The organism is Mesorhizobium sp. LEGMi-168a (genome assembly GCF_058312955.1).
The window spans coordinates 1-56383 of sequence record NZ_JBZEGV010000017.1 but is presented as its reverse complement, the minus strand read 5'-3'; the positions used below and the strand labels follow the sequence as shown (position 1 = coordinate 56383).

Here is a 56383-nt window from a genome sequence, read left to right as displayed (position 1 = left end):
TGTCGAAGTCGACGGTGGTCGAGGCCTATGAGCGTCTCGCCGCGGAAGGCACGATCCGCTCGCGGCCGGGTTCCGGTTTCTATGCCGCCGGCCCGCTCGCGCCGCTGTCGCTGGCCGAGATTGGTCGCCGCCTCGATCGCGCCGTCGATCCGCTCTGGGTCTCGCGGCAGTCGCTTGAGGCAGGCGACGAGATGCTGAAACCAGGATGCGGCTGGCTGCCGGCCTCGTGGATGCCGCAAGCCGCCTTGCGCCGCGCATTGCGCAGTGCCGCACGCACCGACGACGCGACGCTTGCCGACTACAGCACGCCGCTCGGCCTGCCGGCGTTGCGGCATTTGCTTGCCCGCCGCCTCTCGGCGCATGGCGTCGAAGCGTCGCCCGACCAGATCATGCTCACCGAATCCGGAACGCAGGCGATCGACCTATTGTGCCGCTTCCTGCTCGAGCCTGGCGACACCGTGCTGGTCGACGATCCCTGTTACTTCAATTTTCATGCGCTGCTGCGCGCCCATCGCGCCAAGGTGGTCGGTGTCCCCATGACGCCGTCGGGGCCCGATATCGAACTGTTCGCGCAGGCGCTCGCCGCGTATCGGCCGCGCCTCTACATCACCAATTCGGCGCTTCACAACCCGACCGGCGCGGTGCTGTCGCCGGTGGTTGCCCACCGGCTGCTGAAGCTCGCCGACCAATCCGATCTCGCCATCATCGAAGACGACATCTTTGCCGATTTCGAGCACACGCCGGCGCCGCGGCTGGCGGCTTTCGATGGCCTCGGCCGCGTCATCCAGATCGGTTCTTTTTCGAAGACGCTGTCGGCCTCGGTGCGATGCGGCTTCATCGCTGCGCCCCGCGACCGGATGGAAGGGTTGACCGACCTCAAGATCGCGACCACTTTCGGTGGCGGGCGCCTGTCCTCGGAACTGGTGCTGACCCTGCTGAAGGACGGCAGCTACCGCAAGCATGTCGAGCAGTTGCGCGCCCGCCTGGCGCGCGCCATGGCCGAGACCGCCGGCAGGCTGAAAGCAATGGACATCGTGCCCTGGATCGACCAACCGACCGGCATGTTCCTGTGGTGCCGGCTGCCCGACGGCATCGACGCCGCTGACGTTGCCCGCCATGCGCTGTCGGAGAATGTGGTGCTGGCGCCCGGCAATGCCTTCAGCCTCTCGCACACCGCCGGCCGCTTCATGCGCTTCAATGTCGCCCAATGCGAGGATGAGCGCATCTTCAGGGTACTCGAAAAAGCGACGGCTGCGTCCCTCCGCAAGGCAGCATAGGCAAGCTTGGAGGTTGCCGCAGCCCGGTTCGGCAGATACTGAACCGCAACATGCACGTCTCCAGCGTGCGCCATCGTTTCGGGACCGACAGCCATGGGATCCAGCAAGTCAGCAGACAAGTAAGCCGCAACAGCGCTTCGTTGTTGCGGCAGTCTGTCCCGTCTTTCCAAACTGAAAGCAGATCGCCGCCGAATGTCACCATTTGAGCGGATTTTTTCTCATGTCTTGTCCAAACCAACCGGCATGGACCCTGTCCATGCCGGCAGCCTTGTTGCTGATGTCTCCCTTCGACGTCCTGGCTTCCCTCGCCATGGATATTTACCTCCCGGTCGTCCCGAGCATGCCGGGCGCGCTTGGCACTTCGCCGGCAATCGTCCAGCTGACGCTCAGCCTCTACATGGTCTGCCTCGGGCTCGGTCAGCTCGTCTTCGGGCCGGTTTCCGACCGGGTGGGCCGGCGCCCGGTGCTGATCGGCGGCGCCATTTCGTTCGCCGCCGCCTCCTTCCTGCTTGCCGGCACATCCCTTGCTCCGGCCTTCCTTGCCCTGCGCATCGCTCAAGCCTTGGGCGCATCGGCCATGCTCGTTGCCGTCTTCGCAACGGTCCGCGATGTCTACGCGCAACGGCCGGAAAGCGCCGTCGTCTACGGCATGCTCGGTTCCTTGCTGTCCTTCGTGCCGGCGCTGGGACCGATCGCCGGTGCGCTCATCGCGAACAGTCTTGGGTGGCGGGCAATCTTCGTGACGCTTGGCATTCTGGCGGCGGCGGCCACGCTCAACGCCTGGCCGAAATGGCACGAGACACGCCCCATGAACGGTGGCCCCGTTCAGGCGGCCTTCGCGCCGATCCTGCGCAGCTTCGCGTTCTGGACCTACACGCTCGCCTTCGCCACCGCGATGGGCTCTTTCTTCGTGTTCTTTTCGACTGCGCCAAGGGTGCTCATCGGTCGGGCCGGCTTCTCGCAGATCGGCTTCAGCCTGGCCTTCGCCACGGCGGCATTGGTGATGATCCTCACCAGCCGGTCTGCGAAGACTTTTGTTGCGCGCTGGGGCATCGCAGGCAGCGCCGCGCGCGGCATGGCGATGCTGCTTCTGGGTGCAGCTCTGCTCGCCGCAGGAGAGATATTCGCAACGCCCTCCTTCGCGACCTTCGTCGTGCCGATGTGGATCATCGCCATCGGCATCGTCTTCACGGCTTCGGTCACCGCCAACGGCGCGCTCGAACCCTTTGGCGACGTCGCAGGCACCGCCGTCGCGCTCTATTTCTGCCTGCAGAGCGTAATCGTTTCGACAGCGGGCACGCTGCTCGTCATCGCCCTCGACGGCGACACCGCTTGGCCATTGGCCAGCTATGCCGCCGGCTTCGCGCTGGCCACACTCTTTGCGTTAAGGCGATTAAACCGACCGAATCGCGTTCAGCAGACAAACGTCATCTGAGAAAACGCTGGCCTGGCAAACCAGCGCTCCAGGGTCTCTCGAGATTCAGGTCAGGCCGAGCCGAGAGTGGTGGCTTCCGAGAACCGGCCTACGCCGGCCGTAGCCTTCATAGGACGGAGACACTTATGACGGCTTCGGTCGGCGAAGGCCGGAAGCACAGGAAGCCGCCACTCGCAGGCCGGCCTCACCTGAATATCGGCAGACCCTAAGCGCCTGCCCGCTTGCGGCGCTCATACATCATCACCAGCGTCTCGGCGGTCAGCGCCGGCTTCTGCTCGCCCTCGATCTCGACGGTGTTCGCCGCCTTCATCAGATATTGGCCGGGGCCGCGGTCCTCCATGGAAAGCAGCGTCGTGCGCAGCCTGATGCGGGCACCGGACTTCACCGGCGCCAGGAAGCGCACCTTGTCGAAGCCGTAATTGAAAGCGGCCTGCGTGTTTTCCGGCACGATGCCCATCTCCAGCGCCAGCGCGCCGATGATCGACAGCGTCAGATAGCCATGCGCGATCGTGGTGCGGAACGGGCTCTGCCGCTTCGCCCGCTCGGGATCGACATGGATCCACTGATGGTCGCCCGTGCATTCGGCGAACTGGTCGATGCGCTGCTGGTCGACCGTCGTCCAGTCCGACACGCCGATCTCCTGGCCGGCCATTGTCCGCAACTGTTCGAAGGTCGGCGGCGTTCTCGGCCGATTTTCCGTCATTCCTGCTTTCCCGGTGGCTTCTGCCAGTCTCCCGACCATGAACCGGCGGCTCCTGTCAATTCGCGGCGCCACGATTTCACTCCGAGAGTTGACGGTTTTACGGCAGGCAGGGAACGCGGAGCCCCGCGCCGGTTCAATTCCTGTCGTAGCCGGCGCGGATTTCCGCCATCGCGTCCTTGATCCTGTCGCGCAGGATTTCGACCGATTCGGTGCCGGACTTCCGGACCAAGTCAGCGACCTCGCCGGCATTCTTCAGCGTTGTCTCGAAGGATTTCCTGGCGAATTCCACCTGTTTTGTCATCAACTCCTGCGGATTGCCCGGAGCCTGGTAGTTCTGCGCCATCCGGGTGATTTCGCCGAGCGCCTCCTGCACCATCTCGTGCTGCCTCGACAGAACGGATGTTGCGCCGGCGGCACTTGCCCTGGCCGACTTCTCCAGAGCCTCGAGATTCTTGCGGTGATGATCGAGGATCGCCTGGACGTCGACCTTCGGCAGCTTCAGGTCGCGGCCGAACCTGCTGAACATGTCCAGGAAAGAGTCGGATTCCGGTCGTCTTGCCATGCCGTCGCCTCCCTATTTGCCGCATCTGCGGCGCCCGCTAGGGAGAATAGTGCGCGCCCGGCCCGCGTCAATTGAGGAGAAATAGCCGCTCGGCCGTATAAAGTACCAAACCGGCCAGGCCGCCGATCACCATGCCGTTGAAGCGGATATATTGCAGGTCCTTGCCGATGTTCGCCTCGATCAGCCGCGTCAGCTGGGCGAGGTCCCAGCGCTTGACCTGGTCGGCGATGAATTTTGACACGCCGCTCTTCTGGCTCTCGACAAAAGAAGCGAGCGCCACGACGAAGCCTTGGTTCATGTCGGCCCTGATCTGGGCATCGTCGGCGAGATGCCGGCCGATCTCGACGAACATGTTGGCAAGGTGCTCGCGGATCATCGAATTCGGCGCATTGGCGTCCTGCTCGATGAACAGGCGCAGGCTTGCCCACATGTCGCCGGCCAACGCCTGGACCTCCGGACGGCCGAGGAAATCGCGCTTCAGCTTCTCGGCGCGCCTTGCATATTGCTTGGATGTCCGCAGCCGCTCGATGAAACCGATCGCGAAACGATCGAACTCCGCGCGCATCGGATGATCGGGATCGGCTCGCACCTCCTCCAGCAGCGATCCGGCGGAGGCAACGATCTTCTTCAGCAGATAGGCGTCGGCGCGAAACAGGTTGAACAGCGAGGGCAGCTCCTCGCGGATCTTCTCACGCATCGTCGCCAGAGCTTTCTCGTCGTTCAGGAAACGTCCAACCACCCTGATGAATTCGTCGAACAGCTTTTGATGGCGACGGTCGTCGGTGAGTGCCGACAACAGTTCCGCGGCTAAAGGTGCCAGCGGCACCTTTTCGATCTGCTCCAGCATGCGGCTGGTGACGAAGTCGCGCAGCCCGGACTGCTCTACCGCTGTCAGCGTCTGCGGCACCAGCCGGGCGACGAAGCGCGAAAGCCCGGCGGCCCGTTCTGCGTCGGCCAGCCAGTCGGCGACCAAAGCGGCAAAGTCGACCTCTGCGAGTTTTTCGCGCACCGGCTCCGGCGCCAGGAAATTGGCCTCAATGAAGCGGCCGAGATTGTCGGCGATGCGGTGCTGGTTCTCCGGGATGATGGCGGTGTGCGGGATCGGCAGCCCGAGCGGCCGCCTGAACAGCGCAACGACGGCATACCAGTCGGCGAGGCCGCCGATGGTCGCCGCCTCGGCGAAGGCGGCGACGAAGCCGAGCCATGGATAATTGCCCTCGAAAGACTTGGCGAGCGCGAAGACAAGGATGCATAGGCCAAGCGCCGCGGCGGCGATGAACTTGGTCCGCCGCAATGCCGAGAGCTTTGCCTGCGCATCGGCGTCGAATCGAACTGGCGCGAGCACCTGAGCTGATTGTGACATGGAAAGCCGTTTCCTCTTTGCAGCCGGACTTATCTAGTGCCCGCTCCCGCGAAACGCTCGCTCAAAGCGTATTGGGGCATATCGAGCCGCCCCGACGCGTCGGCATGCACAAAAAGTTGACACGTCTATTCAGCTATGTGGCGGTCCAGTCTGGAATTGTTCCAAACTATGGGCCATATTCGGCCCAAGCTAATGTTTTCGCGAGGACTACCATGCGGCTCACGCGCCAGACCAACTATGCGATGCGCATCCTTATGTATTGCGCCGCGAACAACGACAGGCTGAGCCGTATCCCCGAGATCGCCGCCGCCTATTCGGTTTCGGAGCTGTTCCTGTTCAAGATCCTGCAGCCGCTGGTCGAGGCCGGCCTGGTCGAGACGGTGCGCGGTAGGAACGGTGGCGTGAGGCTCGGCCGACCGGCCGAGCAGATCAGCCTGTTCGATGTCGTGCGCGTCACCGAAGAAAGCTTCGCCATGGCCGAATGTTTTGAAAACGACGCCGCCGAATGCCCGCTGGTCGACAGCTGCGCCTTGAATTCGGCGCTGCGCGAGGCGCTCAACGCCTTCTTCGCCGTGCTTTCCCGCTACACGATCGCCGACCTCGTCGCCGCGCGCCCGAGCATGCGTCATTTGCTCGGCATCGATCTCCTGGAACAGCGCGCCCCGGCGGCCTAGGCCGCCGATTGCGGCAGCACGAACGGCACGCTCCCTGCGGGTAGCGCGCCGACCTTGAGGCGGCAGTCGAACACCTTCTCGATCAGTTCATCGTTCAGCACGTCCGTTGGTGAGCCGGCAGCGGCCAGTTGCCCACCGTGCAGCACGAAAATGCGGTCGGCATACATGGCGGTCAGGTTGAGGTCGTGCAGGATCGCCACCACGCCGCCGCCACGGCGGGCGAAGTCGCGCGCGATGTTCATGATGATCAACTGGTGCTTGACGTCGAGGCTGGAAACCGGCTCGTCGAGGAAGAGATAGCGCGGCCTGCCCTCCAGCACCGGCGCCCAGACCTGGCACAGCACGCGCGCAAGCTGCACGCGCTGCTGCTCGCCGCCGGAAAGCTCCTGGTAGAAACGGCCGGCAAAGCCGTCGAGATCGACCCGCGCCAACGCCCGCTCAGGCAAGCGCGCATCCTCGCCGGGCAGCACGCCGGAGCGGCCGCCGATGAGGCCAAGGCGAACGATTTCGCGCACCGTGAAGGGAAAGGACAGCGAGGTCGACTGCGGCAGCACGGCGCGAAGCGTCGCTGCCTCCATCGGCTTCATCGCGGCAAGATCGCGACCGTTGAGGGTGACAGTGCCGATATAGGAAAGCTCGCCCGTCAGCGCCTTGAGCAGGGTCGTCTTGCCCGATCCGTTCGGTCCGACGATTGCCGTTACCTCGCCCGGCCGAGCGGCAAAATCGACATGCGACACGATGCGTTTGCCGCCGATCGCCACGGAGATGTCGCGGGCTTCGACCATCGGCGGCTCACAAATCGACGATGCCGCGCTTGCGCAGCAGGATCCACAGGAAGAGCGGCGCGCCGGCGACCGCCGTGACGATGCCGATCGGCAGCTCAGCCGGAGCGACAATGGTGCGGGCGACCGCGTCGGCGAGCAGAAGCAGCGAGGCGCCGAGCAAGGCCGAAGCCGGCAAAAGGTAGCGGTTGTCCGGACCGATCGCGAGGCGCAAGAGATGCGGCACGACAATGCCGACGAAGCCGATGCCGCCGCTGACGGCGACCGACGCGCCGACCGCCGCCGAAACCGCGACGATGGCCGTGTATTTCAAGCGCTGCACCGGAATGCCGAGATGGCCCGCGGTCACTTCCCCAAGCGCCAGCGCGTTGAGGCCGCGCGACAGGAAAGGCATCGTCGCCAACGCCAGCAGGATCACCGGCCCGACGGTGCCGATCTTCGGCCATGTCGCGCCGCCAAGCGAGCCGAGCTGCCAGAAGGTCAGGTCGCGCAACTGCCGGTCGTCGGCCAAGAAGATCAGGACGCCGGTGAGCGCCATGGCAAGGGCTGCGATCGCGAGGCCGGCAAGCAGCATCGTTGCGACCGATGTCCTGCCCTGGCGTGTCGCGATGGTATAGAGCAGCAAGGTGACCGCCAGGCCGCCGAAGAAAGCCGCCAGCGGCAGCGCGAGCGTGCCCAGCGCCCGCGTGACAGGCGCCAGCCAGCTCGCGCCGAGCACGATGATCGCCACCGCGCCGAGACTCGAGCCGGCCGAGACGCCGATCAGGCCGGGATCGGCGAGCGGATTGCGGAACAGCCCCTGCATCACAGCGCCGGAGACGGCGAGCGCGGCGCCGATAAGCACGCCGAGCAGCACGCGCGGCATGCGGATGTCATAGACGATCAACTGGTCGCGGGCGGCGAGCGCCGCATCGGCCGGCACGGCGCCCGTAAACCAATCGCGGATGACCGAGACGGCGGAGGCGTCGGAAGCGCCCGACGTCAGCGACAGGAACACGGACAGCGCAAGCGTCACCGACAAAAACAGGATGACGATCCTTGCCCGTGCCGAGCGGTCGCCATCGGCTGCCATCACCCTGCCCGCCGCGCCGGCGATCGACTGTTCGGCCATGGCCGTTCAGTCCGTGACCTGATTGCCGTAGAGCGAGACGGCGAGATCGTGGATGGCCTCGGCCGTGCGCGGCCCGAAGCCGAGCAGATAGCCGCCATCCATGCTGATCACCTTGCGGGTGGCACCCGCGGGCGTCGAGGCGATCGACGGATTGGCTAACAGCTCGTCTTCCGAAATCGGCGGCCCGGCGTTCTTCATCGTCAGGATCACATCTGGCCTGGCGGTAACGATCGCCTCGTCGGACATCTGCTTGTAGCCGGAGAACCCTTCGACCGCGTTGACCGCGCCGGCGAGCTTGATGATGCCGTCGCCAGCGGTGTCGCTGCCCGCGGCAAGGATCTTGCCGCCTTGCGTCGACAGCACGAACAGGATGCGCTTGCGCTCCTTGATCGAAGCCGTCTGCTTCTCGGCCGCCTTCAGCCTTGCATCCATCTCGGCCGCCAATTTCTCGGCCTTGGCGTCGACGCCGAGCGCCTTGCCGACGACGCGTATCTTTTCGAGGATGCCTTCGTGACTGTAGTGCTCGGGCACTTCGACAAAGCGCACGCGCGATTTCTTCAGCACATCGACCGCTTCCTTCGGCCCGCTGCCATGCAGCGCCAGGATTCCGGTTGGATTGACCGACAGCACCCCCTCCGGCGACAGCGCGCGCATGTAGCCGACATCGGGCAGCTTGAGCGCGGCTTGCGGGAAATAGCTCGTCGAATCGCGGGCGACGAGATGCCCCTCCTCGCCGAGCGCGTAGACGATCTCGGTGATGGAGCCGCCGATGGAGGCGATCCGCGAATTGTCCGAGAAGACGGGCGTACTTTCGTTGGCCCCGGCTGGCAGGACAGCGAGCATAACACCAAGCACCGACGCGAGCGCAGGGCGGAAACTGAAAACAACACGCATTGGGTCTTGACTCATGCAGCGGTCGGGCTGGGGATGCGGGGCAGGTTCTCGGCCAGGAAGCGCCAGTCTTCCCGCTCGCCCTCGCCTTCGTGGCGCTTGCCGAAGAACTGGATGATCATGCCGCCCTTGGCGTCATAGGCCTCGAGCGAGGTGACATGGCCGTCCTTGGTCGGCTTGCGCACCGCCCAGACTTCATGGATGTGGTCCGTCCTGAGATGCAGGTGGAAGGTCTCGTCGAGCACGTTGATCCAAGGCCCCATCGGCTTGACCGATTTGATCGGGCCGGAATGGATCTGGATGCAGCCGCGGTTTCCCACGAAGCACATGATCGGCATCTCGCCTGCCGCCGCGTGGTGGAACATGGCGTTGACGGCATCATTGTCGAGCAGCCAGGCATAGTCCCGCCCGACCATGCGCACCGCCTCGCGGCGGCTGAGCTTCAGCGTCTTCAGCATGCCGAAGAACTGATGCACGTCGGTCATCCGGCTCCAGCGGTCACGCAGATCGTCGATGCTGGCAACCGAACCCTGGTTCTCCCCCTCGCCTTCCGGCGCGCTTGAAGCTATCGTGACAGTCGGTTCCTGCTTCGACGATTCGAGGCTCGCCACCAGCTTCTGGTAGGCATAGAGGTTTGACGCGGGCCTCAGATGCACCTTGTGCACCGCCTCGCCCGATGCATCGAAGAACTGCAGGCTGCGGCGGATCTCGCCGCCATCGCGCTTCTCGACCGCAAAGCCATGCGCCCACACCTTCGGGAAGATGCGCAGGTCGATGTTCTCGCCGAGCACCATGGCATTGTGGTTGCCGGTGACGACCTTGTCGTAAACGCCGATCTTCTCGTGCACGGCGCTCTCGTTGCGGGTCAGCGCCATCACCTCGCCGACCGCTTCGAGGCCGGTCAGCAGATCGTTGACGCGCGGCTCGACGCGCACGGCGCCTTGCCCGCAATGCGCCGCAACCAGCTCCGCTTCCGAAACGCCGAGTTGGGCTGCGAGATCGCGCTCGCGCAGCTTCGGATTGTCTTCCCGTGCCCGCCGGATCTCTTCCGGCGACGGCTTCACGCGCTGGTCCATGTCGTCCACCTGCCCACTTTTGTCTGCGCTATTCCGCTTGCAGATCGTGCTTACTTGTTGAGGATCAGCTTGCCCTGGCGGGTGATCTTCAGCCGGTAGAGCGCGCCGTGGTGCTCGATGCCGATCTCGTGCTCGCCCTGGAACAGCGTGTTGCTGGAGAGCGTCCTCACCGCCATCGGCACCCGCTCGTAGCGCATCTGCGCGTCGTCTGAACGGCGGACGCGATAGCGGAAGTCGTTGGGATTGTGCGTGTTCATCGGGTCGCTCCTTCTGCTTGCCGGCCGTCTGGCCGGGCGCTTCGTAAATTGCCGATTCAATTCTTGACTCGAATAATCATGTTTACTAGTCAGTGCATTACCGGACTAAATGAGTCAACATTTAAGACGCCGGTCGTGATCAAAAATGCGAGCGAGCCCCGCGCCAGCCAGCATCGAGCCTGAAAATCTGGAGTTGGGGCATGGGGTTGGTGAATTGGGGACGGACGGGCCTGGCGGATGCGGGTCCGGGCTTCCGATCGACGGCAAGCGGCATTGCCATATTGATGGCCGGGGCAGCGGCAATCGCGCTCGGCGTGCCGGCCGCGAAAGCGCAACAGGCCGCGCAGCCGGCGACAGGCCAGCAGGCGGATCAAAAAAAGAAGGCCGATGAGAAAACCGCTGCCGAAGGAACCCTGCTCGACAAGATCCTGGTCATCAGCCGCACCGGCGAGACGGCGATCCAGTCGCTGGCATCGGCCAGCCATGTCGACCAGGAGCAGCTCGAGCGCCGCATGGCGACGACGCCGAACGAGATGCTGCTCGGCGTTCCGGGCGTCACCGTGCAGGCCGACGCACGGCGCGTCAGCTCCAGCATCAACATCCGCGGCCTGCAGGACTTCGGCCGCGTCGCGGTGATCGTCGACGGCGCCAGGCAGGATTTCCAGCGCTCCGACCATGGCACGCAGTCGACCTTCTATGTCGATCCCGAGCTCATCAAATCCGTCGACGTGATCCGCGGCCCGGTCGCCAACACCTATGGCTCCGGCGCTATCGGCGGCGTCGTCTTCTTCGACACCAAGGACGCCGAAGACTTCCTCAAGCCGGAAGAAACCTGGGCTGCCTCCGTCACCGGGCGCTATGAAACCAACGGCAAGGGCTGGACCACCAGCGCCAGCGGCGCCTATCGCTTCAACGAGAACTGGGACGCGCTGGGCAACATCGTCTACCGCGACTACGGCGACTACAAGAACGGCGGCGGCAACACCGTTGCCGGCACCGGCTTCGACGTGCTGAGCGGCCTGCTCAAGACCACCATCCGCCTGAGCGAAAACAGCCAGCTGAAGCTTGGCTGGGTCGGCTCCAGCGACGGATGGACGGAGACGAGCGGCGGCGTGCCGGCCAACGATGTCGACCTGAAGTCGAACACCTTCACCGCCCGCTACAACATCACCGACGATGCCAAGAGCTGGCTCGACCTCCACATCAACGCCTCCTACAACAAGACAGTTCTCGATCTGACGACTCTTGTCCCGAAAAACCGGTTCGATCCGACAACCGGCCTTCCCGTCGTGCTCCCGGCCGGCTCGCTGTCGACTTTCGATGTCGGGACGACCGGCATCGATATCTGGAACACGTCACGCTTCGAGACCGCCGGCATTGCGCACGAGTTTACCTATGGCGGCGATTGGGTCGGCGACGATGTCGAGACGGGCGGCACGGCCGGCGGCGATAGCTTCTACACGCCGTCGGGCAAGCGCAACGTCTCGGGCGCCTATATCCAGGACAAGCTGACCTGGGAATGGCTCGAGGTCATCACCGGCCTGCGCTACGACAGCTACAGCCTGAAGGACTCCGACCATGAGACATCAGGCGACCGGCTGTCGCCGCGCATCACCGTCGGCGTGTCACCCTTCGAAAGCGCAAGTCTCGCCGGCCTGCAGTTCTACGGCACCTATGCGGAAGGCTACCGCTCACCCTCGCTGACGGAGACGCTGATCAGCGGCAACCATCCGGCCGGCGTCACCTTCCCGTTCCTGCCCAACCCCAATCTCAAGCCCGAAACCGGCAAGACGGTCGAATTCGGCGTCAACTACAAGCAGAACGACTTTCTCGAAGCCGGCGATGCGCTGCGGCTGAAGGCCGCCTACTTCAACAACAATGTCGAGGACTATATCGACGGGGTCACGCTTTCGGCATTCGACCCGACCAGCGGCTGTCCGTTCGGCCCGGGCATCCCGATCTGCTTCCAGTACCAGAACTTTGCCAAGGCCAAGATCAACGGCTTCGAGCTGGAAAGCGTCTACGACGCCGGCTGGGGCTATGCCGGCCTTTCGGCTTCCATCATCAACGGCCACACCATCTCGTATGAAGGCGAGCGCGCCGATCTTGCTACCATCCCCTCCTCCCAAGTGACGGCGCAGCTCGGCCTCCGCTTCCTCGAAGACAAGCTGACGGTCGGCGGTGAAGTGCAATACAACGGCAAGCCCAAAGGCAACCCGGTGGCCAAGGACTATACCCTCGTCAACGCCTTCGCCAGCTACCAGGCGACCGACAATCTCAAGGTCGACTTCCGCGCCGACAATCTGTTCGACGTCAAATACACCAACCCGCTCAACGGCAGCACGACCGCTGTTCTCTACGAACCCGGCGTCACGCTGAAGCTGGCGGCAACCATGCGCTTTGGAGGCTGATGAGAATGAAGAGCTTGATGACATCCTTTCGTCTACTGACCTCGACGTTTGCGATGTCGCTTGCGACGGTGCCGGCGTGGGCTGGAGCGCCGGCCCCTCAACTGAGCCTCGAGCTCAACGCGGCGCAGCCTTCCGACAAGGGTTGCCGGCTGACTTTCGTCGTCAACAACGCGCTTGGCGCCGACCTGTCGAAGGCGGCTTTCGAGATCGCGCTGTTCAACGACGCCGGCGTCGTTGACCGCCTCACCGTGCTCGATTTCAAGGACCTTCCGGCCGGCAAGACCAAGGTCACGCGCTTCGATCTTGCGGGCGCCGATTGCGGCAAGCTCAGCCGCGTGTTGATCAACAGCGCGACCGAATGCGCCGGCACCGGCGTCGAGCCGGCGGCCTGCATGCGCGCGTTGAAAACCTCGACCAAGACCGCCATCGCTTTCGGCGTCTAGAGGTGGGATTGCATCCAGCCTTCCCGCGAGACGGCATGGCGTGGCCTGTCCCCGGTCTGCCGCCATGGCCAGCAACCGATCTTGATTTGACAAGTCCCTATCGCGCGCGGCAGGTCTCGCCGCCAGATATGCAGGACATCAATCACCCCTCCGACGCGGACAGCGGACTGTCGGCTATACCGACCGAGTCACTGATGCAGCCGCGGCGGCCGGCCGGTCGGCGCAAATGGCCAATGGCCATCGTCGCTTCCGGCCTGCTTCATGGCGCCGCGGCGGCCGCGTTCCTGCTCGCGCCTGTCGGCACATTCGACTCCATGGACGCGATCCAGGCTGAAGGCAGCGACCAGTCCGGCGCTGACGCCCAGGGCAGCGCCCTGAATGACGCGGCATCCGGCGCGGTGGATGTAACCTTGGTGCCGGATCCGCAGCCAGTGAAACGCCAGGCTGTCCAGCCCACGCCGCCGGCCGAAGCGCCGCAACCGGCCAGCCAATCGGTGACGCCTCAGCCTCCGGCTGAAGCCGCCGACGAGCTCGCCTCCACGCCGGATATCCTGACGGCCGCCACCGCGCGCCAAGACGATCAGAGTGTGCCCACGGGCAGCGAACCGGCGCCTGCGATCGAGCCGCAAAACGCCGAGGCGTCGCCTGCCGAACCCAAACAGCCATCAGCGCCGGCCGCAGCGTCGAGCACACCAGCCGGATCGGCAGGATCAGGCAAACCCGTTGAAACGCGTGGCACAGAAACAGCCGATGGCGATACGCGCGATGCGCCGATCGTCGCCAGCAAGGGCAAGATAAAGGCCGCCGCCGGCAATGCCATGGAATCCCGCTACAGCGGTGAAATTCAGAAGAAGCTTGCCCGCGCCAACCGTCGCGTTTCGAAATCGATCCAGGCAAAAGCTCGCAACAATGCCAGGGTGGTTTTCGTCGTCTCGGCCGACGGCAGCATCAGCGACTTGCAGCTCGCCGAAAGTTCAGGGTCTGCCGAGCTCGATCAATTCGCTTTGACTCTGGTGCGCAAGCAAGCCCCCTTCCCTCCCATTCCACCCGAGACCGGAAGATCGAGCTGGGTATTCAAGGCGCGGATCGGGCCGTTTTAAAGCCCTCCGTCCCGCAGTTGAAGCCATCATAGAACTGTCAGAATTCGCCCATTTTTGAAAGGAAACCAATGTACATCGCCATGAACCGCTTCAAGGTCCAGAACGGCTCCGAGGAAGCCTTCGAGGACGTCTGGAAGAACCGCGACTCCAGCCTCTCCGACATGAAAGGTTTCAGGGAATTCCACCTGCTGCGCGGCCCGGTCAACGAGACCGAGGGCTATACGCTGTTCGCCTCGCACACGGTCTGGGCAAGCCAGGACGATTTCGTCGCCTGGACGAAGTCGGAGAACTTCCGCGCCGCCCACCGCAACGCCGGCACCTCGAAAGTGCACTATCTTGGCCATCCCCAGTTCGAGGGCTTTTCGGTGGTCGAAGGCGCTTAAGACACGCCCTCGATAGGCGGGATCGGTTCGCCCCGCCGACTACGCAGCCGCCAGCAGGCTGGCATTGCCTCCGGCGGCGGTTGTGTCGACGCAGACCGCGCGCTCATGCGCGTAGGCCGCGGGGTTCAGCACCTCGCTGACCAGCGGCACGATCGGCCCGGCGCGCTCGGCAATCTCCTTGCGCACGATGCGCGCCGCTTCCGGCGTGCCGGAGAAGGCAACGACATCGACGCGCAGCGACCGCGCCTCGACCGGGTCCGGCCGCCCGTCGATCGCCGCAAGCGGCAGCCCCTTGCCGGTCAGCGCCGACAGCGCCGCCGGCGCGCCGGGCGCCACCGCCAGCACCGCATTGCCGGCCGCCAAAGCCTGGATCGTCTGCGCGAGCAGCGTGTCGGCATCCGGCCCGAGGCAGAGCACCCGACCGCGCGGCGACAGCGACAGCGTGTTGGCCTCGCCCGTTGGTCCGGGCAGGTCGACCTGGCCGAAATCGAGGCTCGCTGCAGCGGCGATCGCCGCCGCACCCTTGCCGCGCAGATGTTTTCTCAGGATCGCGACCCGATCCGGTCGCGTCGACCAGCCGCCCAGCGTCGGATCCGGCAGATTGTCGGCGAGCTCGGTCGCCGTCACCTTGTGGCCTTCGCCAACCTCCGTGCCGGCCTCCGGCCCCTTGCGGAAGCGGCGCAGATAATGCGGCCCGCCGGCCTTCGGCCCGGTGCCCGACAACCCCTCGCCGCCGAAAGGCTGGGAGCCGACCACGGCGCCGATCTGGTTGCGGTTGACATAGATGTTGCCGGCATGGATGCCGTCGACGAAGTGCTGGACGCGGCCTTCGATGCGGGTGTGCAGGCCAAAGGTCAGTCCGTAACCCTTGCGGTTGATGGCCGCGATCACCGCATCGATATCGTCGGCGTCGAAGCTCGCGACATGCAGCACCGGGCCGAACACCTCGCGTTCCATCTCTTCGATGCCTTTGACGCGGAACACGTGCGGCGCGACGAAGCGGCCGTTTTTCGGCACTTCCAGCTTGGCGATCAGCCGGCCCTCCAGACCCTTCTTGGTGCAATAGTCGCTGATCGAGGCTTGCGCCTCATCGTCGATGACCGGGCCGACATCGGTCGAGATCAACCAGGGATCGCCGACATTGAGCGCCTCCATCGCTCCCTTCAGCATCTCCAGCATCTTCTTCTCGACATCCTTTTGGACATAGAGCACGCGCAGAGCTGAGCAGCGCTGGCCCGCACTCTGGAAAGCGGAAGCCAGAATGTCGCGCACCGCCTGTTCAGGCAGCGCGGTGGAATCGACGATCATGGCGTTCAGCCCGCCGGTCTCAGCGATCAGCATGGCGTCGGGCGATGCGGTTTCTGCAAGTTGCTTCTCGATCAGCTTGGCGACCTCGGTCGAGCCGGTGAAGCAGACGCCGGCAATGCGCGGGTCCGCGGTAAGCGGCGCGCCGACCGACGGGCCGTCGCCCGGCAGAAGCTGGATGACATCCTCCGGAACGCCTGCCTCGCGCAGCATCTCGACGGCGCGGAAAGCGATCAGCGGCGTCTGCTCGGCGGGCTTGGCGATGACCGAATTGCCAGTGACCAGCGCCGCGGCGATCTGGCCGGTGAAGATCGCCAGCGGGAAATTCCACGGCGAGATGCAGACGATTGCGCCGCGCGCTTGCGTGCCCGCTTCGGCACTCGCCGCCTCGGCAGTGTAGTAGCGCAGGAAGTCGACCGCTTCGCGCACCTCGGCGACACCGTCGGCCAGCGACTTGCCGGCCTCGCGGGTGGCCAGAGCGAAGAACTCGGCCGCATTGGCTTCGTAAAGATCGGCGGCGCGATTGAGGATCGCGGCGCGCTCGCCAACCGGGCGCTTGGCCCAGGCTGGCTGCGCGTCGACGGCGATGCGCACGGCGGTCGCCACCTGCTTGGCCGCCGCCTCATGCACCGTGCCGACCACTTCGTCAGGCTTAGCTGGATTGACGATCTGGCGCTGCTTGCCGTAGCCGGCGGCACGTGTGATCGGCTTGGCGTGCCAGCGATCGGCTCCGGCAAATTCCGCCCTCGCTTTGTCGATGGCCGCCAGCGTCACAGTGTCGGTGATGTCGAAACCTTTGGAGTTGCGCCGCCCGGCGCCGAAGATCGCGGCAGGTCGTGCGATTGCCGGATTGCCGGCCGGGCCTTGTTTTTCCACCGTCTCCAGCGGATCGCGGGCGATCTCCTCCGGCTCGACTTCCTCGTCGGTCAACTGATGGACGAAGGAGGAATTGGCGCCGTTTTCGAGCAGCCGCCGCACCAGATAGGCGAGCAGGTCGGAATGCGCGCCGACCGGCGCGTAGATGCGGCAGCGCGTGCGTTCGGACCGGCGCACCGTCTCATGCAGCGCCTCGCCCATGCCGTGCAGGCGCTGGAACTCGAAGCAATCGCGGTCCTTCGCCATCGACAGGATGGCCGCCACCGTGTGCGCGTTGTGGGTCGCGAATTGCGGGTAGATGCGGTCGGTCATCGACAGCAGTTTCCGCGCGCAGGCGAGATACGAGACGTCGGTGTTGGTCTTGCGGGTGAAGACCGGATAGCCGGCAAGCCCGAGCGTTTGCGCCCGCTTGATCTCGGTGTCCCAATAAGCGCCCTTCACCAGCCGCACCATGATCTTGCGGTCGTACTTCTTGGCAAGCGCGTGGAGCCAGTCGATGACGAAGGCAGCGCGCGGGCCGTAAGCCTGGACGACCACGCCGAAACCGTCCCATCCCGCGAGTTCGGGCTCTGCCAGCACGCGTTCGATGACGTCGAGCGAGAGATCGAGCCGATCGGCCTCCTCGGCGTCGATGTTGAGACCCATGCGCGAATGCCGCGCGGCGAGCGCCAGCGACAAAAGCCGCTCGGCCATGACCGGCAGCATCTTTTCCTTCTGCGCCACCTCGTAGCGCGGATGCAGCGCGGAGAGCTTGACGGAGATGCCGTGATTGTAACGGATGTCGGGACCGTTCGACCCGGAATCGAGCGAGGAAATCGCGTCCGCATAGGCCTTATGGTAGCGCAACGCATCGGCCTCGGTGCGGGCCGCTTCGCCCAGCATGTCGAAGGAATAAAGGTAGCCCTTCTGCGTCATCGGCCGGCCGCGCTTGACGGCTTCGGCGATGGTACGGCCGAGCACGAACTGCTCGCCCATCTCGCGCATCGCCGCCGCGACAGCCTTGCGGATGACCGGCTCACCCAGCCTGCGCACCATGGCGCGCAGCGTGCCTTCGATGCCGCCCTCGCCCTCGTCGAGCACGCGGCCGGTCAGCATCAGCGCCCAGGTCGAGGCGTTGACGAAGATCGAGCTCGAGCTGCCCGAATGCGCCGACCAGTCATGCGGCGCGATCTTGTCGGCGATCAAATCGTCCATCGTCTCGGCATCGGGCACGCGCAGCAGCGCCTCGGCCAGGCACATCAGCGCCACGCCTTCCTTGGTCGACAGGCCGTAGGCCGAGAGGAAAACTTCCATCAGCCTAGGGTCGGTCGAGCCGCGCACGGCGCGCACCAGATCGGCGGCGCGGGCCGAAATCGCCTTGCGCTCCTCTGCCGAAAGCCCGGCTGCCGCGGAGAGGCGCTTCACCGCCCCGTCTTCGTCGGGCAAATAATTGGCGCGGATGTGCTGGCGGATGGCATCGAGCGGCATGTCGGGTCCATGAAAGCGTGAGCGTGCGGTCTGGCGACCACCGGACCGATCGGCGCAAGCTAGCACAGCCAAGGGCGCAGGTCGGTCCAAAGAAATCGGCAGCGCAGTCCGTTTGGACTATGATATAGGATCAACTCCCATCATTTTGACCACGATATCGATGACCGAAGACCAATTGGACCGCATCGACCGCAACATCCTGTCCGCGCTCGGCCGCGACGGCAGGCTTTCCATGGCGGAACTGGCAGCCAAGGTTGGCCTGTCGAAGACACCGGTGCAGGCTCGCGTGAAGCGGCTGGAGAAGAACGGCTACATAAGAGGCTATCGTGCGATCATCGACCGCGAGCGCATGGGCGAAGGCCATGTCGCCTTCGTCCAGGTGAAGCTTTCGGATACGCGCTCAGCAGCGCTCGACGCCTTCAACCGCGCCGTTCAGGGTGTGCCCGAAATCGAGCAATGCCACATGATGGCGTCGAGCTTCGACTATCTCTTGAAGGTCCGCACCACCGACATCGCCGCCTATCGCCGTGTTCTCGGCGAGCGCATCTCGGCCCTGCCTCACGTCGCCCAGACCTCGACCTTCGTGGCGATGGAAACGGTAAAGGACCGCTAACTCACTCCGACAGTGTCTTGAGAAACGCCACCAGCGCAGCACGCTCGCGGTCGGACAGATCGAGCGGGTGGATTTCGGATGTTCCTTCCACACTCGGCGCAGCTTTCGAATAGTGCGCCACGACATCGTCGAGCGATGAGAACTGCCCGGCATGCATGTAAGGTGGACGCGTGGCCGCTCCCCTCAGCGACGGCGTCTTGTAGGCGCGCACCAGTTGCTGTCCGTCCTTCACCATGAAGCGCAGCTCGCGGCAGGCGTCGGCGGCGCCGTCACGGAACTTGCCGAAGCAGTTGAACGGATCTGCCTGGACCTGAGCGACCGCATCGACGCGGCCGCGATCCGGCGGCAGGTCCTTGACCGGCGGCACGCCGGTGTTGTGGAAAGCATTGTCGGTGAAGCGCGGACCGTTATGGCAGGTCACGCAATTGGCTTTGCCGATGAACAGTTTCAGGCCGAGAATCTCTTCCGGCGAAAATGCTGCGTCGCCTTGCGGCTCCGTGCCGGTCGCAAGATCGATGGCGAAGCGGTCGAAGCGCGTCTGCTGCGGCTCTATCGACCGCTCGAAGGCGGCGATCGCCTTGCCGATGTTGGCAAAGACGCGGTTGACGTCGTCGGCCTGGCTGGCCGGCATGGCGTTCCACGCCGCCTTCTCGGCATCGGTGCCAAGCGGGCTGGCGTTGGCCGGCACGGTGGAAAGATCGGGCAGCGGTCCGAAAATGCGCTCATAGCGCTCGCCGAACCGGTTCTTGATGTAATGCGCGAAAGCTGCGCGGTTGCCGGCCTGTTCCAACGGATTTTCGAGCGGCGTCAGCGCCTGCGCCCATAAACTGTCGCGTCGCCCATCCCAGAAGAACCAAGGATCGCGCGCAACGCCTGCGAGCGGCATGGTGCGACGGTCGGTGCGGCCGACACCGACGGCTTGCGGCAGGTCGTCCTGGAACTGGCGGTCGATCTTGTGGCAGGTCGAGCAGGATACGGTGCCGTCGCGGCTCATGCCGACATCGAAGAACAGCGTCGATCCGAGCGCCGCCGCCGACGGCACGTCGGCATACTGGTTCGTGGTGTCGGGTTTCAGCGCCGGCAGCGTGTTCAGCGCCAGCGAGGCGATGGTCTTCTTCTCGGCGGCGCTGAACTGAGGCTTGCCGCAGCCGCCAAGCAGAGCGAGCGCGGCGAGAGCAGCCAGGCTTGCAACGCGGGCGAGACGCTTCATCGGCCGCTCACAGCACGATGTTGAAGACGACGGAATCGGACCCCGCCGCCGCCGAGATGGCGAAGCGCAGCTGCCACCAGCCGCTCATGGTGAATTTGACGCCGTCGATGCGATAGCGTCCCTCGCCCAGATAGTCGGTCGCCTGCGGGCTGGTCGGCAGGCCGTGACTGTGCTGCGGCATGCCGCCCGAAATGGTGATCGCGGCACCCTCCACCGGGGCGCCGGCAGCGGTTTTCAGCGTCAGCAGCCAGGACTGCAGCTCGCCTTGCCGGATGACGCCGCGTTCCGGCTCGAAGCTGGCGACGAACAGGCCGCTCGCCGTCTTCTTCGAGCGCGACGTGTCGGGACCTGGCGCCGAGTGCGGCGCCGTCAGATAGACGACTGCTAGGATGCCGACCAGCAGCGCAGCCAGACCGAGACCCGCAAGAACGTAACGCCATGTCGATGCCAAACCGGTTCCTCTTCGGCTGATAACGTCACGGGCTGCGCGCAGCATCCCGCCCCGCCTGTGGGAAATCGCTTCTGGCGTAAAATTCCGCCTGCGCCAAGCATGGCGCTGCCGGTTGCAAAAAGCTACAGCAGCATCGTTTCAGGAGGAGTGAGCCCCATGACCGCCAATGGTATTGCTTCGATCGGCGAATGCATGCTCGAACTGTCGGGTCAGGCAGGACCGAACTGGCGCATGGGCTTTGCCGGCGACACCTTCAACACGCTTTGGGCGCTGCATGCGCTGAGCCCGGACCGGCCGACGACTTATATCTCGGCCTTCGGCGATGATCCCTTCTCGCGCGATCAGATCGATTTCTTCGCCCAGAACGGCATCGGCATCGGCAACAGCCCGGTCATAGCCGGCGCGAGGCCCGGCCTTTACGCCATCACGCTCACCGGAGCCGAGCGCGCCTTCACCTACTGGCGAAGCGACGCTGCGGCGAGACAGCTCGCTTCCGACCCAGCCGCGCTGGCGAAAAGCCTTGAAAACCAGGCGCTTGTCTATTTTTCCGGAATCACCCTGGCAATTCTGGACGGGCCTGCCCGCAAGACCTTGCTCGACGCGGTCGCGAAGGCCCGCGCTGCCGGCTCGCTCGTCGCTTTCGACCCCAACTTCCGGCCCCGGCTCTGGCAAAGACGCGAGGCGGCGCAGAGCGCGATTCTGGAGGCGCTTGCCGTCACCGATATCGCGCTGCCGACCTTTCCCGACGAGCAGATGCTGTTCGCAGACGAGACCCCGCGGGCGACCGCAGAAAGGCTCGGGAAGCTGGTCGGCGAGGTCGTCGTCAAGAATGGCGAGGATGCCGCGCTCGTTGCTGTCAACGGCACCACTCAGCCGGTCCCGGCTGTACATGTCGCCGCGCCCGTCGACACCACCGGCGCAGGAGATTCGTTCAACGGCGGCTATCTCGCCGCCCGGCTCGCCGGCCATGCGCCTGCCGATGCCGCTAGGCGCGCGCATCAAGTTGCTGCCGCTGTTGTGCAGGTTCGCGGCGCGTTGGCGCCATTCGAGGTACTGAGGACAGCGTTCGAAGGCTAAGCCGTTCGCAGGCCGGCCTTACCTGAATATCAGCAGAGCTTAAGGCAGGCGAAACCGGTATTCGGTCACCTGATGGTAGATTTGCCCCGGCCACAGCGTGGCCTGCGGGAAATAGGGCCGGTTCGGCGCGTCGGGCCAGGCCTGCGCTTCAAGGCAAAAGCCGGAGAACGGCTTGTAGCGTCGCCCATCCAGCCCGGGCGACGACGGCGCGACATACTGGCCGATATAGAGCTGCAGGCCGGGCTCCGTCGTCCAGACTTCCATCTCGACGCCCGAATTGGCTCCTTGTACCCAGGCTGCCTGGTGAAGCGGTCCACGGTTGGAGGCGAGGCAGAAATTCACGTCGTAGGGGAGCTGCTCGCCTTCGGTTTCCATGCGCAGCGGCCGCGCCTGACGGAAATCATAGGGCGTGCCGTCGACCGGCTTCACCACGCCGGTCGGGATCATCTCGCCATCGACCGGTGTGTAGGCGCCGGCATTGAGCATCAGCCGGTGGTCGAGGATGTCGCCCGCCCCGCCATCGTCGAGGTTGAAGTAGGAGTGCTGCGCGAGGTTGCACAGCGTCGGCTCCTCGCAGGTGGCGGTCAGCTCCATGCTGAGCGTGCCGGGAATCTTCAGCCGGTAGGTGCAGGTGACGTCCAGCGCGCCTGGAAAGCCCATCGTGCCGTCCGGATCGTGCAGCGTCAGCGTCACGAAATCGCGTCCATGCAGCGAGACGGTCCACGGACGGTGGAAATAGCCTTCCGAGCCGCCATGCAGCGTGTGCTTGCCGAGAAAATTGCGTTCGGTCTGATACCGGTTGCCCGCGATGGTGAAGCGGCCGTCGCGAATGCGGTTGGCAAACCGGCCGACCACGGCGCCAAAATAGGCGCGATCGGTTTCGTAGGGTTCGAAACGGTCGTAGCCCAGCACCAGCGGCGCGTCGTGTCCGGTGAGCCTGAGATCCTGGACGATCGCGCCGAGCCCGATGATGTTGGCGGTGAGACCGCCGCCGCGGATGGTGAAGCGGCGAACGGCCTCGCCCGCTTGCGTCGTGCCGAAGACCTCGCCGTCCTTCATCGCTGTGCCCGAAACGCCAGTTCGTTGATCCGGGGACTTTGGCCGGCTTTGTCTTGTCCGGCAAGGCGGGCAACATGCCCGCCCTGCCCCTCGGATAGCCCGTCAGAGGCCGAGGCCGCCGATACAGACATATTTGGTGTCTAGGTAGTCCTCGATGCCCTGATGCCCGCCTTCCTTGCCGAGGCCCGATTCCTTGACGCCGCCGAACGGCGCCTCGGGCGTGGTGATCAGGCCTTCATTGACGCCGACCATGCCGTATTTCAGCCCTTCCATGACCCGGAAGGCGCGGCCGAGATCGCCGGTGTAGAAATAGCAGGCAAGGCCGAATTCGGTGTCGTTGGCCAAAGCGATCGCCTCTTCCTCGGTCTCGAACTTGAACACGGGCGCGACCGGCCCGAAAATCTCTTCCTTCATGAAGCGCATCTTCGGCGTCGCGTTGGAAATCACGGTCGGCTGGAAGAACGAGCCGCCAAGCGCATGGCGCTTGCCGCCGGCAACGACCTTGCCGCCCTTCGACGTCGCGTCGGCGATCAGTTCCTCGACCTTCTCCACCGCCTTCTCGTCGATCAGCGGCCCCTGCTGCACGCCTTCCTCCAGGCCGGAACCAACCTTGAGGTTGTTGCTGGCGGCGGCAAGCTTCTCGACGAACTTGTCATAGACGCCCGCCTGCACGAGGAAGCGGTTGGTGCAGACGCAGGTCTGGCCGGAATTGCGGTATTTCGCGGTGATGGCGCCGGTGACGGCGCGATCGATGTCGGCGTCGTCGAAAACCAGGAACGGCGCGTTGCCGCCGAGTTCCATCGACACTTTCTTGACGGTGACCGACGACTTCTGGATCAGGATCTTGCCGACCTCGGTCGAGCCGGTGAAGGTGATCTTCTTGACGAGCGGGTTGGCGCAGATCTCGTCGCCGATCTCGCCGGCCGAGCCGGTCAGGATGTTGATGACGCCCTTGGGGAAGCCGACCTCCTCGGCGAGCGCGCCCCAGGCGAGGCCTGAATAGGGCGTCTGCGAGGCCGGCTTGACGACGGCCGTGCAGCCCGCGGCCAGCGCCGGCCCGAGCTTGCGGGCGAGCATCGAGGACGGAAAATTCCACGGCGTGATGGCGGCGATGACGCCGACGGGCTCCTTGGTCACCAGGATGCGGCGGTCGCCCCACGGCGACGGCACGATGTCGCCATAGGTGCGGCGGCCCTCTTCGGCGAACCACAGGATATAGCTTGCGGCCGAGCCGATCTCGCCCTTGGACTCGAACAGCGACTTGCCCTGCTCGATGGTGAGCAGCTCGGCCAGCACGTCCTGATTGTCCATCATGGCGTCATGCAGCTTGCGCAGAAGCTTCGAACGCTCGAGCGCGGTCGTCTTGCGCCAGCTCTTGAAGGCTTCTTCGGCGGCCTCGATGGCGCGGCGGGTTTCGGCCTTGCCGGCCTTCGGCACGGTGCCGATCTTGAGGCCCGTGGCCGGATTGTTGACGTCGACGGTCTGGCCGCTGTCGGCCTGCACCCATTCGCCGTTGATGAGATTGGCCTGGCGCATGAAATGGCTGGTTTTCTGAAGCATGGTCTGGCCTCCGTTCGGCGCGCTGATCGGCCGTTTTCCTGGATATTCGATGGCGTGCAGGTCGCACGCTGGCGCATTGCTCTTACCTAGGGAAAGCCCGGCAAGCAATCACAAGATGGCATATAGGGGTTGGGCCAGCAAAAGCGAGCGTGACGGCCCTGGCCGCTATCCAAAAATATGGACGACCACCGTCAGCCAGAAGGACGTGGTGAGCACAGCGCTCGCCGTGGCGATGGTCATCTGGTTCGACGCCAGCGCCTGGCCGGTGTTGAACTGGACGGCGATGAGATAGGAATTGATGCCGGATGGCAGCGCGGCAACGACCACTGCCACCTTTGCCGTCAGCGGCGGCAGGCCGAGCAGCCAGACCAGGAGAAGAACAACCGCCGGCATCAGGAAGAGCTTGAGCACCGACAGTGCGAGCGCCGGCCGGACGTTGCCGGAAATGCCGAAGCGACGCAGGCTGAGGCCCATCGCAAACAGCGCCACTGGCCCCGCGGTATCGGCCAGCGCGTCGACGAGCCGCCCGATCAGCTCCGGCAGCGGAGCGCCGGTCAGGCGCCAGGCGAGCCCCGCCAGAATGCCGATGATCAGCGGATTGACGAACAGCCGCCTCAGAAAACTCCTGATGACGCGCAACGGATGCACTTGCTCGCCACTGCTGCGGCCAAACATCTCGAACAGCACGATCGAGGCCATCATCATGATGGGCAAGTGGACCGAGACCAGCAGCGACAGCACCTCGAAGCCGCTCGGCCCGAAAATACCGAGGATGAAGGGCGCGCCGAGCAGCACGACATTGGAATAGGCCGAGGAAACGCCGCCGACGATGCCGGCGCGGGCGTCGCGGCCGAAGATGCGCGTCGTGACCAGATGGCCGGCGGCCCAGGTGATGGCCACCGCAGCGAAATAGGCGCCCCACAGCGACCATGGCGCCACGCCGTGGAAATCGGACTTCACCATTGTCTGGAACAAAAGCAGCGGCATCGCCACGTTGACGGCGAATTCGGATATGCCCTCGCCGCTCGCCGGCTTCAGATAGCCGGTGAACCCGGCGAGATAGCCGAGCGCGACGAGACTGAAGACGAAGAGGACGGTTGCGACGAGCGGAGTCATTTTTGGGGCGGAGACATTTTTCCCGTGATAGGCGAGCCCCGATCGCGGTGCAATCGGCCAGCGGAACCGCTTGCCGCTCACTCCGCCGGTCCTCTGCTTGTTTTTCAGCCCGCTTTGCGGTCCCTATATGCCAGTCATGGCCCCGGTTCTCGGGCCGCCATAGGGACTTCTCATGCTGCGACTTGCCCTGGCGCTTTTCCTGGTTGCTGCTCCGACCCTCGCCCACGCGACCGACGCGGGCTGGGCGCTGCTACGCGATGGCGGTCACATCGTGCTGCTTCGCCACGCCTTCGTCACCGGGACGACCGACCCGGCGAATTTCGACATCGCCAAATGCCCGACGCAGTTGAACCTTTCGGCTCGCGGCCAGCAGCAGGCGAGCCGGATCGGTGCCTTGTTCGCGGCACGCGCTGCACCCATCGAACGGGTGCTTTCCAGCCGCTACTGCCGCTGCCTCGACACCGCCCGCATAGCTTTCGAGGCTGAGCCGGAACCGTTCGCTCCGCTCGATCTGCTCAAGACCGACCCGGCGGGGAAGGCTGCCCAGCTCGCAGCCATCATGAAGGAAGTCCGCGACTTTTCCGGCTCCGATAATCTGGTCATGGTCACCCATCTCGAGAACATCGTCGCGCTGACCGGCATAGCCCCGCGCGAGGGCGAAGCCGTGGTGGTTGCGCCCGATGGTGACGGCCTCAAGGTGCTCGGCCGCGTCACCTTCTGATGCCACCGGCCTGCGCTACTCGGTGCTGTGGCTGAAATGCTACAGTCGGAAGAAGCCGCAAATCCGCCGCGACAATCCCGCTTGCGACAACCCGTCGCAGGGTCTATAGGCGCGCTCCCGGTCACGAAAACCGAAATGAGCACAACGGTTGGAGCTTTTGTCTCCGCCCGCGCAGGCGGCTTTGCCGCGCTGTGTACGGCGCCGTTTCGGGGATTGGGATTGCGGATGTAGCTCAGGGGGAGAGCGCCGGATTTGGGTCCGGAGGTCAGGGGTTCGAGTCCCTTCATCAGCACCACGGATAGCTCAGGTTGGGTAGAGCATCAGACTCATAATCTGACGGTCGAAGGTTCGAATCCTTCTCCATTGGCCTCGAAAGCCAACACCCTGCACGGTGTTATTCGAAAAATCGGTCCGGGGACCGGAATGCGAGGATTTCACGGACGGCAAGGCTTCGGCCTCGCCGGCCCGCGATGTCCTGCGCCATTGGCTCGCGGCCAGGCACGCGGTGACGATCAAGGCGCGGCGATGCCGGCAAAGGAGCCTTCGGGTCCAGCGTCCGCTTCGCCGCCCCGCGATCCGCTCCCGAAGGCCCGTCGCTTGGCGATGTCACCGGTCTCCGGATCATTCGTGCCGGGAAAAGGAAACGAGAAACGAAAGGACGCTTCGACGCATGACGTGACGCCTCGCATGGGGCCATGCCCGACAGGAGTAAAGACAATGAAGACCATTCTCGAAAAGCTTCTTGGACGCCAGCGCGTCCTCGTGAAGGAAAATGAACGTGCCGTCGCCCTCTACAAGGGCGAGATCCAGGCTGTCCTGATGCCGGGCGAACATTGGCTCGTCAACCGGCGCGGCAACCTGGAAATCTCCAGGCACGACCTGAAGAACCCGGAATTCGTTTCGGCTTACGAGAAGGCGTTGTTCGACAAGCTCCCGGACGTGGCCGCGCGTCACTTCACCGTCGTTCGCACCGGGCGCACCGATGTTGCCGTGATCGAGCGCGATGGCGCCTTGCATGCCGTGCTCACTCCGGATCGCAAGCTTGTGCTGTGGACGGATGCCGGCCCGTGGAAGGTGACGTCCGTCGACACGGCGGCAGATCTGGCCGTCGATCCGGCCTTGATGCGCCGGATCGGCCAGGCCCGGAAGACGGAACACGTGTTCCTCCATCCGGTCGTGGACGGCCAGGTCGGGCTGCTGTTCGTGGACGGCGTCTACGTCCGCACGCTTGCCGCGGGTGTGCACGCCTTCTGGAATGTCGGGCGCATGGTCCAGGTGAAGGTCGTCGACCTCAAGCGCCAGTCGCTCGATGTCGCCGGGCAGGAAATGCTGACGAAGGATCGCGTGACGATCCGCGTCAACATCGCCGCCGAATACCGGGTCGTTGATCCGGTGACGGCTGTGAGCACGGTGAAGGACTTCGCGGAAGCCCTCTATCGCGCCCTGCAGTACGCCTTCCGCAAGACGCTGGGCGCGCTCACGCTCGACCAGATCCTCGACAAGAAGATGACGGTCGACGAGGAGGCGGCGGCCAAGGTGCGTGCCGACATGGCCGCGATCGGCCTCGAGGTCAGCGATATCGCGCTCAAGGATGTCATCCTGCCGGGCGAGATGCGCGAGATCCTCAACCAGGTGGTTTCGGCCGAGAAGCAGGCCGAGGCCAACGTCATCCGCCGTCGCGAGGAGACGAACGCCACGCGTTCGCTGCTCAACACGGCCAAGGTGATGGCCGAGAACCCGGTGATGCTGCGGCTGAAGGAGCTCGAAGCTCTCGAAGCCATCGCCGGCAAGGTCGAGCAGCTCACCGTCCACAACGGAATGGGCGGGCTGCTGAACGACCTGGTCAAGCTCCGCGACAGCTGAGCTGACGCAACGGCAATGGGAAGGGCCTCCGGGTCATCCGGCGGCCCTTCTTGCGTTTCGAAGGCCGGCATCCCATCTGCGCCCGGCGTATCAGGCCTTTTCCTGCCCGGAAAAACCGATTAGACAGCGCCCGAACAAAGATGCGGACAGATTCCGCCCGCAACCGAAGGAAGAGCCCTTGTCCAGCACATTCGAGAAAGTCGCCAAGATCATTGCCGACACCAGCGAGATCGATATCGACACCATCACGCCCGAAAGCCACACCATCGACGATCTCGGCATCGACAGCCTCGATTTCCTCGACATCGTCTTTGCCATCGACAAGGAATTCGGCATCAAGGTGCCGCTGGAGAAGTGGACGCAGGAGGTCAATGACGGCAAGGCCTCGACCGACGACTACTTCGTCATGAAGAACCTGTGCGCCAAGATCGACGCGCTGGTCGCGGCCAAGGCCGCCTGAGCGGCTTGGGCGCGGTCTTGACGTGCCCAGCGCGTGATCCCGAAAATCGGCTACGATTTTCGGATCATGCGCAAAATCGAAAGCAACCTGACCCACAACAGCTGCCCATGAGTTCCCACGACGTCGTCATCACCGGCATCGGCCTTGTCTCTTCACTGGGAGAGGGTCCGGATGCGCATTGGCAGAAGCTCACCCAGCCGGGCCTTGAGCCGGTGCTCGAGGCCACGCGCTTTGCGCCCTACACCATCCATCCCCTGCCCGAGATCGACTGGAACCTGCAGATCGCCAAGCGCGGCGACCAGCGCCAGATGGAGACCTGGCAGCGGCTCGGCACCTATGTTGCCGGGCTTGCGCTAGACGACGCCGGCATCAAGGGCAATGACGAGCTCTGCGCGACCATGGACATGGTGGTGGCGGCCGGTGGCGGTGAGCGCGACGAGGCTGTCGACACCGCGATCCTCGCGGCCTCCGAGGCCCGCAACGACCGCGACGTGCTGCTCAACGAGAAGCTGACCACGGAATTGCGGCCGACGCTGTTCCTCGCCCAGCTCTCCAACCTGCTCGCCGGCAATATCTCCATCGTGCATAAGGTCACCGGCTCGTCCCGCACCTTCATGGGCGAGGAAGGCGCCGGCGTTTCGGCGGTCGAAACGGCGGCCGCGCGCATCCGCTCCGGCCAGTCGACGCATGTGCTGGTCGGCGGCGCCTTCCAGACCGAACATTCCGACATGCTGCTCGGCTACGAGCTCGCCGGCTATCTGCATCGCGGCTCCTGGAAGCCGGTGTGGCAACGGCAGGGCTCTGACGGCGGCGGGGTGGTGACCGGCTCCGGCGGCGCCTTCCTGGTGCTCGAACAGCGCGAGCACGCACAGAGCCGCGGGCGTAAGATCTACGCTGAACTTGGCTCGGTCATATCCGGCCGGGCCAGGCGCCGGCGTGGCGAGCTGAATGCCGAAATCGCCGCGCTGCTGAAGCAGGCGGCGCTGCCCGATGGTGCGTTGCTGACGATTTCCGGTGCCTCGGGCGCCCACGCCGCAACCGCGGCCGAGAAGACAGCGCTCGACGCAAATCCGGCGCTTGCCGCGCGCGCCTTCTCGACGCTCACCGGCCACATGAAGGAAGCGCAGTTCCCCTTTGCCGTGGCCCTTGCGGCGCTCGCTGTCGACCGCAAGGCCAGCTATCCTGTCTTCGATGCAACAGTGGAGCGAGCATTCGAAGGCGCTCCCGCAAACGTCCTTGCAACTGCCATCGGCTATCACCAATTCGAAGGCCTTGGGCTGATCAAAGCCGCTTAGAGCGAAGGCAAACAAGAAGCATGGCCAATCTCCGCGATCACATGGGCAGGCCGATCGTCGCCGTGACCGGCATCGGTGTGGTGACGTCGCTGGGCGTCGGCAAGGCCGACAACTGGGCGGCGCTGACCTCGGGCAAGTCCGGCATCCATCCGATCACCCGCTTTCCCGTCGATCACCTCAACACCCGCATCTCCGGCATGGTCGACTTTCTGCCGTCGAGCTCCAAGGGTGCGAGCCCCCTCACCTACGAACTGGCCGAGACCGCGGCCCAGGAAGCTGTGTCGGAGGCAGGCCTCGATAGCGGCGATTTCGGCGGACCGCTGTTCCTTGCTTCGCCGCCGGTCGAGCTCGACTGGGCCGACCGCTTCTCGCTCTACAATTCCGACAAGCAGGAAAGCGGTTCCGAACGGCTGCTGAGGGTGGCGCGTGGGCTGAAGGAGCTCGATGTTTTCGAGACCACCCAGTTCGGCTCGATCGCCGATCGTCTTGCCGACCGCTTCGGCACGCGCGGTCTGCCGATCACGCTGTCGACCGCATGCGCTTCCGGCGCCACCGCCATCCAGCTCGGCGTCGAGGCGATCCGTCGCGGCGAATGCGACAAGGCGCTGTCGATCGGCGCCGACGGGTCGGCCACGGCCGAGGCGCTGATCCGCTTCTCGCTGCTTTCGGCGCTTTCCACCCACAACGACATTCCGGAAAAAGCGTCAAAACCCTTCTCCAAGGACCGCGACGGCTTCGTGCTGGCCGAAGGTTCCGGCGCGCTGGTGCTGGAATCGCTGGAAGCGGCACTTGCGCGCGGCGCGACCATCCTCGGCATCATGCGCGGTTGCGGCGAAAAGGCCGACGATTTCCACCGCACCCGCTCCAAGCCCGATGGCTCGCCCGCGATCGCCGCGGTGCGAGCCGCGCTTGCCGATGCGGGCCTCAGCGAGGACGAGATCGACTACGTCAACGCGCACGGCACCTCGACGCCGGAAAACGACAAGATGGAGCATCTGTCGCTGTCGACCGTCTTCGGCGAACGGATCGGCTCGATGCCGATCTCTTCCAACAAGTCGATGATCGGCCACACGCTGTCGGCCGCAGGCGCGGTCGAGGCCGCGTTCTCGCTGATGACGATGCGCGAAAGCGTCATTCCGCCGACGATCAATTACGACAATCCCGATCCGGCGATCGTGCTCGATGTGGTGCCGAACAAGAAGCGCAATGCCGAAGTCGGCACGGTTCTGTCGAACTCCTTCGGCTTCGGCGGCCAGAACACCTGCCTTGTCATGGCGCGGGAACCGGTCTAAGCGGATTTTTTCCGCCTCCACAGCACCGACAGGCCAAATGCGCGCATTGCAACTTATCGAGGACCGCCGCCTTGAAACGGTGGACCTGCCGCCTCCCCCGCCGCCTTCGCTCGGCGAAGTGACGCTCCGCATCAAGGCGGTGGCGCTCAACCATATCGACGTCTGGGGCTGGCGTGGCATGGCCTTCGCCAAGCGCAAGCTGCCGCTGGTCGTCGGCGCCGAAGCTTCCGGCGAGGTCGAGGCGGTCGGACCAGGCGTTTCCAATCTCCTGCCCGGGCAATTGGTGTCGATCTATGGCGCGCGCACCTGCGGGCTTTGCCGCGCCTGCCGCGAAGGCCGTGACAATCTCTGCGAGCATGTTTCCGGCGTCCACGGCTTCCACCTCGACGGCTTCGCGCAGGAAAAGATCAACCTGCCGGCTCGCCTCCTGGTGCCCGCGCCGCCCGGCGTCACCGAGATCGGCGCCGCGGTCGCCCCCGTCACCTTCGGCACGGTCGAGCACATGCTGTTCGACAACGCGAAGCTCGAGCCCGGCGAGACCATTCTCGTCCATGCCGGCGGCTCCGGCATCGGCACCGCCGCGATCCAGCTGGCGAAGCGCATGGGTTGCACGGTCATCACCACCGTCGGCTCGAACGACAAGATCGACAAGGCGAAGGCGCTTGGCGCCGACCATGTCATCAACTACCGCGAGGACCGTTTCGAAGGTGTCGTGCGCAAGCTGACGAAGAAGAAGGGCGTCGACGTCGTCTTCGAGCATGTCGGCGCCGACACTTTCGCCGGCTCGATGCTGTCCTTGAAGCGCGGCGGCCGCCTCGTCACCTGCGGCTCGACGTCCGGCGTGTCGACGCAGGTCAACCTGATGCAGCTTTTCCAGCAGCAGCTGAAGCTGCTCGGCTCCTTCGGCTGCCGCATGGAGAACATGGCCAATGCCATGCAGAAGATGGCGGCCGGCCTCGTTGCTCCGGTCATCGACACCGAAGTCGGCTTCGACGACATCGATGCAGCGCTGAAGCGCATGGAAGGCCGCGACGTCTTCGGCAAGATCATCCTGCGCGTTTAAAAATGGTCGGCAAGGTGCTCAAGAAAGCCCGCCGGGACTTCATGTTCCGCTATGGCCGGCGGCTGCGCCAGATGGAGCACTGGCTGGTCGCGCGGCTTGCCATGGCGATGATCTGGCTCCTGCGCCTTTTGCCGCCGGACAGGGCGCTCAACTTCGCCGACCGCGTCGCCCGCCGCATCGGTCCGATGGTCGGACGGCATCGGGTGGCCGTGAACAATCTGCGTCTCGCCTATCCGGAAAAGAACGATGCCGAGATCGAGGCCATCGCTTCCGATATGTGGGGCAATATGGCCCGGCTGGCGGCCGAATACATCTTCCTTGACGCCCTCTTCGATTTCGACCCGAACGCGACCAAGCCCGGTCGGGTCGAAGTCCGCGGCATCGAGCATTTCGTCGAGATCGCCGGCGAGAAGAAGCCGCATATCCTGTTCACCGGCCATCTCGGCAATTTCGAGCTGCTGCCGGTCGCTGCCGCCACTTTCGGCATGAACATCACGGCGCTGTTCCGCCCGCCGAACAATCCTTACCTCGCCGACTACATCCACTCGACGCGCCGCTCGACGATGGGGGGCCTGCTGCCCTCCTCGACCGGCGCATCATTTGCCCTTGCCGCCATCCTGGAGAACGGCGGCAATATCGGCGTGCTGGTCGACCAGAAGTTCACCAACGGCGTCGAGACGACCTTCTTCGGCCGCCCCTGCCAGAGCAACCCCGTACTGGGCATGCTCGCCCGCCACTATGACTGCGACGTCTACCCGGCGCGCTGCGTCAGGCTGCCGGGAAACCGGTTCCGCCTCGAGATCGAAGACAAGCTGACCCTGCCGCGCACCGAAGGCGGCAACATCGATGTCCACGCCACCACCCAGTTGCTCGCCGACGTCGTCGAACGCTGGGTGCGCGAGGATCCCGGACAGTGGATGTGGTTCCACAAGCGCTGGGAGATGAGCGGCCGACGGCGCAAGCGCGGGCGGGCCAAAGAGGTCAGCTAAGCCTTCGGGCCGTATCTCGAAAATCGCTCAACGCCGATCTCCGGTTCGATCAACTCAGCCGCAAGAATGCCGGTGTCTGCGCAAGGAAAAGCCGCGAAGATCGCTCTTCGCGGCCCTGATTTCAGGCGACCTGAGCTGGCTGAACAATCCTAGAGAAACGGCACCGTAAAGTTGGGTCGATACGTATCCATGGTAGCGCCGTTGCGGTCTTCGGAGAGCAGCGTATCCGAACCGAAGCTTGCCCGCAGCCCGATCACATATTTGTGGATGTTTACGCTACCCGACGCTTCGGAGAAGGTCACGTGATCCAGCTGGTAACGTCCGAATGCGGACCACGGCGTGCCTGAAAACCTATAGGTGGCCTGGAGTGCCGCGCTAACCGTATCGAAGTGCACACCGCTCGTCGAGAGTCTCGAAAAGCCAAGTTCGCCGTCAAATCGAAGATCATCCTGAGCAAAGAAGCGCACCACACCACGGCCGCCCCAATTGTCGAGATGCTCGGACTCGCCGCTTGCCCGCAACTGGCCGTAGTAGACTTGGCCGTAGAGCGTCACATTACCGAAGTAGGCCTGCGCTTCGGGGCCGACCGTGAAGGTGTACAGATCCGCATCGCTAATAAACTCGTCGCCGCCATATCCGGTGATCGTCGCAAATCCACCCAGCGCATAGCTGCTTGGATCGCGCCAGTAGCCATGGATGGCGCCGCCGTAGCCGTAGATATTCGTGCCTTCGATCCAGAGCGAATCGATCACCGCGTCGGTCTGGATGTTCCAGCGGGCGTCGATCGGAAAATTGACCCGAAGAGCGCCCCCCGCGGTCGTGCCATCTGCGTCGTCCCCGGGGGTCGCGAAATAGAGCCCGCCGAGATAGACTTCCCCATAACCTGATATATGCGGCTGGGTGAGTTCCTGGTCCAGAACAACCGGAGTGTCCGCAGCGAAAGCCGAAGTCGCCGTCGCCGCGACCGCGGCGCTCAAAAGAAATCGATACATCATAATCCCCAAGCAGCCAGAATTAACGCTTCGTGTTTACCACCGCCGCGTCAAGCAAACCAGCTTCCGCAAAACCATTGACAGCGTAAGTCGTTGTTTTTCGAAGCATGTGAAACATTGCTGCAACGCCCTGAAAGGACTGGCCGCAGGCAGCAATTGCCGCCTGCGGCCATCAGCGACCCTTTTCCGGCCGTTTCAGTCGGTGACAACGATCCGCGTGTTGCCGAAGCCGACTTCCTTGACCATCGAATAGAAAGTCGCGGCATTGGCCGTGTGCAGGCGCACGCAGCCATGCGAGGCCGGACGCCCGAGATATCTCACCGCGCCGGTGCCATGGATGGCGTAGCCGCCGCGGAAAAACACCGAATAGGGCATCGGCGACATCTCGTATTTGCGCGAATACCACATCCGGGCGGTCCATTGCGGCCGGTAGCTGCCGCGCGGCGTGAAGTAGCCCTTGCGCGCGGTCGACACATTCCAGCGGTACAGCACCTGGCCATATTTGCTGACAGTCATCGTCTGGGTGGAAACGTCGATATTAGCCACAAGCGTAGCCGCCCGGCCCGCAAGCGATGTGCTGAGCAGCGCGGTTACCAGCGCGGCTGCCATGAGAACGGACTTTTTCATGTGATCAAACCCCTTCGATTGCCCCCTGCCATCACGTGGTTGTTTTTCCATCATTTTGCCGGCAGGTGCGTTAAGTACCACACACTCGTTGACGAAACCGCCAATCCGATACAGCGAATTTGAACGATTTTCCCGCCATAGTTGCCGGCGCGACACGCACGCCCGAAGGTTTAGCTGGTCTTGGGCCATACGCGACCGTTGTGTGGCAATGAGCGACTGGCTGCTTGCAAAAGCACCGAGTTCCTCCTTCAATCCGCCGCATGAATGAACGACTCCTCAAGGCCATCGATGATCGGGTCGACGACCTGGTCGCGCTGACCGCCGACCTGATCCGCTTTCCGACCGTCAATCCGCCCGGCGAGGCATACCGGCCATGCGCCGAATATCTTGGTGCGCGATTGAGGAAGCTCGGCTTCGAGACCGAGTTCATCCGCGCCGAAGGCACGCCCGGCGACACCGATCGCTACCCGCGCGTCAACATCGTCGCCCGGCTCAACGGCCACTCGCCCGGGGCCTGTGTGCATTTCAACTCGCATATCGACGTGGTCGAGGCCGGGGAAGGCTGGACGGTCGACCCCTTCGCCGGCCTAGTGAAGGACGGCAGGGTCTATGGCCGCGGCGCCTGCGACATGAAGGGCGGGCTCGCCGCCTCGGTCATCGCCGCGGAAGCTTTCATGGAGGTCTATCCCAACTTTCCCGGCGCCATCGAGATCTCGGGCACGGTCGACGAGGAGACCGGCGGCTTCGGCGGTGTCGCCCATCTGGCCAAGCTCGGCTATTTCTCGAAGCCGAAGGTCGACCACGTCATCATTCCGGAGCCGCTGAACAAGGACCGCATCTGCCTTGGCCATCGCGGCGTCTGGTGGGCCGAGATCGAAACCAAGGGCGAGATCGCGCATGGCTCGATGCCGTTCCTCGGCGACAATGCGGTGCGCCATATGGGCGCCGTCCTGCAGGCTTTCGAGGACGAGCTCTTCCCGGCGCTCGACCGCAAGGTGACGCGCATGCCGGTGGTGCCCGAGGGCGCCCGGCGCTCGACCATGAACATCAATTCCGTTCATGGCGGCCAGACCGAGGATTTCCGGCCGGGATTGCCCTCGCCCAACGTTCCCGATTCCTGCCGGCTGACCATCGACCGCCGCTTCCTGCTCGAGGAAGACCTCGCCACCGTCAAGGGCGAAGTCACGGGCATCCTCGAACGGCTGAAGCGCGAGCGGAAGAAGTTCGACTACGAAATCCGCGACCTGATGGAAGTTCTGCCGCTGATGACCGAGCGCGACGCGCCGGTGGTGAAGGCTGTCGCAAAGGGGATCATGGAGGTGTTCGAGCGCGAGCCGGACTACGTGATCTCGCCCGGCACCTATGACCAGAAGCACGTCGCCCGCATCGGCCACATCTACGACTGCATCGCCTATGGCCCCGGCATTCTCGACCTTGCTCATCGGCCGGACGAATGGGTCGGCATCGCCGACATGGTGGAATCGGCCAAGGTGATGGCGATCGGCCTCAACGTGCTGCTGCGCGGCACGACCGGCTGATCCGGAAAAACATTTCCCCTGGCGCTGCCCGACAGCACGAAACGCAATTTACTCATTGGCCAAATCACGCTTCTATCCGCCGGGTTTGCGCAAATCTCAGCTCATGGGAGTTCAGCGATGAAATTGTGGAAGACCATTCTGGCCGCGGCCGTGCTGTCATTCGCCGCCGCCACGTCGGCATTTGCCGCGCGCACCGATCTCGTCATCGGCATTCCGCTCGAACCCCCGCATCTCGATCCGACCGCGGGCGCCGCCGCGGCGATCGATGAAGTGCTCTACGCCAATGTCTTCGAAGGCCTCACCCGCATCGGGCCGAACGGCGAAGTGCTGCCCGACCTCGCCGAGAGCTGGACCATCTCGGATGACGGCAAGACCTACACCTTCAAGCTGCACACCGGCGTGAAATTCCACGATGGCAGCGATTTCAGCGCCGACGACGTGAAGTTCTCGCTCGACCGCGCCCGCGCCGACAATTCGGTCAATGCGCAAAAGGGCCTATTCGCGCAGATCGACAAGGTCGACGTCGTCGACCCGGCCACCGTCAAGGTGACGCTGAAGAACCCGCAAGGCTCCTTCCCCTACAATATGGGCTGGGGCGACGCGGTGATCGTCTCGCCGAAATCCGCCGACACCAACAAGGAAAAGCCGATCGGCACCGGCCCCTTCAAGTTCCAGAGCTGGGCCAAGGGCTCGTCGATCACGCTGGTGAAGGCCGACAATTACTGGGGCGCGCCGGTGTTCCTCGACAAGGTGGAGTTCCGCATCGTACCGGACGCCGCCGCCGCCGTGCCGGCGCTGCTTTCCGGCGACATCCAGGCCTTCCCCTTCTTCGATCCCGACAGCGTCTCCCAGGTCAAGGACGACCCGCGTTTCCATGTGGTGATCGGCTCGACCGAGGGTGAGACCATCCTGTCGATCAACAACAAGAAGCCGCCCTTCGACAAGCTGCAAGTGCGCCAGGCGATCTCCTATGCGCTCGACCGCAAGGCGATTATCGACGGCGCTTCGGCCGGCCTCGGCGTGCCGATCGGCTCGCATATGTCGCCCGCCAACAAGGACTACGTGGATCTCACCGGCCTCTATCCGCACAATGTCGACAAAGCCAAGGAACTGCTGAAGGAGGCCGGCCTCGAAAACGGCTTCAAGGCAACGTTGAAGCTGCCGCCGCCTTCCTATGCGCGACTCGGCGGCGAGATCATCGCGTCCGAACTGCGCGATGTCGGCATCGATCTTGAGATCATCCCGGTCGAATGGGCACAGTGGCTGGACCAGGTATTCACCAAGAAGGACTATGACCTCACCATCGTCTCCCACACCGAGCCCAACGATATCGATATCTATTCGCGCAAGGACTATTACTTCAATTACGACAACCCGACCTTCGACAAGATCATCGCCGATCTCAACCTTACCTCGGACGAAGCGAAGCGAAAGGAACTGCTCGGCGAAGCGCAAAAGATCCTTGCCGACGATGCCGTCGTCGGTTTCCTCTACGAGCTGCCGAAGGTCGGCGTCTGGGACGCCAAGCTGCAGGGCCTGTGGGAGAATGCGCCGATCCAGGCCAATGATCTGACCAAGGTAAAGTGGACGGATTGAGCCCCGGCCAAAGGCGAACCTTGCGCTCCGTCACACCCCCCTCTGCCCTGCCGGGCATCTCCCCCGCAAGGGGGGAGATCGGTAGTTTCCGCGCCGCCGACGCCCATTCAACGTCGGCGATTAGCGAAAGCGCAAATGAGAGCTCAATCTCCCCCCTTGCGGGGGACATGGCCGGCAGGCCAGAGGGGGGTGGGCGGGAACGCGACGTTTGCCCTGTCGTCGCACTGGGCAATCCGCGCCTCCCATGACCGCTTACCTCCTCAAACGCCTCATCATCGCGGCCATCACGCTGGTGCTGGCCTCGATGGTGGTTTTCGCGGTGATGGAGATCCTGCCCGGAGATCCGGCGCGCCTGATGCTGGGCTTCAACGCCAGCGCCGACCAGGTCGAGCTGCTGCGCAACCAGATGGGGCTCAACGCGCCGCTTGTCCTGCGCTATCTGCACTGGGCCGGCGGGTTGCTCAGCCTCGATTTCGGCCGCTCATACACCTATTCGGTTCCCGTCATCGATCTTGTGCGCGAACGCGTCGTCGTTTCCCTGCCGCTGGCGCTGATCGCGCTGGCGCTCTCGACAATCATCGCCATTCCGGTCGGCCTTTTTTCCGCCGGCCGGCAAGGCCGGGCCGGCGACACGCTTGCCATGGGCGCCGCCCAGCTCGGCGTCGCCGTGCCGAACTTCTGGTTCGCGCTGATGCTGATCTATCTCTTCGCCGTCTGGCTGCGGCTGGTGCCGGCCGGCGGCTTTCCCGGCTGGAGCGCCGGTGTCTGGCCGGCGGTCAAGTCGCTGCTGCTGCCGGCGGTCGCGCTGGCGTTGCCGCAAGCCGCGATCCTGGCGCGCGTAGCCCGCTCGGCGCTGATCGAGGTGCTGAACGAAGACTATATCCGCACCGCCCGCGCCAAGGGCCTGCCCTACCGCGCCGTGCTCTGGCGCCACGCGCTGCGCAACGCCATGATCCCGGTGCTCACCATCCTCGGCCTGCAATTCGCTTTCCTGCTTGCCGGCACCATCATCATCGAGAATGTCTTCTATCTGCCGGGGCTCGGCCGGCTGGTGTTCCAGGCCATCACCCAGCGCGACCTGATCGTCGTGGAGAGCGTGGTGATGCTCCTGGTCGCCGCCGTGATCGCCGTGACCCTGCTTGTCGACTTCTCCTATGCGATCGTCGATCCGCGCCTGAGGGGGCGGCAATGACCATGCGCATCGACCTGCCCGAGGAAACGCTTGGCGGGGTCCTGGCCAAGGCCTTCGGCAACCGCTCGTTCCTGATCGGCTTTGTCATCACGCTGCTGGTGGCCGCCGTCGCGCTGCTTTCCTTCCTCTGGACGCCCTATGACGTCACCAAGCTGGTGATCGCCGACAAAACGCAGGCGCCCTCGCCGGCGCACTGGTTCGGCACCGATCACTTCGGCCGCGACATCCTGTCGATGATCATGGTCGGCGCCCGCAACTCGATCGCCGTCGCGCTGGTCGCCGTTGGCATCGGCATGGGTGTCGGCGTGCCGCTCGGCGCCTTAGCCGCGGCGCGCGGCGGCCTTGCCGACGAGGCGCTGATGCGCATCAACGATCTCGTCTTCGCCTTCCCGGCGCTGCTCTCGGCGATCATGATTACCGCCATCTTCGGTCCCGGCGCCGTCAACGCCATCATCGCCATCGGCATCTTCAACATTCCGGTCTTCGCGCGCGTTGCCCGCGCCGGCGCGCTGGCGATCTGGCCGCGCGAGTTCATCCTCGCCGCGCGCGCCGCCGGCAAGGGCATGACTGAGATCACCATCGAGCACATCCTGCCCAACATCGCGACGCTGCTGCTCGTCCAGGGCACCATCCAGTTTGCGCTCGGCATCCTGGCCGAAGCCGGCCTTTCTTACGTTGGCTTGGGCGCGCAGCCGCCGATGCCGAGCTGGGGCCGCATGCTGTTCGACGCGCAGACGCGCATGGTGACCGCGCCCTGGATGGCGATCTTTCCCGGCATGGCGATCGTCGTCACCGTGCTTGGGCTGAACCTGCTCGGCGACGGCATCGCCGACATCCTCGATCCGAAATCGCGGCGGCAGCGATGAGCCTGCTCCATATCGAGAACCTGTCGCTGACGATCGGCGAGACGCCGATCCTCAAAGACGTCGACCTTACGATCGCACCCGGCGAAGTGGTCGGCCTTGTAGGCGAATCCGGCTCCGGCAAGTCTATGACCGCGCTGACCGTCATGCGGCTGCTGCCGCATCTGGCGCGCACCGGCGGACGCGTCATCTTTGACGGCATTGACATCCTGGGCGCGACGGAGGATCAGATGTGCGCGCTGCGCGGCGACGACATCGGCATGGTCTTCCAGGAGCCGATGACGGCGCTCAATCCGGTCAAGACGATTGGCGAGCAGGTGGCTGAAGGCATTCGCTGGCACACCAAGGCAAGCCGCGCCGAGGCCGAGGAGCGTGCGCGTAAAATACTCGACCGCGTCGGCCTGCCAGAAGCGAAGTTCCCGCTGTCGCGCTACCCGCACGAACTGTCAGGCGGCCAGCGCCAGCGGGTGATCATCGCGATCGCCTGCGCGCTGAAGCCAAAACTCTTGATCGCCGACGAGCCGACGACGGCGCTCGATGTGGTGCTGCAGGCGCAGATCCTCGACCTGCTGCGTGATCTGGTCAGCGAAAACCGCATGGGCCTGCTGCTCATCTCACACGACCTCGCGGTGGTGACCGAGATGGCCGATCGTCTGACCATCCTGCGCCGAGGCGAAGTGATGGAAGCCGGCAATACCGCCCGCACACTGTCGGAGCAGCAACATCCCTACACGCGCGAGCTGGCGCTTGCTTCGATGCATGTGCCGGCGCGGCCGAAGACCCATATTGCCGGCTCGGCAAGGCCGCTGCTCGAAATCGAAGGTGTCAGCCGGGATTATCCGGGCCGACGCAAATCCTTGTTCCGGCCGGCGGAGCCGATCCGCGCCGTCGACGATGTCTCGCTGACCATCGAGCCCGCCCAGTCGGTAGCGCTCGTCGGTCGCTCGGGCTGCGGCAAGTCCACCCTTGCCCGTATGATCCTGGCGCTGGACAGACCGACGGCGGGCGCGATCCGGTTCCGCGGCGAGACCATTACCGGCAAGGCGGAAGCGGAGCTGAGGCCGGCCCGGCGTGACATGCAGGTGGTGTTCCAGGACCCTTACGGCTCCTTCGACCCGCGCCAGAAGGTCGAGAAGCTGGTGGCCGAGCCGCTGCACCTTCTGGAGAAGCAGACGTCCAGGGTCGAGCGGCGCGAGATGGTCGCGCAGGCGCTGCACGAGGTCGGGCTCGGCCCGCGCGACATGGACAAGTATCCCCATGAGTTCTCGGGCGGCCAGCGCCAGCGCCTGTCGATCGCCCGCGCCATCATCACGCGGCCAAAACTGGTGGTGGCCGACGAGCCGGTTTCGGCGCTGGATGTCTCGATCCGCGCCCAGATCCTCGACCTTTTCGCCGAGCTCAACCAGAAGCTCGGCATCGCCTATCTCTTCATCACCCACGACCTGACGGTCGCCCGCGCCATGTCGGACGAGGTGCTGGTCATGCATGAGGGCAAGATCGTCGAGCGCGGCAGCACCGCCGAGGTACTCGACAATCCGCGCTCGGAAGCGGCACAGGCGCTGGTCGCGGCTGCGCCCGACCTTCACCGCGCGATCGCGCGGCGCATGCAGGAACAGGGATAGACGGCCGGCCTGTCCCTCAGCTCTCCGGCTTGACCAGATCGACCGGGCTGATGTCGAGCAGGTCGAGCGTGCGGCGCAGGAGCTTGACCTCGCTTTCGGCAAGCTTGGCGTCGGCCTTGGCGATCTCGGCCATGTGGCGTGCCAGCAGCTTGCGCCGCTCGACGTCGAGGTCGCGGAACAAGGCGATCGCCTGCGAGCCGTTGGTCTCGTAGCCGAAATCGTTGAGATATTCGATGACGCTGTCGATCGAGGTTTCGGGGATGCCGAAGGCTTCCTTGCAGATGCGCCGGAAGGCGGCCATCTCGCTCTCCGAGACCGAGCCGTCGGCCAGGATCATGCGGAACAGCATAAGAAGCTCCGCCGAAAGCACCGGATCGTCCGCCACCTTGCGCACGCCCGGATCGCCGTCGAAGATCGAGCGTATCTGGTCCAGCAGCGCCATCGCCATCAGCCTCCCCTTTGCGATTCCGCTCTGATTGTTAGCGCAATTCCAGGAAAAGTGTGAAACGGTTTTCCGTCCGGAATTGCGCCAAACGAAGGATAGAGCGGTTCGGCGTTTTCGTGAAACGGTGAACCGATCTAGCGTGGAACCGGTCTTGCGCAAACTGGTCGGGCATGATGGAAGCTGCGGCTCCCCTCGCCGTGACCCCCAGCCCGATGATCGACCTTACCCTGCAGACTGTTTTCATACTCACCGCCGCCGCTTTTGCAGCAGGCTTTGTCGACTCGATTGCGGGTGGCGGCGGCCTTATCACCATCCCGGCGCTGCTTCTCGCGGGCTTCTCCCCCGTCGCTGCCCTCGGCACCAACAAGCTGCAAGGCATGTTCGGCTCCGGTTCGGCCACCATCCACTATGCGGCCAAAGGCCAGGTCGATCTGCGCCGACAGCTTCCGTCCGCGCTGCTGGCGCTTGTCGGCGGCGCCGTCGGTGCCCTGTTGGCGACGGTGGTGCCCGGCAACTTCCTGCGCGCGCTCTTGCCGATTCTGTTGATCGCGATCGCGCTCTACTTTGCCTTCAAACCCAATATGAACGACGTCGACCGCGCCGAGCGCCTCTCGCCGTTCTTGTTCGGCCTCATCATTCCGCCGCTTGTCGGCTTCTATGACGGCCTCTTTGGCCCCGGCGCTGGCTCCTTCTACATGCTCGCCTTCGTCAGCCTTGCCGGTTACGGCGTGCTCAAGGCGACCGCCCACACCAAGCTGCTCAACTTCGCCTCCAACATCGGCGGCTTCGTCGTCTTCGCCGCCGTCGGCGTTATCGACTGGAAGATCGGCCTGATGATGGGTGTGGCACAGTTCCTCGGCGCCCGCCTGGGCGCGAGCCTGGCGATCAGGATCGGCGCGAAACTGATCAAGCCGCTGCTGGTCATCGTCTGCCTGGCGCTGGCGGTGAAGCTCTTGGCCGACCCGGCAAATCCCCTGCGCCAGCTAATTGGTGTCTGACGATCCTGCTGGTAGAATTCGTGTGTGCGAATCACGTTGGAGGGACAGACATGAATCTCAGTGCACCCACCCAGATCGTGTTCATTATTTCGTTGGTCATCGCCATCATCGGCCTTCTTGCCGCTCTTGGCCTTCTTGCGTTCATTCCTCTCGCGGCGGTGTGGATCATGCTCATCGCCTATATCGTGCTTGCCGCCGGCTGCCTGATGCGCGGCGCCTGAGCACACCAATCTCTGGCAACTCGAAGCGCCCGGCCCTGCCGGGCGCTTTTGATTCGTGGGCATGGTCTGCTAGGCTCGACCGATGTCCGACGAGACAGAGCGCCATCGACAAGACAATCGGTCCCCGGCCCTCCATTTCGAGATGGTCCGGCGCAAGCCCGCCGCCTCGCTGGCGGGCATTGTCACCGATATCTGCGGCTACCGCGAGATATGGCCCGGCCATTTCCGCATCGTCGAATATGCCTCGCTCACCGTGCCGCTGGTGATCAGCTTCGCCGAGGCCTTCGCCATCGGGCTCGGCCGCGATCCCGGCGACAACGACCGTTTCGCCAGTTTCGCCGCCGGTCTCTATGCCGGTCCTGTCGTGATCGAATCCTTCGGCGGTTCCAGCTGCGTCCAGGTCAATTTCACCCCGCTTGGCGCAAGGCGATTCTTCGGTCTGCCGATGAGCGAGCTCAGAGACCGCATGATCGGCCTCGACGATGCGCTGGGCTTCGAGGGCATCGCATTGCGCGAACGGCTAGGCGAAGCACGGGATTGGGACGCACGCTTTGCCATCGCCGAAGGCTTCGTCGCCAGGCGTCTTGCGGAAGCCAACGCGCTTTCGTCCGAAGTCGCCTGGGCCTACAGGACGGTCATCGCTTCCGGTGGCCGCGCCCGGATTTCGGCGCTTGCTCGAGAGATCGGCTGGAGCCGCAAGCATCTCACGGCAAAATTCTCTGATGCGATCGGCATCGGGCCGAAGACATTGTCGCGCATCGTGCGCTTCAACTGTGCGCTTTCGCAATCGAAGCGGCAGGAAGACGACTGGGCCGGCATCGCCGCCGATTGCGGCTATGCCGACCAGGCGCATCTGGTGCGCGAGTTCCGCCAGCTTGCCGGCGAAACGCCGACCGCGCTCGCTGCGCTGGCTTAGAGCAATTCCAGGAAAAGTGTGAAACGGTTTTCCGTCCGGAATTGCGTCAAAACAAAAAAAGCCTCTGCCCCCAGGGAGGTAACATTTCTTCAAGACGTGGGAAGGGCTTTCGTCGACACTGGGCTCATCGACCGAGACAAGGAGTTCGTTCATGCCCACGGCAACCGAAGCACCCCGCATTTATCCCGCCCTGCGCTACAGGAACGCCGCCCGGATGATCGACTGGCTCTGCGATGCCTTCGGCTTTGAGGTGCGCGCCCGCTATGGCGAAGGCGATATCGTCCACCACGCCGAGCTGACCTTCGGTTCCTCGATGATCATGCTGGGCACGGCCCGCGACGACGACTACGGCAAGATGGTCGGCGAGCCGGGCGGCGGCGGAGGCAAGTCGATCTACATCGCCGTCAATGACGCCGATGCCGCCTATGCCAAAGCCAAGAGAGCCGGCGCCAAAATCATCCAAGACCTGGTCGAGCGCGACTATGGCAGCCGCGAGTTCATTTGCCTCGACCCGGAAGGCAATGTCTGGTCCTTCGGCACCTATTGGCCGAAGGCCGGGGAGAAGGCGTAGGAAGTCTCGCTGAGATTGGGGATGGCGACAGCGCCTCAACTTCGTCATCCACGGGCGAAGCAGGAGCGAAGCTCCGTCGCGGAGACCCGAGGATCCATTCCGTTGCTTCCGCCGAGGAATGCAGCGGAGCAGAATTCTGCACGGTTGCAACGACTTGACGTCACGGAATGGATTCTATGGTCTGCGCGCGTCGCTTCGCTCCTTGCTCCGCCATAGAATGACGACCGCATAGGCGGCTCGGCTAATTACCAAGGCACGCGATCCTCAGGCATATCCGGCCGGTCCAGCTCCCGTGCGGTGGAACCAGACCTATCGCGCCAAGGCAAAGATCGCGTCGCAGTCGAGATGCCTCTCCAGCTCGGCCGCGACCTCGTCCAGCGCGTTCTCGACCTCGGCGCGGTAGTCGATGCCGCCGCCCCTGACGCCGAGGCTTTCCAGGTAGGCGGCGCGGAACGCGTCGGCGGAAAACAGCCCGTGCAGATAGGTTCCAATGACCTTGCCGTCGGCGGAGACCGCGCCGTCCTCGATGCCGTTGATGATCGCCGACGGCCGCGCCGTATCCGGGCCGGTGGTGCGGCCGAGGTGGATCTCATAGCCTTCGAGCGGCAGGCCGAACTGCATCGAATGGGCGCTTGAATTGCGCACCGTCTTTTCCGGCTCCATCACCGTCTCGATATCGAGCAGGCCGAGACCTTCCGCTTCGGTGACGCTGCCTTCGATGCCGTCGGGATCGCGCACCATGCGTCCAAGCATCTGATAGCCGCCACAAATACCGACGACATGGCCGCCGCGCTTGCGATGTGCAAGGAGGTCGCGATCCCAGCCATTCTCGCGGAATTTTATCAGATCGCCAATGGTCGACTTCGAGCCGGGGATGACCACCAGCCCGGCGTCCTCCGGCAGCTTCTCGCCCGGCGGCACAAACACCACCTCGACCTCCGGCTCTGCCTTGAGCGGATCGAGATCATCGAAATTGGCGATGCGCGAAAGCATCGGCACCGCCACCTTCAGCGCCCGCTTCTCGCCGGAAGCGAGGCGTTCGAGCACGACCGAATCCTCCGACGGCAGCCGCGCGGCCGCCCTCAGCCACGGCACCACGCCGAAGCAGCGCCAGCCGGTGAATTTTTCGATCGCTTTGATCCCGTCCTCGAACAGCGAGACGTCGCCGCGGAACTTGTTGATGAGGTAGCCGGCGATCATGCGCCGGTCCTCCTCCGGCAGGATCAGATGCGTACCGGCGACCGAGGCGATGACGCCGCCGCGATCGATGTCGCCGACGAGCACCACCGGCACATTGGCGCGCGTCGCAAAGCCCATATTGGCGATGTCGCGGCTGCGGAGATTGATCTCGGCGGGCGAGCCGGCGCCCTCGACGATGACGAGATCGGCGCCCTCCCCGACCTTCGCCCAGGAACCGAGCACCGCGTCCATCAGTTGCGCTTTCATCGCCTGATAGTCGCGCGCCCGCGCCTCGCCGAACACCTTGCCCTGCACCACGACTTGCGAGCCGATGTCACTTTGCGGCTTGAGCAGTACCGGGTTCATGTGCACCGTCGGCCGGACTCCGCAGGCCAGCGCCTGCAGCCATTGCCCGCGGCCGATCTCGCCGCCGCCGGGCCGGTTGTCGCCAGGGATATGGGCGACGGCGGCATTGTTCGACATGTTCTGCGGCTTGAACGGCCTGACCTTCAGTCCGCGTTTCCTCGCGGCCCGGCAGAGCCCCGCCACCAGCACGGTCTTGCCGACATCCGAGCCGGTGCCCTGCAGCATGATCGCCTTGGCCATCAGTTCCTGCCCTCCGAGCCGATGGTCGACTTCTGCGCCAACGGTCCGTCGCGCCAGACATAGAGCGCCATCAACGGCTCCTTGCCCGTGCGCATGGCGTGACTGACATTGGACGCATGGTGGATGATCTCGCCGGCCTCGCGAGCGCGAAAGCCGCCCTCGCCCATGCGCCATTCGGTGCCGCCGGTCAGCGGAATGTAGATCTCCTCGGCGATGTGATGATGGTCGGGATAGACGATGCCGGGCCCGAGGATCAGCAGGCCGGCAGCGACCGCGTCATTGACGAAATGCCCGCGCATGCCGAACACTTCCAGCCAGCCATATCTGGTCAGGAATTCCGCGCCGAAATCGGCTGCGCTATAGGTCTGGCCCCAGCGCAATTCGTTGCGATGCATCGCGAGGAATTCCGCCAACGGCCTGGCGTCCGGCGGCGCCAGTTCGGCAATACGATCGAGATAGCGAAGGCAAGGAAGCTGATGCGGATCGAGCGGACGGGAGGGCATGTCCCAGTCGATGCGCGCGACCTCATCCGCGACCAGCACACTGCCGACGCCGGCGAGGTAGTTGTGGAACCGGTCCAGCAACTGATCGAAAACTGTCGGCACGCACGGCTCCGTTGATCAATCCATGCACAGCCGGTCCGCGGGCGACCGGGTTGCGCGGCGGCATCATTGGTCTAGATTGATCGCTGCGCAAAGCCAAAAACGACAGGCCACAAGGCCTGAAACGACAGGGAGCACGCCATGGACGCGGCAGTCGATGCGGGCACTGGCCAATTCGAACTCACCGAGGAACAGCGTGCCATCCAGGAGATGGCAGAGGCATTCGCCGCCGACCGTGTCGCGCCGAACGCACTCGACTGGGACCGGGCCAAGCACTTTCCAGCCGACGTGATCCGCGAAACCGGGCCGCTCGGCCTTGGCGGCATCTATGTGCGCGACGATGTCGGCGGCTCGGCGCTCGGGCGCCTCGATGCGGTGCTGATCTTCGAGGCGCTGGCCCGCGCCGATCCGGCTTTCTCGTCCTTCATCTCTATCCACAACATGGCCGCGTCGATGATCGACCGCTTCGGCAGCGACGACCAGCGCCAGCGCTTCCTGCCCAAGCTGACCTCGATGGAATGGCTGGCGAGCTATTGCCTGACCGAGCCCGGCTCCGGCTCGGATGCCGCAGCGCTGAAGACGCGGGCGGTGAAGGACGGCGGCGACTATGTCTTGAACGGCGCCAAGCAGTTCATTTCCGGCGCCGGTGACAGCGACCTCTATGTCGTCATGGCGCGCACCGGCGGCGACGGACCGAAAGGCATTTCGACCCTGGTCGTGCCGAAAGATGCGCCGGGCCTATCCTTCGGCGCCAACGAGCACAAGATGGGCTGGCACATGCAGTCGACCCGCCAGGTCATCTTCGAGGACTGCAAGGTGCCGGCCGAAAACCTGCTCGCCACCGAAGGCGCCGGTTTCGGCATCGCCATGGCCGGGCTCGACGGCGGCCGGCTCAACATCGCCGCCTGCTCGCTGGGCGGGGCGCAGTCGGCGCTCGACAAGGCGCTCGCCTATACGGCCGAGCGCAAGGCTTTCGGATCGAAGATCAACCAGTTCCAGGCGCTGCAGTTCAGGCTGGCCGACATGGAGACGGAGCTGCAGGCTGCCCGCATCTTCCTCTATGCCGCCGCCTCGAAGCTCGACCGCAAAGCGCCGGATGCCGGCAAATGGTCGGCCATGGCCAAGCGCTTCGTCACCGATATCGGCTTCGACGTCGCCAACCAGGCACTGCAGTTGCACGGCGGCTATGGCTATCTGCACGACTACGGCATCGAAAAGCTGGTGCGCGACCTGCGCGTCCACCAGATCCTCGAAGGCACCAACGAGATCATGCGCGTCATCATCGCGCGAGCTTTGATTGGGCGGTAGAGAATTTAGTGAGTAGTGAGTAGTGAGTTGTCATCTAGGACATACTAGAGACTATAGACTATAGACTATAGACTATAGACTATAGACTATAGACTATAGACTATAGACTACTGACTATTCACTATTCACTATTCACTATTCACCACCCAGCTGCACGGAGCACCATCATGACCACCATTGCCTTCATCGGCCTCGGCAACATGGGCAATCCGATGGCCGCCAATCTGGTCAAGGCGGGGCATACGGTGCTGGGTTTCGATCTCGTTCCCGAGAACCTGACTATTGCGAAAGAGCATGGCGTCACCGTGATGGCCAACGCCGTCGCCGCCGTGAAGGACGCCGACGTGGTGATCACCATGCTGCCGGCCGGCAAGCATGTGCTGTCGGTCTACGAGGACATTGCGCCGAAGGCCAAGAAAGGCGCGCTGCTCATCGAGTCCTCGACCATCGATGTCGAATCGGCACGCAAGGCCCACGCCATTGCGGCGAAGCATGGCTTGCCATCGATCGACGCGCCAGTCTCCGGCGGCACCGGCGGCGCCGCCGCCGGCACGCTGACCTTCATGGCCGGCGGCTCGGACGCGGCATTCGCCGCCGCCGAGCCGATCCTCAAGCCGATGGCCGGCCGCATCGTCCATTGCGGCGGCGACGGCGCCGGCCAGGCCGCCAAGATCTGCAACAACATGATCCTCGGCATCTCGATGATCGGCGTCGCCGAGGCCTTTGTGCTGGCCGAAAAGCTCGGCCTGTCGCATCAGGCGCTGTTCGACGTCGCTTCCACCTCCTCCGGCCAGTGCTGGTCGCTCACCACCTATTGCCCGGTGCCCGGCCCTGTCCCGGCATCGCCCGCCAACCGCGACTACAAGCCCGGCTTTGCCGCGGCCCTCATGCTGAAGGACCTGAAGCTTTCGCAGGAAGCCGCGCAAAGCGCCGGCGCGGCGACGCCTCTGGGCGCAGAAGCGACGCAGCTCTACGCGCTGTTCAACGCGCAAGGGAATGCCGGCGTCGATTTTTCCGGCATTATAAATTTCCTGCGCGGCGATAAAACCTAAGCTGCTGCTTGCAAAGAGTTATTAGCCAGTTTTTTCGGCAGAAAGCCGGCAAATTTAGATTTGCTTAAGCTCTCGATAACTCACCGGTAACGATGTGTCTTTAAAACGGACTGCGAGGCGGACATCGCAACCGCCCGGCGCTCCGGATCAAGGTCTCGCGTACCGGAGCCCGTAAGTTTCGCAAGTCTCTCGTCGCGAAACGCCATGCGTATCTGGCAAAGCCGCGTTCCCGTTGGGGCGCGGTTTTTGCGTTTCGGAATGGCTTCGCCGCACGCGGAAGAATCGGGCCTTCGGGCGCCCGTCCTGTAGGGCGCCCGGCGCATTGTTCACCGCTTCCGCAGATCCGCCTCGGCAAGGTCGAGCGCCTTGGCGATGCGCTCGCAGGCCATATCGATCGTGTCGCGCGTCCAGATCAGCGGCGGCGACAGGATCATCGTGTCGCCGGTGGCGCGCAGCATCATGCCTTGCGCGATCGCATGGTCGCGCACAACGACGGCGGCGCTTCCCGACGGCAAGAAGCGTTCCTTGGTCGCCTTGTCCTTGACGATCTCGATCGCGCCCATCAGGCCGATCGAGCGCACCTCGCCGACCAGCCTGTGGCCGGCGATGCGCTCCTGCAGCGCCTGCGCGAAATAGGGACCGGTGTCGTTCCTGACGCGATCGACAAGGCCTTCCCGTTCGATGATCTCGAGGTTCTTCAGCGCCACTGCGCAGGCCACCGGATGACCGGAATAGGTGTAGCCGTGGTAGAACTCGCCACCCTTCTCCACCAGCGTCTTGCTGATGCGGTCGCCGACCAGCAGCGCCGACAGCGGCTGGTAGCCTGAGGTCAGCGCCTTGGCGGTGGTGATGGTGTCAGGCTCGACGTCGAAGGTCTGCGCCGCGAACCATTCACCGGTGCGGCCATAACCGGTGATCACCTCGTCGAGCATCAACAGCACATCGTATTTGCGGCAGATGCGCTGCACCTCGGGCCAGTAACTCATCGGCGGGATTTTTACCCCGCCGGCGCCCATCACCGGCTCGCCGATGAAGGCAGCGACCTTGTCGGCGCCGGCTTCGAGGATCGCGTCCTCGACGGCCTTCGCCGCGCGCAGGCCGAAATCATGGTCGCTTTCGCCGGGCAGCGCGAGCTCATACGCATAGGGCATCATCACATGGACGATGTTGGGCACCGCGCCGCCGAGCTGCTTGTGCATCGGCTCCATGCCGCCCAGCGAAGTGCCGGCGATCGTCGAGCCGTGATAGCCCATCTTGCGCGAGATGATGCGGTTCTTCTCCGGCTTGCCTTCGAGTGCCCAATAGTGGCGCACGAGCCGCAGCGCCGTGTCGTTGGCCTCCGAGCCGGACGAGCCGTAGAAAACCTGGCCGACATGCTTGGGCGCCAGCTCGGCCAGCTTCTTCGACAAGAGCACGGGCGTCGGCGTCGAGCATTTGAAGAAGGAGTTGTAGTAAGGCAGCTCCTTCATCTGCGCGTAAGCCGCCTCGGCAAGCTCGTCGCGGCCATAGCCGACATTGACGCACCAGAGGCCCGCCATGCCGTCGAGGATTTCGGTGCCGTCGGCATCGTAAATGAACGGGCCGTTGGCACGGGTGATGATGCGGGAGCCCGCCTCGCGCAGCTCCTTGTGGTCGGTGAAGGGATGAAGGTGATGCGCGGCATCGATCTGCTGAAGCTGTTTCAGCGAATAGTTCTGATAGGTCATCGGTTTGATCTTTCCTCTTGAATCAATCCGGCAGCAGCCGGGGCGGATTCGTCAGAGGAAGGCAGGCGGCGAATAGCCGATGCGGGCGCACAGCCGCAAAAGCTCGGCACGAAGGGTCCGCGGTGACGGCGTCACCGCGACCCCGAAGGCACCTGATGTGCTGAAGCGGACCATGGCGGCAGCTTATGCCGCCTACACCCCCGAATTCAAGCCGTACCCGCGAGCGCCCGTTGCAGGAAAACATAGCGCATCGCGGTTTGGGCGGCCTGCGGACGGCGGTCGCCGCGCCCGCCATGTCCGCCTTCGGTCTCCTCGAAGAACAACGTCCTGTCGTGGCCGGCGGCCTGCAGCCGCGCCGCCATCTTGCGCGCATGGCCGGGATGGACGCGGTCGTCGGCGGTCGAGGTCATCAGGAGCACTGGCGGATAGGCGGCATCCGCCGCGACATGCTGATAGGGCGAATAGGCGCCAAGCCATGCCGCCTCCTCCGGCTTCGACGGGTCGCCATATTCCGCGATCCACGAGGCGCCGGGCGGCAGTTCGGTATAGCGCAGCATGTCGAGCAGCGGCACGTCGATGATGACGGCGCCGAACAGATCCGGCCGCTGAGTCAGCGACACACCGGTGAGCAGGCCGCCATTCGAGCCGCCCTGGATGCCGAGCTGAGACGCCGTGGTGATGCCGCGCTTGACCACATCCTGCGCCACCGCGGCGAAATCGTCGAAAGCCTTCTGGCGATTACCCTTGAGCGCCGCCTGATGCCAGGCCGGGCCGAACTCGCCGCCGCCACGGATATTGGCCTGCACATAGGCATTGCCTTTGTCCAGCCAGAGCCTGCCGCGGATGCCGGCATAGCCGGGCAGCAGCGGCACTTCGAAGCCGCCATAGCCGTAGAGCAGCGCCGGCACCGGCCCCTTCTGATCACGCCGCCTGACGACGAAGTACGGGATCATCGTGCCGTCCTTCGAGCGCGCCTCGAACTGCTCCGAGACATAGGGCGAGGCGTCGAAGCGCGCCGGCTGCGATTTCACCGTTTGAAGCATCTCGCCATCGTCGTCCGACCAGATGATCGAGCTGGGCGTCAGGAAGTCGGTGAAGGAGAAGGAAACGCTGGAACCGAAATGCTCGGCATGGCCGATGCCGACATTGCCGTTGTCGGGCAGGCCGACCGGCGTCAGCGACCAGCCCTTCTCGGTGCGATCACAAACGACGACCTTGCCCCGTACATTGTCCATCAGGTTGATGAACAGCCGGTCTTGTGTCCTGGCGAGGCCAGCGATGGAAACGCGATGGGCCGGTTCAAGCACGGTCTCGAATGGTCCAAACACGCCGGTTTCGATCCAGCGGTCGAAATCCACGGAGTAGAGCCCGTCGGGCAGGCAGCGCGTGCCGTCGAATGCTGTCCACGGGCTACGCACGCCGAAGACGAGCTGGCCCTTGAAGATCGCCGTGTCGGTGGCGTCGTCCGGCAACGGGACGCGTCTGTTTTCGCCCGAGGGCAGGCGCAGGAAGCTGTGCGAGGTGAAGAAGTCGATGGTCTTGCCAAGCAGCACATGCCGTTTGTCGCCGTCGAAATCCACGCCGCCGCCGACCGCGAGATGCTGCTTCTCGCCCTCGAAGATCGGCGTTGCGTCTTCCAGCTTCGTGCCGCGCCGCCAGAGCTTGATCACACGCGGATAGCCGGATTGGGTCTTGTCTTCCTCCTCGAAAGCCGCCGAGACGATCACCGTGTCCTTGTCCAGCCAGGAAAAACCCGACTTCGAGGCCGGCGCGCGAAAGCCGTCCGCGACGAAGGATTTTGTCGCGATGTCGAACTCGCGCATCTCGCTGGCATCGCCGCCGTCCGGCGACATGTAGAGCAGGCAGCGGTCGAAATCCGGATAGAGCCGACTGGCGCCGCCGAACACCCATTTCACGCCGTCCTCGGCTGAGAGCGCATCGAAATCGATGATCGTCTCCCAGTCCGGCTTGTCGGTCTTGTAGGAAGCAACCGGCGTGCGCCGCCACAGGCCCAGCGCGTTGGTCTTGTCCTGCCAGAAATTATAGACATGGCCGGCAAGGGCCGCCCCAACCGGGATATTGTCCTCGGCCGTCATCAGGTCGAGCGCGGTCTCGAATGCCGCCTGGTAAGAAGGATCGCCCTTCAGTTCGGCGACCGTCACCGCATTCTGGCGATGAACCCAGTCGAGTGCTTCCTTGCTGTCGCGGTCTTCCAGCCAGAGGAAGCTGTCCTCGGCCGCCGGCGCGGGCTGGGTTTTGGTCATCGGGCTGGTCATGCAGGTCTCCGGGATGTCATCTGGCAGGCCTTGCCTACATCGCGTTCGCCGCGCGAACATTCAAGAGCAGATCACCTGAGCCGTTCGGCGGCAGCCTGGCCTACACCACCCGCCTGCGAATGATGGTCGTAGCCGCCAATGCCGCGCAGATCGCGCCGAGCGTCACCGGAAGACCCGCCGCGCCGATGACATCCATGACACCGCCGGTGAGCGGCGGCACGAGGATACCGCCAACGCCCCACATCAGCGAGAAGGCGGCGTTGCCGGCGACCAGCGCCGAGCCCGCAAAACGTTCGCCGAGCTCAATGATGGACATGGTGTAGATGCCGTAGGACACGGCACCCCAGATGAAAACGCTGGGCCAGATCAGCGGCGTCTCGATCAGCATCGGCAGGAGCGCGCAGCCGAGGACCGTCACCGAAACGCAGCCGAACCGCACGAGGCGGGCCGTCAGCCTCTCGGCGAGCAGGCCGAGCGGCACCTGCATGGCGATGTTGCCGGCAATCATCATCGAGAGCAGCGCCGACATGCGCGCCTCGGGAATGCCGTAATGCGTGCCGTAGACGGGAAGCAGCGCCAGCACCGCCTGTTCGAACCCGGCGGCGACGACGACCGCCGACAAAAGCAGCCAGGCGAGCGGCATGAAGCCCAGCACCGAAACGTTCTCGCCGGCCTCGTCGACCTTGGGCAGCCTCTTCACCACAATCGCCAGGCAGGCGCCGCAGAAGAGGAAGGCAAAGATGCCGACCAGGAACGGTGGCCAGCCTTCGGTGCCGACCGCCAGCAGGCAGAGCGGACCTGCCGCGAAGCCCGCCGAGATGATGGTCGAATAGATGCCCATGACGCGCCCGCGCCGCGATGGCGGCGCCAGCGCGATCACCCAAATTTCGCTGAGCACATAAAGCGGATTGGTCACCACGCCGATCAGGAAGCGCAGCGGAAACCACAAATAGACGTCTTGCGTCCAGCCGATCAGCGCCAGCACCAACGCCGACAACACGGCGCAAGCGAGCACGGTGCGCCCTGCCCCGAACCGGCGCGCCAGCCCCGGGATCAGCGGCGAGGACAGAATGAAACCGACCGGCGTCATCGCCGCCGACAGGCCGATCACAGCCGGCGACACGCCCTGCCGCTGCAGGATGAAGCTGAGCAGCGGATAGGAGAGCCCCTGCGCGATGGCGAACACGGATACGGTCGCGATCACGCCGGTGATCGCCGCCCATTGCACCCTCTCGCCGCTCTCCGATTTTGCCAGAGCCATCATCCCTGCTCCAATCGCTCGGAGGCTTAGCCGTTGTCGGCGATTGCCGTAAGGCCCACCGCCGGCAAAAGCGCATGCTCCAGCCGATACCTGTCAGGAGCGCCGGCCCGATGAGAGCGGTCGAACGCAGCGACAAAAGCCGTGCCGGTGCTTCAGCGGCGGCAATTCGGCAAGCCAGCGGATGCCGTTTCGTCATGTCGCTTCCCTCGCCCTAGTGGTCGCCGCCTCCTTACCGGCGAGATTGCCGCCGGTCCATTATGCCGGCCACTTTCGCATCCTCACGAGGCTTCTCATGACTGCCGCCCTTCATCCCGCCGAACCGGCATTGGCAACAGATCGCGCCCGCCGCGGCGGCCGTGCGGGAAAGCGTGCCGGCGGATCGGCGGCGTTCGAGCAGCCGCCGTTCCGGCAGCTGAAGAACCCGCTGACGCCGACGAAATTTGTGTCCGACGACGAGCTGGAGTCGATCCACCTCGCCTCGCTGCGCGTGCTGAAGGAGATCGGCGTCGACGTACTGCATGAGGAAGCCCGCCGCATCATGAAGGCGCATGGCGCCGACGTGCGCGAAGGCAGCGAGCGCGTGCGCTTCGACAGCGACATGATCCTCGATCTCATTTCCAACTGCCCGCCCGAATTCACGCTCCATGCCCGCAACCCGGCGCACAATGTGCGGTTCGGCGGCAACAACGTCATCCTTTCGATGATGGCCTCGGCGCCCAATTGCTCCGACCTCGATCGTGGCCGGCGGCCCGGCAACCAGGCCGACTACCGCAACTTCCTGCGTCTGGCGCAGATGCACAACATCCTGCAGTGCACTGGCGGCTATCCGGTCGAGCCGATCGACATCCATCCCTCGGTCCGGCATCTCGAATGCATCCGCGACCTCGCCATGCTGACCGACAAGGTCTTCCACATCTATTCGCTCGGCAAGGAACGCAATGTCGACGGCATCGAGATCGCCCGCATTGCACGCGGCGTCAGCCGCGAGCAGCTGATGCAGGAGCCGTCCGTCTTCACCATCATCAACACCAATTCGCCGCTCAAGCTCGACGTGCCGATGATGGAAGGCATCATCCAGATGGCGAGCATGGGCCAGGCGGTGATCGTCACCCCGTTCACACTCTCCGGCGCCATGGCGCCCGTCACCATCGCCGGCGCGCTGGTGCAGCAGAACGCCGAGGCGCTCTCCGGTATCGCCTTCGCGCAGATGGTGAAAAAAGGCGCGCCGGTCGGCTATGGCGGCTTCACTTCCAATGTCGACATGAAATCCGGCGCGCCGGCCTTCGGCACGCCGGAATACATGAAGGCGCAGCTTGTCGGCGGCCAGCTCGCCCGCCGCTACAATATCCCCTACCGCACCTCGAACACCTGCGCCGCCAACACGGTCGACGCGCAGGCGGCCTACGAAAGCGTCTTCTCGCTGTGGGGCGCCATCCAGGGCGGCGGCAATCTGATGATGCACGGGGCCGGCTGGCTGGAAGGCGGCCTGCGCTGCTCCTACGAAAAGACCATTCTCGACATCGATCTGTTGCAGATGGTGGCCGAGTTCCTCACCCCGCTCGATCTCTCGCAGGATGCGCTCGGCTTCGACGCCATCCAGTCGGTCGGCCCCGGCGGCCATTTCTTCGGCACCCAGCACACGCAGGAGCGCTACAAGACCGCCTTCTACTCGCCGATCGTCTCCGACTGGCGCAATTTCGAGACCTGGACAGAGGCGGGCTCGCCGACGGCCTTGGAGCGCACCAACAAGGTGTGGAAGGAGCGCCTTGCCGCCTACGAAGAGCCGTATATGGACCCGGCCATCCGCGAAGAGCTCAACGACTTCGTCGAAAAGCGCCGCGCCGAAGGCGGCGCGCCGACCGATTTTTGATCCTTCGTCTCGGCCTGATGAATAGTCGACCCCCACTCCGTCGAGCTACGCTCGACA

The 56383-nt window shown here is 64.4% G+C and carries 50 protein-coding genes and 2 tRNA genes (1 of these 52 cut by a window edge); 30 read left to right on the top strand and 22 right to left on the bottom strand.

Features of this window, described 5'->3' with window-relative positions; genetic code table 11:
- Positions 1-1277, top strand: the 3' portion of a protein-coding gene (locus AC4FWB_RS21350) for an aminotransferase-like domain-containing protein (RefSeq protein ID WP_491028235.1). Its footprint begins 139 nt before the window's first position; only the last 1277 of its 1416 coding nucleotides appear in the window; its start codon lies off the left edge, out of view; it ends in the stop codon at positions 1275-1277.
- 220 nt (positions 1278-1497) lie between these two features.
- A complete protein-coding gene (cml, locus tag AC4FWB_RS21345) occupies positions 1498-2712 on the top strand; it encodes a CmlA/FloR family chloramphenicol efflux MFS transporter (RefSeq protein WP_491028234.1) in 1215 nt (404 codons plus the stop codon).
- Between the two features lie 205 nt (positions 2713-2917).
- Here cml and AC4FWB_RS21340 read toward each other — a convergent pair whose 3' ends face one another.
- The 3 genes from AC4FWB_RS21340 to AC4FWB_RS21330 all read right to left on the bottom strand — a co-directional run bounded on the left by AC4FWB_RS21340 (position 2918) and on the right by AC4FWB_RS21330 (position 5340).
- Entirely contained in the window at positions 2918-3415 is a 498-nt protein-coding gene (locus tag AC4FWB_RS21340; protein WP_127859867.1) for a MaoC family dehydratase, read from the bottom strand.
- A gap of 133 nt (positions 3416-3548) precedes the next feature.
- On the bottom strand, positions 3549-3977 hold the full coding sequence (locus AC4FWB_RS21335; protein WP_491028233.1) for a phasin family protein: 429 nt from the start codon (positions 3975-3977) through the stop codon (positions 3549-3551).
- Positions 3978-4044: 67 nt separating this feature from the next.
- Complete coding sequence (locus AC4FWB_RS21330) at positions 4045-5340, bottom strand: DUF445 domain-containing protein (RefSeq protein ID WP_491028232.1); 1296 nt, start codon at positions 5338-5340, stop codon at positions 4045-4047.
- Between the two features lie 212 nt (positions 5341-5552).
- On the opposite strand from AC4FWB_RS21330, the gene rirA reads away from it, so the two are divergent.
- Entirely contained in the window at positions 5553-6014 is a 462-nt protein-coding gene (gene rirA / locus AC4FWB_RS21325; protein WP_491028231.1) for an iron-responsive transcriptional regulator RirA, read from the top strand.
- Here the strand turns inward: rirA and AC4FWB_RS21320 are convergent.
- From AC4FWB_RS21320 to hemP, 5 genes are all read right to left on the bottom strand, one after another.
- On the bottom strand, positions 6011-6799 hold the full coding sequence (locus tag AC4FWB_RS21320; RefSeq protein ID WP_491028230.1) for a heme ABC transporter ATP-binding protein: 789 nt from the start codon (positions 6797-6799) through the stop codon (positions 6011-6013). The two genes, rirA and AC4FWB_RS21320, sit on opposite strands and share 4 nt — an antisense overlap.
- 7 nt (positions 6800-6806) lie before the next feature.
- Entirely contained in the window at positions 6807-7907 is a 1101-nt protein-coding gene (locus tag AC4FWB_RS21315; RefSeq protein WP_491028229.1) for a FecCD family ABC transporter permease, read from the bottom strand.
- Positions 7908-7913: 6 nt separating this feature from the next.
- Positions 7914-8750, bottom strand: a complete 837-nt coding sequence (locus AC4FWB_RS21310) for a heme/hemin ABC transporter substrate-binding protein (protein ID WP_491028228.1) — start codon at positions 8748-8750, stop codon at positions 7914-7916.
- A gap of 62 nt (positions 8751-8812) precedes the next feature.
- A complete protein-coding gene (locus AC4FWB_RS21305; protein WP_491028227.1) occupies positions 8813-9874 on the bottom strand; it encodes a hemin-degrading factor in 1062 nt (353 codons plus the stop codon).
- Positions 9875-9924: 50 nt separating this feature from the next.
- Positions 9925-10131, bottom strand: a complete 207-nt coding sequence (gene hemP / locus AC4FWB_RS21300) for a hemin uptake protein HemP (protein ID WP_491028226.1) — start codon at positions 10129-10131, stop codon at positions 9925-9927.
- A 200-nt stretch (positions 10132-10331) separates the two neighbouring features.
- Here hemP and AC4FWB_RS21295 point away from each other — a divergent pair, with 200 nt between their 5' ends.
- The 4 genes from AC4FWB_RS21295 (at position 10332) to hmuQ (ending at position 14468) form a co-directional block, all read left to right on the top strand.
- The gene (locus AC4FWB_RS21295) at positions 10332-12542 is read left to right on the top strand and encodes a TonB-dependent hemoglobin/transferrin/lactoferrin family receptor (protein ID WP_491028225.1); all 2211 of its coding nucleotides are present in this window, start codon (positions 10332-10334) and stop codon (positions 12540-12542) included.
- A 5-nt stretch (positions 12543-12547) separates the two neighbouring features.
- Positions 12548-12985 (top strand): hypothetical protein, encoded by a 438-nt coding sequence (locus tag AC4FWB_RS21290; protein WP_491028224.1) that lies wholly within the window; start codon positions 12548-12550, stop codon positions 12983-12985.
- 35 nt (positions 12986-13020) lie between these two features.
- On the top strand, positions 13021-14085 hold the full coding sequence (locus tag AC4FWB_RS21285; RefSeq protein ID WP_491028223.1) for an energy transducer TonB family protein: 1065 nt from the start codon (positions 13021-13023) through the stop codon (positions 14083-14085).
- Positions 14086-14153: 68 nt separating this feature from the next.
- Complete coding sequence (hmuQ, locus tag AC4FWB_RS21280) at positions 14154-14468, top strand: heme-degrading protein HmuQ (RefSeq protein ID WP_491028222.1); 315 nt, start codon at positions 14154-14156, stop codon at positions 14466-14468.
- Between the two features lie 39 nt (positions 14469-14507).
- Here hmuQ and putA read toward each other — a convergent pair whose 3' ends face one another.
- Positions 14508-18116 (bottom strand): bifunctional proline dehydrogenase/L-glutamate gamma-semialdehyde dehydrogenase PutA, encoded by a 3609-nt coding sequence (gene putA / locus AC4FWB_RS21275; RefSeq protein ID WP_491028221.1) that lies wholly within the window; start codon positions 18114-18116, stop codon positions 14508-14510.
- A gap of 160 nt (positions 18117-18276) precedes the next feature.
- Here putA and AC4FWB_RS21270 point away from each other — a divergent pair, with 160 nt between their 5' ends.
- A complete protein-coding gene (locus tag AC4FWB_RS21270) occupies positions 18277-18729 on the top strand; it encodes an Lrp/AsnC family transcriptional regulator (RefSeq protein WP_491028220.1) in 453 nt (150 codons plus the stop codon).
- Between the two features lies 1 nt (position 18730).
- On the opposite strand, the gene AC4FWB_RS21265 is transcribed toward AC4FWB_RS21270, so the two are convergent.
- Entirely contained in the window at positions 18731-19939 is a 1209-nt protein-coding gene (locus AC4FWB_RS21265; protein WP_491028219.1) for a cytochrome-c peroxidase, read from the bottom strand.
- A gap of 7 nt (positions 19940-19946) precedes the next feature.
- Positions 19947-20390 (bottom strand): FixH family protein, encoded by a 444-nt coding sequence (locus tag AC4FWB_RS21260; RefSeq protein ID WP_491028218.1) that lies wholly within the window; start codon positions 20388-20390, stop codon positions 19947-19949.
- A 156-nt stretch (positions 20391-20546) separates the two neighbouring features.
- Here AC4FWB_RS21260 and AC4FWB_RS21255 point away from each other — a divergent pair, with 156 nt between their 5' ends.
- Entirely contained in the window at positions 20547-21467 is a 921-nt protein-coding gene (locus AC4FWB_RS21255; RefSeq protein WP_491028217.1) for a sugar kinase, read from the top strand.
- 39 nt (positions 21468-21506) lie between these two features.
- Here the strand turns inward: AC4FWB_RS21255 and AC4FWB_RS21250 are convergent, their stop codons facing one another.
- The 3 genes from AC4FWB_RS21250 to AC4FWB_RS21240 all read right to left on the bottom strand — a co-directional run bounded on the left by AC4FWB_RS21250 (position 21507) and on the right by AC4FWB_RS21240 (position 25202).
- Complete coding sequence (locus tag AC4FWB_RS21250) at positions 21507-22526, bottom strand: aldose epimerase family protein (protein WP_491028216.1); 1020 nt, start codon at positions 22524-22526, stop codon at positions 21507-21509.
- A 102-nt stretch (positions 22527-22628) separates the two neighbouring features.
- Positions 22629-24086, bottom strand: coding sequence for an NAD-dependent succinate-semialdehyde dehydrogenase (locus AC4FWB_RS21245; protein WP_491028215.1), 1458 nt, complete (start codon positions 24084-24086; stop codon positions 22629-22631).
- 165 nt (positions 24087-24251) lie between these two features.
- Complete coding sequence (locus AC4FWB_RS21240) at positions 24252-25202, bottom strand: AEC family transporter (protein WP_491028214.1); 951 nt, start codon at positions 25200-25202, stop codon at positions 24252-24254.
- A gap of 172 nt (positions 25203-25374) precedes the next feature.
- Here AC4FWB_RS21240 and AC4FWB_RS21235 point away from each other — a divergent pair, with 172 nt between their 5' ends.
- The 9 genes from AC4FWB_RS21235 (at position 25375) to AC4FWB_RS21195 (ending at position 32885) form a co-directional block, all read left to right on the top strand.
- Entirely contained in the window at positions 25375-25923 is a 549-nt protein-coding gene (locus AC4FWB_RS21235) for a histidine phosphatase family protein (RefSeq protein ID WP_491028213.1), read from the top strand.
- Between the two features lie 221 nt (positions 25924-26144).
- Positions 26145-26218, top strand: a tRNA-OTHER gene (locus AC4FWB_RS21230).
- Between the two features lie 2 nt (positions 26219-26220).
- Positions 26221-26290 (top strand) — tRNA-Met (locus AC4FWB_RS21225).
- A gap of 350 nt (positions 26291-26640) precedes the next feature.
- Complete coding sequence (locus AC4FWB_RS21220) at positions 26641-27786, top strand: slipin family protein (protein ID WP_491028212.1); 1146 nt, start codon at positions 26641-26643, stop codon at positions 27784-27786.
- Positions 27787-27964: 178 nt separating this feature from the next.
- Entirely contained in the window at positions 27965-28246 is a 282-nt protein-coding gene (locus tag AC4FWB_RS21215) for an acyl carrier protein (protein ID WP_491028211.1), read from the top strand.
- A 107-nt stretch (positions 28247-28353) separates the two neighbouring features.
- The gene (locus tag AC4FWB_RS21210) at positions 28354-29541 is read left to right on the top strand and encodes a beta-ketoacyl-ACP synthase (RefSeq protein ID WP_491028210.1); all 1188 of its coding nucleotides are present in this window, start codon (positions 28354-28356) and stop codon (positions 29539-29541) included.
- 20 nt (positions 29542-29561) lie between these two features.
- Positions 29562-30833 (top strand): beta-ketoacyl-ACP synthase, encoded by a 1272-nt coding sequence (locus AC4FWB_RS21205; RefSeq protein ID WP_491028209.1) that lies wholly within the window; start codon positions 29562-29564, stop codon positions 30831-30833.
- Positions 30834-30870: 37 nt separating this feature from the next.
- Positions 30871-31896, top strand: coding sequence for a zinc-binding dehydrogenase (locus AC4FWB_RS21200; protein ID WP_491028208.1), 1026 nt, complete (start codon positions 30871-30873; stop codon positions 31894-31896).
- Positions 31897-31898: 2 nt separating this feature from the next.
- Positions 31899-32885, top strand: coding sequence for a lipid A biosynthesis lauroyl acyltransferase (locus AC4FWB_RS21195; RefSeq protein WP_491028207.1), 987 nt, complete (start codon positions 31899-31901; stop codon positions 32883-32885).
- Positions 32886-33034: 149 nt separating this feature from the next.
- Here AC4FWB_RS21195 and AC4FWB_RS21190 read toward each other — a convergent pair whose 3' ends face one another.
- Complete coding sequence (locus AC4FWB_RS21190) at positions 33035-33877, bottom strand: hypothetical protein (RefSeq protein WP_491028206.1); 843 nt, start codon at positions 33875-33877, stop codon at positions 33035-33037.
- 195 nt (positions 33878-34072) lie between these two features.
- The gene (locus AC4FWB_RS21185) at positions 34073-34504 is read right to left on the bottom strand and encodes a L,D-transpeptidase (protein WP_491028205.1); all 432 of its coding nucleotides are present in this window, start codon (positions 34502-34504) and stop codon (positions 34073-34075) included.
- Positions 34505-34764: 260 nt separating this feature from the next.
- On the opposite strand from AC4FWB_RS21185, the gene AC4FWB_RS21180 reads away from it, so the two are divergent.
- The 5 genes from AC4FWB_RS21180 (at position 34765) to AC4FWB_RS21160 (ending at position 41315) form a co-directional block, all read left to right on the top strand.
- A complete protein-coding gene (locus AC4FWB_RS21180) occupies positions 34765-36042 on the top strand; it encodes an acetylornithine deacetylase/succinyl-diaminopimelate desuccinylase family protein (protein ID WP_491028204.1) in 1278 nt (425 codons plus the stop codon).
- A gap of 117 nt (positions 36043-36159) precedes the next feature.
- Positions 36160-37638, top strand: a complete 1479-nt coding sequence (locus tag AC4FWB_RS21175; RefSeq protein ID WP_491028203.1) for an ABC transporter substrate-binding protein — start codon at positions 36160-36162, stop codon at positions 37636-37638.
- Between the two features lie 244 nt (positions 37639-37882).
- Positions 37883-38830 carry an ABC transporter permease gene (locus AC4FWB_RS21170; protein WP_491028202.1) on the top strand — a complete coding sequence of 316 codons (948 nt, stop codon included), beginning with the start codon at positions 37883-37885 and terminating at the stop codon, positions 38828-38830.
- Positions 38827-39696, top strand: coding sequence for an ABC transporter permease (locus tag AC4FWB_RS21165; RefSeq protein WP_491028201.1), 870 nt, complete (start codon positions 38827-38829; stop codon positions 39694-39696). The genes AC4FWB_RS21170 and AC4FWB_RS21165 overlap by 4 nt, the downstream gene beginning before the upstream one ends.
- Positions 39693-41315 carry an ABC transporter ATP-binding protein gene (locus AC4FWB_RS21160; RefSeq protein WP_491028200.1) on the top strand — a complete coding sequence of 541 codons (1623 nt, stop codon included), beginning with the start codon at positions 39693-39695 and terminating at the stop codon, positions 41313-41315. Before AC4FWB_RS21165 ends, AC4FWB_RS21160 begins: the two co-directional genes overlap by 4 nt.
- A 16-nt stretch (positions 41316-41331) precedes the next feature.
- Here the strand turns inward: AC4FWB_RS21160 and AC4FWB_RS21155 are convergent, their stop codons facing one another.
- On the bottom strand, positions 41332-41763 hold the full coding sequence (locus AC4FWB_RS21155) for a TerB family tellurite resistance protein (RefSeq protein ID WP_491028199.1): 432 nt from the start codon (positions 41761-41763) through the stop codon (positions 41332-41334).
- A gap of 209 nt (positions 41764-41972) precedes the next feature.
- Here AC4FWB_RS21155 and AC4FWB_RS21150 point away from each other — a divergent pair, with 209 nt between their 5' ends.
- From AC4FWB_RS21150 to AC4FWB_RS21135, 4 genes are all read left to right on the top strand, one after another.
- Positions 41973-42758: a TSUP family transporter gene (locus AC4FWB_RS21150; RefSeq protein ID WP_491028309.1), complete on the top strand. Its 786-nt coding sequence runs from the start codon at positions 41973-41975 to the stop codon at positions 42756-42758.
- 50 nt (positions 42759-42808) lie between these two features.
- Positions 42809-42979, top strand: a complete 171-nt coding sequence (locus AC4FWB_RS21145) for a hypothetical protein (protein WP_126093321.1) — start codon at positions 42809-42811, stop codon at positions 42977-42979.
- Between the two features lie 82 nt (positions 42980-43061).
- Positions 43062-43895, top strand: coding sequence for a helix-turn-helix domain-containing protein (locus AC4FWB_RS21140; protein WP_491028198.1), 834 nt, complete (start codon positions 43062-43064; stop codon positions 43893-43895).
- A 151-nt stretch (positions 43896-44046) separates the two neighbouring features.
- Positions 44047-44466 carry a VOC family protein gene (locus AC4FWB_RS21135; RefSeq protein ID WP_491028197.1) on the top strand — a complete coding sequence of 140 codons (420 nt, stop codon included), beginning with the start codon at positions 44047-44049 and terminating at the stop codon, positions 44464-44466.
- A gap of 309 nt (positions 44467-44775) precedes the next feature.
- Here the strand turns inward: AC4FWB_RS21135 and AC4FWB_RS21130 are convergent, their stop codons facing one another.
- Complete coding sequence (locus AC4FWB_RS21130; RefSeq protein WP_491028196.1) at positions 44776-46251, bottom strand: cobyric acid synthase; 1476 nt, start codon at positions 46249-46251, stop codon at positions 44776-44778.
- Positions 46251-46856, bottom strand: a complete 606-nt coding sequence (locus AC4FWB_RS21125) for a dimethylsulfonioproprionate lyase family protein (protein ID WP_491028195.1) — start codon at positions 46854-46856, stop codon at positions 46251-46253. The genes AC4FWB_RS21130 and AC4FWB_RS21125 overlap by 1 nt, the downstream gene beginning before the upstream one ends.
- Before the next feature lie 138 nt (positions 46857-46994).
- On the opposite strand from AC4FWB_RS21125, the gene AC4FWB_RS21120 reads away from it, so the two are divergent.
- Both AC4FWB_RS21120 and mmsB read left to right on the top strand, forming a co-directional pair.
- Positions 46995-48161 (top strand): isobutyryl-CoA dehydrogenase, encoded by a 1167-nt coding sequence (locus AC4FWB_RS21120; RefSeq protein ID WP_491028194.1) that lies wholly within the window; start codon positions 46995-46997, stop codon positions 48159-48161.
- A 167-nt stretch (positions 48162-48328) separates the two neighbouring features.
- Positions 48329-49213 (top strand): 3-hydroxyisobutyrate dehydrogenase, encoded by an 885-nt coding sequence (gene mmsB / locus AC4FWB_RS21115; protein WP_491028193.1) that lies wholly within the window; start codon positions 48329-48331, stop codon positions 49211-49213.
- A gap of 326 nt (positions 49214-49539) precedes the next feature.
- Here mmsB and AC4FWB_RS21110 read toward each other — a convergent pair whose 3' ends face one another.
- The 3 genes from AC4FWB_RS21110 to AC4FWB_RS21100 form a co-directional block, all read right to left on the bottom strand.
- Positions 49540-50919 carry an aspartate aminotransferase family protein gene (locus AC4FWB_RS21110; RefSeq protein WP_491028192.1) on the bottom strand — a complete coding sequence of 460 codons (1380 nt, stop codon included), beginning with the start codon at positions 50917-50919 and terminating at the stop codon, positions 49540-49542.
- A 206-nt stretch (positions 50920-51125) separates the two neighbouring features.
- Positions 51126-53195, bottom strand: coding sequence for a prolyl oligopeptidase family serine peptidase (locus AC4FWB_RS21105; RefSeq protein ID WP_491028191.1), 2070 nt, complete (start codon positions 53193-53195; stop codon positions 51126-51128).
- Positions 53196-53295: 100 nt separating this feature from the next.
- Complete coding sequence (locus tag AC4FWB_RS21100; protein ID WP_491028308.1) at positions 53296-54456, bottom strand: MFS transporter; 1161 nt, start codon at positions 54454-54456, stop codon at positions 53296-53298.
- A gap of 292 nt (positions 54457-54748) precedes the next feature.
- Between AC4FWB_RS21100 and AC4FWB_RS21095 the strand changes: the two genes are divergently transcribed.
- The gene (locus AC4FWB_RS21095) at positions 54749-56326 is read left to right on the top strand and encodes a trimethylamine methyltransferase family protein (RefSeq protein ID WP_491028190.1); all 1578 of its coding nucleotides are present in this window, start codon (positions 54749-54751) and stop codon (positions 56324-56326) included.
- Positions 56327-56383 lie beyond the last annotated feature (57 nt).

Coding starts and splice junctions, on each gene's coding strand:
- AC4FWB_RS21240 (WP_491028214.1), bottom strand. CDS start 25,202: ATGACTCCGCTCGTCGCAACCGTCCTCTTCGTCTTCAGTCTCGTCGCG.
- AC4FWB_RS21285 (WP_491028223.1), top strand. CDS start 13,021: ATGGCGTGGCCTGTCCCCGGTCTGCCGCCATGGCCAGCAACCGATCTT.
- AC4FWB_RS21320 (WP_491028230.1), bottom strand. CDS start 6,799: ATGGTCGAAGCCCGCGACATCTCCGTGGCGATCGGCGGCAAACGCATC.
- AC4FWB_RS21245 (WP_491028215.1), bottom strand. CDS start 24,086: ATGCTTCAGAAAACCAGCCATTTCATGCGCCAGGCCAATCTCATCAAC.
- AC4FWB_RS21200 (WP_491028208.1), top strand. CDS start 30,871: ATGCGCGCATTGCAACTTATCGAGGACCGCCGCCTTGAAACGGTGGAC.
- AC4FWB_RS21270 (WP_491028220.1), top strand. CDS start 18,277: ATGACCGAAGACCAATTGGACCGCATCGACCGCAACATCCTGTCCGCG.
- AC4FWB_RS21190 (WP_491028206.1), bottom strand. CDS start 33,877: ATGTATCGATTTCTTTTGAGCGCCGCGGTCGCGGCGACGGCGACTTCG.
- AC4FWB_RS21340 (WP_127859867.1), bottom strand. CDS start 3,415: ATGACGGAAAATCGGCCGAGAACGCCGCCGACCTTCGAACAGTTGCGG.
- hemP (WP_491028226.1), bottom strand. CDS start 10,131: ATGAACACGCACAATCCCAACGACTTCCGCTATCGCGTCCGCCGTTCA.
- AC4FWB_RS21235 (WP_491028213.1), top strand. CDS start 25,375: ATGCTGCGACTTGCCCTGGCGCTTTTCCTGGTTGCTGCTCCGACCCTC.
- AC4FWB_RS21290 (WP_491028224.1), top strand. CDS start 12,548: ATGAAGAGCTTGATGACATCCTTTCGTCTACTGACCTCGACGTTTGCG.
- AC4FWB_RS21255 (WP_491028217.1), top strand. CDS start 20,547: ATGACCGCCAATGGTATTGCTTCGATCGGCGAATGCATGCTCGAACTG.
- AC4FWB_RS21120 (WP_491028194.1), top strand. CDS start 46,995: ATGGACGCGGCAGTCGATGCGGGCACTGGCCAATTCGAACTCACCGAG.
- AC4FWB_RS21165 (WP_491028201.1), top strand. CDS start 38,827: ATGACCATGCGCATCGACCTGCCCGAGGAAACGCTTGGCGGGGTCCTG.
- AC4FWB_RS21330 (WP_491028232.1), bottom strand. CDS start 5,340: ATGTCACAATCAGCTCAGGTGCTCGCGCCAGTTCGATTCGACGCCGAT.
- AC4FWB_RS21130 (WP_491028196.1), bottom strand. CDS start 46,251: ATGGCCAAGGCGATCATGCTGCAGGGCACCGGCTCGGATGTCGGCAAG.
- AC4FWB_RS21135 (WP_491028197.1), top strand. CDS start 44,047: ATGCCCACGGCAACCGAAGCACCCCGCATTTATCCCGCCCTGCGCTAC.
- AC4FWB_RS21315 (WP_491028229.1), bottom strand. CDS start 7,907: ATGGCCGAACAGTCGATCGCCGGCGCGGCGGGCAGGGTGATGGCAGCC.
- AC4FWB_RS21100 (WP_491028308.1), bottom strand. CDS start 54,456: ATGGCTCTGGCAAAATCGGAGAGCGGCGAGAGGGTGCAATGGGCGGCG.
- AC4FWB_RS21185 (WP_491028205.1), bottom strand. CDS start 34,504: ATGAAAAAGTCCGTTCTCATGGCAGCCGCGCTGGTAACCGCGCTGCTC.
- cml (WP_491028234.1), top strand. CDS start 1,498: ATGTCTTGTCCAAACCAACCGGCATGGACCCTGTCCATGCCGGCAGCC.
- AC4FWB_RS21305 (WP_491028227.1), bottom strand. CDS start 9,874: ATGGACCAGCGCGTGAAGCCGTCGCCGGAAGAGATCCGGCGGGCACGG.
- AC4FWB_RS21295 (WP_491028225.1), top strand. CDS start 10,332: ATGGGGTTGGTGAATTGGGGACGGACGGGCCTGGCGGATGCGGGTCCG.
- AC4FWB_RS21195 (WP_491028207.1), top strand. CDS start 31,899: ATGGTCGGCAAGGTGCTCAAGAAAGCCCGCCGGGACTTCATGTTCCGC.
- AC4FWB_RS21095 (WP_491028190.1), top strand. CDS start 54,749: ATGACTGCCGCCCTTCATCCCGCCGAACCGGCATTGGCAACAGATCGC.
- AC4FWB_RS21160 (WP_491028200.1), top strand. CDS start 39,693: ATGAGCCTGCTCCATATCGAGAACCTGTCGCTGACGATCGGCGAGACG.
- AC4FWB_RS21265 (WP_491028219.1), bottom strand. CDS start 19,939: ATGAAGCGTCTCGCCCGCGTTGCAAGCCTGGCTGCTCTCGCCGCGCTC.
- AC4FWB_RS21180 (WP_491028204.1), top strand. CDS start 34,765: ATGAATGAACGACTCCTCAAGGCCATCGATGATCGGGTCGACGACCTG.
- AC4FWB_RS21335 (WP_491028233.1), bottom strand. CDS start 3,977: ATGGCAAGACGACCGGAATCCGACTCTTTCCTGGACATGTTCAGCAGG.
- putA (WP_491028221.1), bottom strand. CDS start 18,116: ATGCCGCTCGATGCCATCCGCCAGCACATCCGCGCCAATTATTTGCCC.
- mmsB (WP_491028193.1), top strand. CDS start 48,329: ATGACCACCATTGCCTTCATCGGCCTCGGCAACATGGGCAATCCGATG.
- AC4FWB_RS21310 (WP_491028228.1), bottom strand. CDS start 8,750: ATGCTCGCTGTCCTGCCAGCCGGGGCCAACGAAAGTACGCCCGTCTTC.
- hmuQ (WP_491028222.1), top strand. CDS start 14,154: ATGTACATCGCCATGAACCGCTTCAAGGTCCAGAACGGCTCCGAGGAA.
- AC4FWB_RS21150 (WP_491028309.1), top strand. CDS start 41,973: ATGATCGACCTTACCCTGCAGACTGTTTTCATACTCACCGCCGCCGCT.
- rirA (WP_491028231.1), top strand. CDS start 5,553: ATGCGGCTCACGCGCCAGACCAACTATGCGATGCGCATCCTTATGTAT.
- AC4FWB_RS21220 (WP_491028212.1), top strand. CDS start 26,641: ATGAAGACCATTCTCGAAAAGCTTCTTGGACGCCAGCGCGTCCTCGTG.
- AC4FWB_RS21170 (WP_491028202.1), top strand. CDS start 37,883: ATGACCGCTTACCTCCTCAAACGCCTCATCATCGCGGCCATCACGCTG.
- AC4FWB_RS21145 (WP_126093321.1), top strand. CDS start 42,809: ATGAATCTCAGTGCACCCACCCAGATCGTGTTCATTATTTCGTTGGTC.
- AC4FWB_RS21140 (WP_491028198.1), top strand. CDS start 43,062: ATGTCCGACGAGACAGAGCGCCATCGACAAGACAATCGGTCCCCGGCC.
- AC4FWB_RS21155 (WP_491028199.1), bottom strand. CDS start 41,763: ATGGCGATGGCGCTGCTGGACCAGATACGCTCGATCTTCGACGGCGAT.
- AC4FWB_RS21105 (WP_491028191.1), bottom strand. CDS start 53,195: ATGACCAGCCCGATGACCAAAACCCAGCCCGCGCCGGCGGCCGAGGAC.
- AC4FWB_RS21210 (WP_491028210.1), top strand. CDS start 28,354: ATGAGTTCCCACGACGTCGTCATCACCGGCATCGGCCTTGTCTCTTCA.
- AC4FWB_RS21175 (WP_491028203.1), top strand. CDS start 36,160: ATGAAATTGTGGAAGACCATTCTGGCCGCGGCCGTGCTGTCATTCGCC.
- AC4FWB_RS21110 (WP_491028192.1), bottom strand. CDS start 50,919: ATGACCTATCAGAACTATTCGCTGAAACAGCTTCAGCAGATCGATGCC.
- AC4FWB_RS21250 (WP_491028216.1), bottom strand. CDS start 22,526: ATGAAGGACGGCGAGGTCTTCGGCACGACGCAAGCGGGCGAGGCCGTT.
- AC4FWB_RS21205 (WP_491028209.1), top strand. CDS start 29,562: ATGGCCAATCTCCGCGATCACATGGGCAGGCCGATCGTCGCCGTGACC.